At 59.5% G+C, this 42,072-nt stretch carries 41 protein-coding genes and 2 pseudogenes (1 of these 43 cut by a window edge); 17 read left to right on the top strand and 26 right to left on the bottom strand.

Features of this window, described 5'->3' with window-relative positions; translation table 11 throughout:
* Nucleotides 1–292: 292 nt before the first annotated feature.
* Genes WG915_RS08145 through WG915_RS08135 form a run of 3 tightly spaced genes read right to left on the bottom strand, consistent with a single transcriptional unit; the run spans nt 293 to nt 2,520 of the window.
* Nucleotides 293–1,297 (bottom strand): hypothetical protein, encoded by a 1,005-nt coding sequence (locus WG915_RS08145; protein WP_339564884.1) that lies wholly within the window; start codon nt 1,295–1,297, stop codon nt 293–295.
* On the bottom strand, nt 1,298–2,140 hold the full coding sequence (locus WG915_RS08140; RefSeq protein ID WP_339564883.1) for an ABC transporter ATP-binding protein: 843 nt from the start codon (nt 2,138–2,140) through the stop codon (nt 1,298–1,300).
* Complete coding sequence (locus WG915_RS08135; RefSeq protein WP_339564882.1) at nt 2,137–2,520, bottom strand: GntR family transcriptional regulator; 384 nt, start codon at nt 2,518–2,520, stop codon at nt 2,137–2,139. The genes WG915_RS08140 and WG915_RS08135 overlap by 4 nt, the downstream gene beginning before the upstream one ends.
* 231 nt (nt 2,521–2,751) lie before the next feature.
* On the opposite strand from WG915_RS08135, the pseudogene WG915_RS11620 reads away from it, so the two are divergent.
* Nucleotides 2,752–3,325: pseudogene (locus tag WG915_RS11620) on the top strand (NYN domain-containing protein); the annotation flags it as partial.
* A 299-nt stretch (nt 3,326–3,624) separates the two neighbouring features.
* Nucleotides 3,625–3,969: pseudogene (locus WG915_RS11615) on the top strand (NYN domain-containing protein); the annotation flags it as partial.
* A 74-nt stretch (nt 3,970–4,043) separates the two neighbouring features.
* On the opposite strand, the gene WG915_RS08125 reads toward WG915_RS11615, so the two are convergent.
* Together WG915_RS08125 and trxA are read right to left on the bottom strand one after the other, a co-directional pair.
* Entirely contained in the window at nt 4,044–4,916 is an 873-nt protein-coding gene (locus WG915_RS08125; RefSeq protein WP_339564880.1) for a PspA/IM30 family protein, read from the bottom strand.
* 106 nt (nt 4,917–5,022) lie between these two features.
* Complete coding sequence (trxA, locus tag WG915_RS08120) at nt 5,023–5,409, bottom strand: thioredoxin (protein WP_339564879.1); 387 nt, start codon at nt 5,407–5,409, stop codon at nt 5,023–5,025.
* Nucleotides 5,410–5,594: 185 nt separating this feature from the next.
* On the opposite strand from trxA, the gene WG915_RS08115 reads away from it, so the two are divergent.
* The 3 genes from WG915_RS08115 (at nt 5,595) to WG915_RS08105 (ending at nt 9,301) form a co-directional block, all read left to right on the top strand.
* Complete coding sequence (locus WG915_RS08115) at nt 5,595–5,798, top strand: heavy-metal-associated domain-containing protein (RefSeq protein WP_339564878.1); 204 nt, start codon at nt 5,595–5,597, stop codon at nt 5,796–5,798.
* Nucleotides 5,799–5,907: 109 nt separating this feature from the next.
* Nucleotides 5,908–8,085, top strand: coding sequence for a heavy metal translocating P-type ATPase (locus WG915_RS08110; RefSeq protein WP_339564877.1), 2,178 nt, complete (start codon nt 5,908–5,910; stop codon nt 8,083–8,085).
* Between the two features lie 70 nt (nt 8,086–8,155).
* Nucleotides 8,156–9,301 carry an MFS transporter gene (locus WG915_RS08105; protein WP_339564876.1) on the top strand — a complete coding sequence of 382 codons (1,146 nt, stop codon included), beginning with the start codon at nt 8,156–8,158 and terminating at the stop codon, nt 9,299–9,301.
* Here the strand turns inward: WG915_RS08105 and WG915_RS08100 are convergent.
* The 3 genes from WG915_RS08100 to WG915_RS08090 are packed head-to-tail and all read right to left on the bottom strand — an operon-like array spanning nt 9,298 to nt 12,251.
* A complete protein-coding gene (locus tag WG915_RS08100; RefSeq protein ID WP_339564875.1) occupies nt 9,298–10,113 on the bottom strand; it encodes a fumarylacetoacetate hydrolase family protein in 816 nt (271 codons plus the stop codon). The two genes, WG915_RS08105 and WG915_RS08100, sit on opposite strands and share 4 nt — an antisense overlap.
* A gap of 2 nt (nt 10,114–10,115) precedes the next feature.
* Entirely contained in the window at nt 10,116–11,618 is a 1,503-nt protein-coding gene (dnaB, locus tag WG915_RS08095; protein WP_445227807.1) for a replicative DNA helicase, read from the bottom strand.
* 39 nt (nt 11,619–11,657) lie between these two features.
* Nucleotides 11,658–12,251, bottom strand: coding sequence for a TetR/AcrR family transcriptional regulator (locus WG915_RS08090; protein ID WP_339564873.1), 594 nt, complete (start codon nt 12,249–12,251; stop codon nt 11,658–11,660).
* A gap of 79 nt (nt 12,252–12,330) precedes the next feature.
* Between WG915_RS08090 and WG915_RS08085 the strand changes: the two genes are divergently transcribed.
* A complete protein-coding gene (locus tag WG915_RS08085) occupies nt 12,331–13,497 on the top strand; it encodes an alpha-amylase family protein (protein ID WP_339564872.1) in 1,167 nt (388 codons plus the stop codon).
* 378 nt (nt 13,498–13,875) lie between these two features.
* On the opposite strand, the gene rplI is transcribed toward WG915_RS08085, so the two are convergent.
* The 7 genes from rplI to WG915_RS08050 form a co-directional block, all read right to left on the bottom strand.
* Nucleotides 13,876–14,328 (bottom strand): 50S ribosomal protein L9, encoded by a 453-nt coding sequence (gene rplI / locus WG915_RS08080; protein WP_339564871.1) that lies wholly within the window; start codon nt 14,326–14,328, stop codon nt 13,876–13,878.
* Between the two features lie 94 nt (nt 14,329–14,422).
* Nucleotides 14,423–15,049, bottom strand: coding sequence for a single-stranded DNA-binding protein (locus WG915_RS08075; protein ID WP_339564870.1), 627 nt, complete (start codon nt 15,047–15,049; stop codon nt 14,423–14,425).
* Nucleotides 15,050–15,112: 63 nt separating this feature from the next.
* The gene (gene rpsF / locus WG915_RS08070; RefSeq protein ID WP_339564869.1) at nt 15,113–15,400 is read right to left on the bottom strand and encodes a 30S ribosomal protein S6; all 288 of its coding nucleotides are present in this window, start codon (nt 15,398–15,400) and stop codon (nt 15,113–15,115) included.
* Between the two features lie 110 nt (nt 15,401–15,510).
* Entirely contained in the window at nt 15,511–15,702 is a 192-nt protein-coding gene (locus tag WG915_RS08065; RefSeq protein ID WP_339564868.1) for a hypothetical protein, read from the bottom strand.
* On the bottom strand, nt 15,695–17,131 hold the full coding sequence (locus WG915_RS08060) for a glycosyltransferase family 87 protein (protein WP_445227811.1): 1,437 nt from the start codon (nt 17,129–17,131) through the stop codon (nt 15,695–15,697). Before WG915_RS08060 ends, WG915_RS08065 begins: the two co-directional genes overlap by 8 nt.
* Nucleotides 17,132–17,333: 202 nt before the next feature.
* On the bottom strand, nt 17,334–19,496 hold the full coding sequence (locus WG915_RS08055) for a transglycosylase domain-containing protein (protein ID WP_445227806.1): 2,163 nt from the start codon (nt 19,494–19,496) through the stop codon (nt 17,334–17,336).
* Between the two features lie 7 nt (nt 19,497–19,503).
* Nucleotides 19,504–19,878 carry a DUF5318 family protein gene (locus tag WG915_RS08050; protein ID WP_339564866.1) on the bottom strand — a complete coding sequence of 125 codons (375 nt, stop codon included), beginning with the start codon at nt 19,876–19,878 and terminating at the stop codon, nt 19,504–19,506.
* A gap of 180 nt (nt 19,879–20,058) precedes the next feature.
* Here WG915_RS08050 and WG915_RS08045 point away from each other — a divergent pair, with 180 nt between their 5' ends.
* The 6 genes from WG915_RS08045 (at nt 20,059) to WG915_RS08020 (ending at nt 25,416) form a co-directional block, all read left to right on the top strand.
* Nucleotides 20,059–21,147, top strand: a complete 1,089-nt coding sequence (locus WG915_RS08045; RefSeq protein WP_339564865.1) for an inositol-3-phosphate synthase — start codon at nt 20,059–20,061, stop codon at nt 21,145–21,147.
* A 99-nt stretch (nt 21,148–21,246) separates the two neighbouring features.
* Nucleotides 21,247–21,702 (top strand): MarR family winged helix-turn-helix transcriptional regulator, encoded by a 456-nt coding sequence (locus WG915_RS08040; RefSeq protein WP_339564864.1) that lies wholly within the window; start codon nt 21,247–21,249, stop codon nt 21,700–21,702.
* Nucleotides 21,703–21,800: 98 nt separating this feature from the next.
* On the top strand, nt 21,801–22,760 hold the full coding sequence (locus WG915_RS08035; protein ID WP_339564863.1) for a universal stress protein: 960 nt from the start codon (nt 21,801–21,803) through the stop codon (nt 22,758–22,760).
* The gene (locus WG915_RS08030) at nt 22,757–23,407 is read left to right on the top strand and encodes an SDR family oxidoreductase (RefSeq protein WP_339564862.1); all 651 of its coding nucleotides are present in this window, start codon (nt 22,757–22,759) and stop codon (nt 23,405–23,407) included. The genes WG915_RS08035 and WG915_RS08030 overlap by 4 nt, the downstream gene beginning before the upstream one ends.
* A gap of 41 nt (nt 23,408–23,448) precedes the next feature.
* Nucleotides 23,449–23,904, top strand: coding sequence for a hypothetical protein (locus WG915_RS08025; protein WP_339564861.1), 456 nt, complete (start codon nt 23,449–23,451; stop codon nt 23,902–23,904).
* A gap of 90 nt (nt 23,905–23,994) precedes the next feature.
* Nucleotides 23,995–25,416 (top strand): HNH endonuclease signature motif containing protein, encoded by a 1,422-nt coding sequence (locus WG915_RS08020; RefSeq protein ID WP_339564860.1) that lies wholly within the window; start codon nt 23,995–23,997, stop codon nt 25,414–25,416.
* Here WG915_RS08020 and trhO read toward each other — a convergent pair.
* Entirely contained in the window at nt 25,413–26,417 is a 1,005-nt protein-coding gene (gene trhO / locus WG915_RS08015; protein WP_445227805.1) for an oxygen-dependent tRNA uridine(34) hydroxylase TrhO, read from the bottom strand. The genes WG915_RS08020 and trhO overlap by 4 nt on opposite strands.
* Between trhO and WG915_RS08010 the strand changes: the two genes are divergently transcribed.
* Nucleotides 26,411–26,905 carry a 2'-5' RNA ligase family protein gene (locus WG915_RS08010; protein ID WP_339564859.1) on the top strand — a complete coding sequence of 165 codons (495 nt, stop codon included), beginning with the start codon at nt 26,411–26,413 and terminating at the stop codon, nt 26,903–26,905. The two genes, trhO and WG915_RS08010, sit on opposite strands and share 7 nt — an antisense overlap.
* Here WG915_RS08010 and WG915_RS08005 read toward each other — a convergent pair.
* Nucleotides 26,841–27,425, bottom strand: a complete 585-nt coding sequence (locus WG915_RS08005) for a VanZ family protein (protein ID WP_339564858.1) — start codon at nt 27,423–27,425, stop codon at nt 26,841–26,843. The two genes, WG915_RS08010 and WG915_RS08005, sit on opposite strands and share 65 nt — an antisense overlap.
* Nucleotides 27,426–27,479: 54 nt before the next feature.
* Between WG915_RS08005 and WG915_RS08000 the strand changes: the two genes are divergently transcribed.
* Nucleotides 27,480–28,280: an Fpg/Nei family DNA glycosylase gene (locus WG915_RS08000; protein ID WP_339564857.1), complete on the top strand. Its 801-nt coding sequence runs from the start codon at nt 27,480–27,482 to the stop codon at nt 28,278–28,280.
* On the opposite strand, the gene WG915_RS07995 is transcribed toward WG915_RS08000, so the two are convergent.
* From WG915_RS07995 to WG915_RS07980, 4 genes are all read right to left on the bottom strand, one after another.
* The gene (locus tag WG915_RS07995; RefSeq protein WP_339564856.1) at nt 28,277–29,761 is read right to left on the bottom strand and encodes a mechanosensitive ion channel family protein; all 1,485 of its coding nucleotides are present in this window, start codon (nt 29,759–29,761) and stop codon (nt 28,277–28,279) included. The genes WG915_RS08000 and WG915_RS07995 overlap by 4 nt on opposite strands.
* Before the next feature lie 34 nt (nt 29,762–29,795).
* Nucleotides 29,796–30,698, bottom strand: a complete 903-nt coding sequence (locus WG915_RS07990) for a winged helix DNA-binding domain-containing protein (RefSeq protein WP_339564855.1) — start codon at nt 30,696–30,698, stop codon at nt 29,796–29,798.
* A 74-nt stretch (nt 30,699–30,772) separates the two neighbouring features.
* Complete coding sequence (locus WG915_RS07985) at nt 30,773–32,266, bottom strand: DUF1846 domain-containing protein (RefSeq protein ID WP_339564854.1); 1,494 nt, start codon at nt 32,264–32,266, stop codon at nt 30,773–30,775.
* Nucleotides 32,267–32,359: 93 nt separating this feature from the next.
* Nucleotides 32,360–32,869, bottom strand: a complete 510-nt coding sequence (locus WG915_RS07980; protein WP_339564853.1) for a hypothetical protein — start codon at nt 32,867–32,869, stop codon at nt 32,360–32,362.
* Between the two features lie 303 nt (nt 32,870–33,172).
* Here WG915_RS07980 and efeU point away from each other — a divergent pair, with 303 nt between their 5' ends.
* The 3 genes from efeU to WG915_RS07965 are packed head-to-tail and all read left to right on the top strand — an operon-like array spanning nt 33,173 to nt 36,391.
* The gene (gene efeU, locus WG915_RS07975; RefSeq protein WP_339564852.1) at nt 33,173–34,015 is read left to right on the top strand and encodes an iron uptake transporter permease EfeU; all 843 of its coding nucleotides are present in this window, start codon (nt 33,173–33,175) and stop codon (nt 34,013–34,015) included.
* A 13-nt stretch (nt 34,016–34,028) separates the two neighbouring features.
* On the top strand, nt 34,029–35,189 hold the full coding sequence (gene efeO / locus WG915_RS07970) for an iron uptake system protein EfeO (RefSeq protein WP_339564851.1): 1,161 nt from the start codon (nt 34,029–34,031) through the stop codon (nt 35,187–35,189).
* The gene (locus tag WG915_RS07965; RefSeq protein WP_339564850.1) at nt 35,186–36,391 is read left to right on the top strand and encodes a Dyp-type peroxidase; all 1,206 of its coding nucleotides are present in this window, start codon (nt 35,186–35,188) and stop codon (nt 36,389–36,391) included. The genes efeO and WG915_RS07965 overlap by 4 nt, the downstream gene beginning before the upstream one ends.
* Before the next feature lie 11 nt (nt 36,392–36,402).
* On the opposite strand, the gene WG915_RS07960 is transcribed toward WG915_RS07965, so the two are convergent.
* The 5 genes from WG915_RS07960 to WG915_RS07940 form a co-directional block, all read right to left on the bottom strand.
* Nucleotides 36,403–38,754 carry a bifunctional lysylphosphatidylglycerol flippase/synthetase MprF gene (locus WG915_RS07960; protein WP_339564849.1) on the bottom strand — a complete coding sequence of 784 codons (2,352 nt, stop codon included), beginning with the start codon at nt 38,752–38,754 and terminating at the stop codon, nt 36,403–36,405.
* On the bottom strand, nt 38,751–40,010 hold the full coding sequence (locus WG915_RS07955; protein WP_339564848.1) for an alpha/beta hydrolase: 1,260 nt from the start codon (nt 40,008–40,010) through the stop codon (nt 38,751–38,753). The genes WG915_RS07960 and WG915_RS07955 overlap by 4 nt, the downstream gene beginning before the upstream one ends.
* A gap of 3 nt (nt 40,011–40,013) precedes the next feature.
* A complete protein-coding gene (locus WG915_RS07950; RefSeq protein ID WP_339564847.1) occupies nt 40,014–40,649 on the bottom strand; it encodes a DedA family protein in 636 nt (211 codons plus the stop codon).
* 133 nt (nt 40,650–40,782) lie between these two features.
* A complete protein-coding gene (locus WG915_RS07945) occupies nt 40,783–41,742 on the bottom strand; it encodes an ABC transporter substrate-binding protein (RefSeq protein WP_339564846.1) in 960 nt (319 codons plus the stop codon).
* Nucleotides 41,743–41,778: 36 nt separating this feature from the next.
* Nucleotides 41,779–42,072, bottom strand: partial view of an ABC transporter ATP-binding protein gene (locus WG915_RS07940; RefSeq protein WP_339564845.1) — the final stretch only. It continues 480 nt past the right edge of the window; the window shows 294 of its 774 coding nt (coding positions 481–774); the start codon falls outside the window, past its right edge; the stop codon is at nt 41,779–41,781.

The raw sequence follows: 42,072 nt of genomic DNA, 5'->3' as shown, positions 1-42,072 counted from the left end.
ATTAAATGCTTACACAGACCCCTCCGGGCCTGCCGGCACCAACACACAACCAAAAAATCAAAAGATACAAAAAGTATCAAAATAAGTACTTGGCACACTATTGAGTTCTCAAACAACACACGCACACCAACCACAACCACCCACAACAGGCAATCACAATCAGAAGCAAGGAGTTTCGCCAACGACTCGTTTTCCTACCGCCGCACACCCAAAGGCGGGGCGTTGTCGGTCGCGCTGACTCACATAAAGTTACACACCCCCAACCAACAACACAAACCCCCAGGTAAAACGGCTAAAATCCAAACCTTGGCTGCAGATTTTTCGGCGCGTAGCTGAAAACCATCCGGCTACGGAGCGGAATTGCGATTAGCAAGGACAACGCCACCATCCCAAGCGTCACCGCTGCCGTCAACCACGGGCTGCTCACTCGGCTACTGATGACGGCCGCCAGTCCAACCGAAATCGCCGGCGATACAGAAACCCCTATGATGATCAGCCACAAGCGATTGGAAAGCACGATGGTGTTATAGCTACTGACAAGGAAGGACCCCGCCGCCAACACAGCAAACACTGTTGGCCACAATGACACTTGCGCTGGGAACGCCGCCCACAGGAACACAACGCCGAGCATCGCTAGCGCTATGGCTACAGCGTCACTCACCCAACTCAACTTGATCCATGCGCGCCGCGCACGGCCGAGGGCGATCCACGAACGGCAACTGTAAAGCGTGAGCATTGGCGAAACCCATATCAAGCCGAAGACCATACCGATATAAGAGGACATGTCCCCCAGCTCACGCTGCCGCCAAACCAATAGCCCGATGATTATGAGCGTCAACCCAAAGTAGACGAGCCAAGGCATCAGCATCGGTGCCAGCCCACTTCCGAGCCAGGCTGGAAGCTGTGGCCTGGTACCTGCACTTATTCGAGGTCCGCTGAAACTGCCCCGCCGGCCATCTTTCTCACCGAAATACATCCCAGTTAGAAACCCCGCTGCATAGATGGCCATATATAGGCTCAGGTACTGCGGATATCGCAATGCTGCGACACTACACATCGCAAGTGCTCCGAAGACATTGCCGATCAAGAAGGCGCGTCGCCACGATCGCTTTGGCAGGTTGAACATCTGATACTTGGTGCGCGAAATAAGGAAGGTGAGTGGCAAGTTGAAATACCAAATACTCAAAACAATCCGCTCAAATGTTGTTTCACCCTGCAACATTGCTGCGTAAACTACACACATTAATTGGAGAGGCATAAAAGCCGGTTCAAAGAGGAGCGCCAGAAAGCGTTTCATTTAGTTCGCCTCCGTTCGCGCGGACAAAGCCAGCACAGCGGTTTCCAGGTCTACAGGTTCTGCACGCAAGCCTTCTGGGACGCTACCAAGCGCCGACATGTCCACGATCAGGCGCGAATAGCCGGCAGATTTCTCTCGACTGAGCACACCCGTAGATACTTGATCTGCACGAACGTTGGGACCCAGGAGGGCGACAACACGAGATTGCAACTCGGGGGCTGTGGCGGAGATGGTGATCTTGCCGTCGTAAAGCAGGTGCACTGCGTCCAGGACGCGCGCAGACTCATTGATGTGGTGCGTGGAAAGTACGATGGTGCGCACCTCAAGTTCTTGCTCTTCGAGCACGGTGCGATAGAGGAGCTCCCGCCGCTCGGCGTCGATACCAAGGTAGGGCTCGTCGAGCAGGGTGAGGCGACAACGGGCGGCTAGCCCGAAGCACAGCAGCAATGCAGACCGTTGGCCTAGCGAAAGCTTTACATTGGGCTTATCGACGGGCACTTCAAAGCGAGCAGCCAACTCGTGGGCACGCGCCTCATCGAAGCTCTGCCAGCGCTGCGCAGCAAGGCCGAAGATCTTCTTGCCGGACCAACGCGGCATGAGAGGCATGTCCACACCGGCATAAATGGTCTGAGACATGGTGCTTTCATTATCCCAAGGCTCTTCTCCGAACTCACTGACCGTTCCGGAGTAGCGTTGCTGCCCGGCGAGCACGCGCATCAATGTAGTCTTGCCAGCGCCATTGGGGCCGATGAGCCCGTGGATAAGCTCTGGAGCTAAGTCCACATTGAGCCCATCCAAGACTGGTTCTTTGAAAGAGACGTTTAGGTTGTTGATGTGGATCATCGTTGCTCCTCATAGAGTCCGCGGGATTCCGCCACGCGGTCGATTAGTTCGTGGAGATCTGCTCGAGACATGTCGAGCTTGACCGCTTCATCGATCAGTGGTGCCAAATAGGCCGCCGGGAAAGCTTCTCGACGCCTGGCCACAATCACACTGCGAGCCGTACTGGTCACAAACATGCCGATTCCCCTTCGCTTCTCCAGGACGCCTGCATCCACCAGCAGCGTCAACCCTTTTCGTGCTGTTGCGGGGTTAATGCGATGAAATTCGGCTAGTTCGTTAGTGGATGGTGCGCGCTCTCCGACGGCCAACGAGCCCTCGACGATGGCATCTTCAATGAGGTCAGCAATTTGGCGAAATAGTGGTGCGGTTGATTCATCCACAGCACACCCCTTCGTTGGTTGGTTACTTATGTAACTAACCATAGAAGCAAAGCGTGAATAGCGCAAGGCCTCCCAGCACCTTCTGCGCGTCGCTACCCGCGACCAAAACAAACCCACTGGTCACACACCCCAGTGTGAGTCATATCGGAAATTTTTCGACGTGGAGGGGGGTTTTAAGGCATGCTGGTTATACACAACTTAGAAAACGCAAATGAACGGAAATTAGGAGCCATGCTTGAACGAACAATGGTCTTTGTGGACACGTCTTACCTGCTCGCGAGCTTTTACAACTCGTGGGAAACCGGAGCCCGAGCACAATTAGAAATTGATCTTCCCGAGGTCGTTGCCGTCATGGGAACGATGATCGAAAACCACATTAAGCAACCTATCCACCGCCAGTTCTGGTACGACGGCATCCCAGATACCGGCCCCCACCGTTACCAGCGCGCGCTCCGCACCTGCGATGGTGTCCAACTTCGCGCAGGTCAGCTCATTGAATGGGGCGAGCGTCGGACACAAAAGGCCGTCGACACGCGTCTCGTCGCCGACCTTGTCCTCGCCGGCGTACGGGGCACCTGCTCCGACATCGTGCTGGTCTCTGGCGATGCGGACATGATCCCGGGTGTCCAAGAAGCGGTCAACGCTGGCGTCCGGGTTCATCTCTACGGCTTCGGCTGGGACTCCATGTCCTCTGCCCTCCGCCACGCCTGCGACTCGACGACCATTCTGGATCCGCGCGAGGATTTCTCTGACTGCATGCAACTGCAGGTCCTCGAAGGGCCGCTGCCGCCAGTCGTACGGACCAAGCCCATCGGAGATGCCGAGCCTATCGACGTCGATGGCACCACCAGCTACAACGACGCTGTGCCACATTTCCCACCCCGGCCTGGGGAAACCACCCCGGTAAAGCCACGCGAAGACGATCGAGACTGCCTCTCTGACACCGAGCGTATTCAACTGTCTACCGAGCAGGAACCGGCATCGCGACAGCCCGATGAGGCTCCGGCCGTTCCCACTCCTGCCGTGCTCGCCCAACAAGCAGCGCAACAACAGCCCTCCGAAGTTGAGGACGAGGTGGAGGAACAACTCGATTCCCGCCCAGCCGCACCAAGCCCCTCAATGATGGCGCCGCGGCGTAAACTGCGCTCACGCTACGTACCGCTGCCGAACGAAGTCTGGGCCTCTGCCGGTTTCCAGACCCCTTTCGACGTGGGACAACAGTATGCCTCCTGGTGGTATGACAACGCCGCCAATGCAGAGCAACGCGACTCCGCACATCTGTTTTCAGGCGGCGGTTTACCACCCGAGATTGACCGTCCCCTACTCCAGTTCGCCTGCGAGACTCTCCACGAGTACACGCTCACAGAATCGCAGCGAGTCAGCCTACGCGACGGATTCCACTCCGGGATTCGTGGCGTGCTGATCAACCTGAACCGCCGCACGGACTAAACAGCCCTGTGCAACTAGCGGAACCTCCCCAGATCGAAAGATCCAGGGAGGTTCCTTTTTCGAACTAGCTGAAATTACTCTTCTTCGGCTGCCTTATCCGTCTTGGCATCCTTAACTTCGGAAACCGTCACTTCTTCTACTGCGTCTGCGTCCGCAGTAGCTGTAGCGTCCTTCGCTTCCTCAAGTTCCGCAGGAGAATCGCCTTTGCCGTCGCTAAGCTCCTTGCCAGCGTTCATCTGCGCACGGATCTCCTCGAGGCGAGCATTAGCCTTAAGGTCACTGCCTGCGCTTTGAATCTCCGCCATCCGATCGCTCATCGTGGACTCCGCTAGCTCCTGCGCGCCAAGCGCATTTGCGTAGCGACGCTCGATCTTGGCGCGGACGTCGTCAAGCGTCGGCACTGAATCATCCTTGCCAAACTGATTAATGGTGTCCATGGACTGGCTCACCTTATCCTGCATGGAGGCCTGATCAGCCTGGGCGCGCAGCTCATCAATTTGAGCCATCTGATCCCGCAGCCGCATCTCGGATTCCTTCTGCTGCTTCTTGGCCTGCTCGGCCGCAGCAGCCCCCTGCGTGTGCATCGCTTTCGTCTGCTCCAGCTGCTGCTCGACGGCAACCAACTGAGAAGCAAAAATCTCGGCAGTGTTAGTGAACTCAGCGGCCTTGGTCTGATCGCCCTCGGTCGAAGCCTTATCTGCAGCCATGATCGCCTGGCGAGCCTTGTCCTGGAGGGAATCCTGCTCCTTAACCAAGCGGTCCAGCTGCATTTCAAGCTGGTGCTGGTTACCGATTACCGCCGCAGCCTGCTCAGAGATCTTGCGGTGTTGTTCCTTCGCAGCCTCCATCGCTTGCTGAATCTGCACCTTGGGGTCAGCATTTTCATCAATCTTCGCGTCCAAAGATGCGGAGAGATACTTCCAGCCCTTGCTAAATGGATTCGCCATGATGGTTCAACTCATTTCTGTGGATTTGACAAGTTTTACCCCATGGTAGTTGCAAATTTCCTGGCGCGCTGCCCAAAAGCGCAGGCTGGCGGTATCAAAAAGGTAACTAGTCAGACTCAGCTGCGTCCTGTTCCTTGTTCTGCTCTGCGACCTGGCGGCGCACGTCATCCATGTCGAGCGCCTTCACCTGAGAGATCAGATCCTCGAGCGCTGGTGCTGGCAGCACACCAGCCTGTCGGAAGACCATGATTCCGTCGCGGAAGACCATCAGCGTTGGAATCGACTGGATCTCGAGCGCGGCAGAAATGCCCTGGTTCGCATCGGTGTCTACCTTGGCGAACACCGCATCGGAGTGGTTTTCGGAGACCTTCTCAAACACGGGAGCGAACTGACGGCAAGGCCCGCACCAGGTTGCCCAGAAATCGACGAGGACGATGCCACCGCCCATGATTGTCTGCTCAAAATCAGCCTCGGTGATATTTACAGTTGCCATTACTTTTGCTCCTCAAAGATGTCGGTGTTGCGCTTTGCAGTTTCAACCATATCTACTCGCTAGTTATTCCTGCCCCCTTGCCTGTGATGCCAACCACGTTTTCACATTTGATCAATGATCAGTTAATAATGTGTTCTGATGAGGCATGAATAGCAACCCGGTTTCGTGAAAGGGCCAGATTTTAAGTGACCAAGAATTACCAGATCGAGGGCATGACCTGTGAGCATTGCGTGAAGGCAATTGAGGCCGAGGTCAACGAGGTTCATGGCACGCAGGGGGTCGATATTGACTTGGCCTCTGGGCGCATGGCTGTGCACGGCGAAGATTTCTCCGACGATGCAATCATTGAGGCCGTTATCGAGGCCGGCTATAAGGTCGTCGAACACTAGGTTCACCACCCCCTGCCGACCCCCATCGGGTCGGCTTTTTTAGTTGCCCCCCCCAATACCCCCTAGGGGTATATTGGGCGAGTGTTAGCACTAGGAGTTAGGGAGAATCATGAATACGGCCCACATTGAACTCGACGTCACGGGAATGACCTGCACTTCATGCTCCTCGCGCGTAGAACGCAAACTCAACAAGGTCGAAGGCGTAGCGGCAACAGTAAACTTCGCCACCGAAACCGCTAGCGTCACCTTTGACCCAGCCCTGACCAACCCGGCGGAACTCATCCGAGTTGTCCAGAACACTGGCTACGACGCAACCCTAGCCCAGGAAGAAGTACCGGACGCGGGTGCGGAGCACACTCGCTTACAAGACCGTTTGATCATCTCTGCACTGCTCGCCACCCCAGTTATGTTGCTCTCGATGATCCCCGCTCTGCAGTTCCCCTACTGGCAGTGGGTTGTGCTGGCCCTGGCAACGCCGGTGTACGGGTGGGGTGGCTGGCCTTTCCACCGCGCCACCCTCAAGAATCTGCGCCACGGGGCTTTCACCATGGACACGCTCATCTCGCTGGGAACCACCGCCGCATTTTTGTGGTCTCTCATCGCCCTGTTCTTCGGCGGGGCTGGCGCAGCGGGCATGCACATGCGGATGAGTTTCACCGGCCACGCCGCTCACGCTAGCAGCGGCTTGGATGCCATCTACCTAGAAACAGCGTCCATGGTGATTGTGTTCCTCCTGCTTGGCCGGTGGTTCGAAGCGCGTGCGAAAGGACGCTCCTCCGCAGCGCTCAAGGCGCTGCTCGATTTAGGTGCCAAAGAGGTGCACGTGCTTCGCGACGGCATCGAGACCGCGATCCCGATTTCTGAGCTAGCGACCGGAGAACATTTCATCGTTCGCCCTGGCGAGAAGATCGCCACCGACGGAATCATCATTAGTGGCCATTCTGCAGTGGACACTTCCATGATCACGGGCGAGTCAGTGCCGGTGGAGGTTACAGCTGGCGAGCGGGTCATCGGTGCCACGCTGAACAGTTCCGGACGGCTCCTAGTCGAGGCCACCCGAGTCGGCGAAGACACCACTCTCGCGGCCATGGCTCGATTAGTAACGCAAGCGCAAGCCCGGAAGGCTCCAGTACAGCGCACAGTGGACAAAGTATCGCAGGTGTTCGTGCCAATCGTGATTCTTGCAGCGCTAGTGACCCTGCTGGCCCACCTACTGGTGGGCTCCCCTGTCGCCAACGCTTTCTCCGCCGCCGTCGCCGTCTTGATCATCGCTTGCCCGTGTGCCCTTGGATTGGCCACTCCAACCGCGCTGCTAGTGGGCACCGGCCGCGGCGCGCAGCTCGGCCTCCTGATCAAGGGGCCGGAGGTACTGGAGGCCACCCGCAAGGTGGACAGCATCGTCTTCGATAAGACCGGCACTCTCACCTCGGGAAACATGCAAGTCACTGAAGTCCATGGCCCTAGCGATTCCCTCTCACTAGCGGCCGCCGCAGAACAAGGTTCCGAGCATCCGATCGCCCGCGCGATAGTTTCCGCAGCTGGCGAGGTACCGAGCGCCAGCAACTTCAACACTGAGGCCGGAATCGGTGTCAGCGCCACCGTAGCGGGGCAAGAAGTTCGGGTGACCCGCCCGGAAGCGTTGCCACCAGAGCTGGAGAATCGGGCCGCTCAGGCCCGCAGCACTGGCGCCACCCCGGTTGCGGTTATGGTCAATGGTCGACCATACGGCCTCCTGGTTGTCCGGGACACTCCCAAACCCGCGGCCGCCGAGGCCATTGCAAAGCTAAGAGAACGTGGGATCGACCCCTGGCTCCTTAGCGGCGACAACGAAGGCGCCGCGAGGGACGTCGCACAGCAATTGGGAATTGACCACGTGATCGCCAATGTGTTGCCGGCCGACAAGGTGGCGCAGGTAGCCAAACTGCAGCAGCAGGGCCACACGGTAGCCATGGTCGGTGACGGCATCAATGATGCCGCGGCGCTGGCACAGGCGGATCTGGGCTTGGCGATGGGGGCCGGAACTGACGTAGCCATCGAAGCCAGCGACATCACCATCATGAACAATGACCCCCGCTCGACAGTCGACGTCATTAACCTCTCTCGCGCGACGCTTCGCACCATTCGCGGCAATCTGTTCTGGGCCTTTGCCTACAACGTGGTGCTCATTCCAGTGGCTGCCCTCGGCTTTCTCAATCCAATGCTGGCGGGCGCAGCGATGGCGCTCAGCTCGGTGTTCGTAGTCACCAACTCCCTCCGTCTGCGGGGTTTTCGCAGCAGCTTCCGCTAAAACCGCCCGCGACCAGCCCAGCCCAGTCTATGGTGTAATGCGGATCACAAATACGAGGGCTGGAGGGTGAATGAACTGGTTGCGCATCGCTTTAGGCATCTTCATCATCGCCTTCGGCGCGAACACCTTTGCCCCGATGCTCCTGACCTACCGGTTGGAGACGGGCATGAGCGAATCCACGGTGACCTTCCTACTCGCCGCTTACATTCTTGGACTCGTCCCCGCACTCCTCATCGGCGGCCGGCTTTCGGACCGCGTGGGCCGGCGCGCCCTCATGCGCCCAGCCCTCATTATCTCCGCGCTTTCTTCTCTAGTGATCCTCTACGGTGGCTACCATTCCCCCACCATCCTCGGCCTGGGTCGCTTCACTTCCGGCATCGCCGTCGGCTTCGTCATGGCATCCGGCGCAGCCTGGCTCCGAGAAATTTCCGACGCCCCTGTAGCCGTATCGGCCAAAAGAGCAACGCTGGCCAGCACCGCCGGTTTCGCGGGCGGACCGCTCGTAGCGGGACTCCTGGCAGAATTCGCACCCTTCCCCATCGCTTTGCCCTGGATCTTTCACTCCGTGAGTACGATCATCGTCGCATTCATCGTCTGGACGCTTCCCGAAGTACCCGTCAACGGCACCATTACCGGCGGCTTCTTCCCAGCAACGGCACTCAGCGCGCGTTTCCTATGGTCGGTCGCAGCCTGGGCGCCGTGGGTTTTCGGCTGCGCATCGACGGCATTTGCGATTCTCGTGTCGCTAAGCAATCAGCATTTTGAACACCGAGTCGCCTTCGCCGGCCTAGTGGGGGCACTGACGATGGGCATCGGCATGCTCGTGCAGCCAATCGTGCCACGCCTGGGAAGAGGCTTCGTCCCGCCAGCAGTAATCGGCATGGGCTTCGCTTTCCTGGGCATGGTGTTTTCCTTCATCATCGCCCGCACGGACCAGCCGCTCTGGGTCTGGCCAGCAGTGATCTGCCTGGGTTCCGCATATGGCATCATGATGGTCTCCGGGCTGCGCGAAGTACAAACCATGGCACCAGTTAGTGAACTCGGCGGCCTGATCGGCATCTACTACTCCATGACCTACCTGGGGTTCTTCGTACCCTTCGTGGTCTCACTTTTTGCACCACGCTACGGCTACGACACCGTCTTCCTCATCGGCATGGTCGTGATCGTGTTGTCGGTAGTACCGGTGAGCTACGTGATCAAAAAGTACGAGCCTTAAACAAACTGCACCCGGTTGCAGATGGTACCGATTCCCGCAATCTCAATCTCCACCACATCCCCATCCTGCAGGAAGCGCGGTGGTTTTTGGCCGGCACCCACACCTTCCGGAGTACCGGTAGCGATGACATCTCCGGGTTGGAGAGTGTAGATCTTGGAAATGTATTCGACGAGCTCAGCAGGGCTAAACACCAAATCCTTCGTCGAGTCATCTTGCCTGAGTTCGCCGTTTACCTGCGTTCTTAGCTGCCCGCCAGGCTGAAAATCCGTATCCAGCCACGGCCCGAAACCCGCGGTGTTTTCAAAGGACTTCCCCTGGTGCCACTGGCTCGTCTGATTCTGAAAATCACGCATCGTAAAATCGTTCATCACCGCGTAACCAGCAATATAAGGCGCGCCGTCGGACACGTTGCGAGCTGGCTTAGCGACGACCACGGCCAACTCCCCTTCATAGTCAGCCATCTGGTTGGCAAACTCCGGGACTTCGGCGGTGTCATAGGGGCCAATGAGCGCCTCAGGGTACTTGATGAACATGGTTGGCACAGCTGGCTGCTCATGCCCCATCTCGTGGATGTGCTTGGCGTAATTGAGGCCAACGCAGATGATCTTTCCGGGACGCGGAACGACTGGTGCGAAGTCTTCTGGGGTGAGCGGAATCGGAGTGCCGCTAGCGGCCGAGGCGATCGCCTCCCAATCGGCGTCGCCAAGCAGGGCGCCGACGTCAGTGAAACCGGCAATGGGAGTGGCGCTGGTGGCAGTTTCCATGCGGACGCAAGCAGTACCTGAGGATGTGCGGATGGTGGCAAGACGCAAGACTATCCCCTAGCTAGATCAACGAAGCGTGAGTAGTGCAGCTGGTGGGCTACGGCGACAGTATCGATCGGACCGCCACGGTGCTTAGCCAATATGATATCCGCCTCGCCGGCGCGCTCGTCATCCTTATCCTGTGAATCTGGGCGATACAGCAGCATGACCATGTCAGCATCCTGCTCCAGCGAGCCCGATTCACGTAGGTCGGCAATCTGCGGACGCTTATCGGTACGAGATTCCGGGCCACGGTTCAGCTGCGAGATGGCGATCAACGGCACATCCAGCTCCTTGGCCAACAGTTTCAAGGAGCGCGAGAACTCGGAGACTTCCTGCTGACGAGACTCAACTTTCTTACCGGAGCTCATCAGCTGCAAGTAGTCCACCACGATCATCTTCAGGTCATGCTTCTGCTTCAGCTTGCGGGCCTTCGAACGGATCTCCATCATGGTCAGGTTCGCGGAATCGTCGACGAACAATGGCGCCTGCTCGATCTGCCCAATACGATTAGCCAGCTTGGCCCACTGCTCATCTGTCATACGCCCAGCGCGCATGTCGGTGAGCTTGATATCCGTCTCGGCCGAGAGCATGCGCATGACGATCTCAGTCTTAGACATTTCTAGCGAGAAAATGACCGACGCCTTGTTGTGCTTGATCGAGCAGGAACGCATGAAATCCAGCGCGAGCGTGGACTTACCGACGCCCGGTCGCGCCGCAATAATGATCATCTGCCCGCCATGCAGTCCGTTTGTCAGGTTGTCCAGGTCCACGAAGCCCGTAGGGACGCCCTGCGCCAGGCCACCGTTCTCTGCGATCTGGCTGAGATCGTCCATGGTGGGCTCAAGGATCTGCGCCAAGACCTCATAGTCCTCAGTGGACTGCTTTTGCGCGATACCGAAAACTTCCTGCTGTGCGAGGTCAAGCACCGCGTCGATTTCCGCGCCCTCGGTGCCTTCATAGCCCAACTGCACAACTCGGGTACCGGCGTCGACAAGCCTGCGCAGGATTGCCTTTTCCGCGACGATCTCGGCGTAGTAGCGCGCATTGGCCGCAGTGGGGACGCTGGAGACCAGGGTGTGCAGATACGGCGCGCCACCGATCCGCTCGAGGTCATTGTTGCGGTCGAGGCGACCGCGGACGACGAGCGCGTCAACCTCTTTGCTCTCAGAGAATAGGTCAATGATCGCCCGATAGATGATCTGATGCGCAGGATGATAGAAGTCATCCGGGGTGAGAATCTCCACGATGTCTTCGATGGCGTGCGCCGACATCATCATGGCACCGATGACGCCCTGCTCCGACTCGCTATCGTGCGGCGGCTGTCGCCCGAAATCCCGGCCGCTCGGGCCTTCTGGCCGCCGATCCCGCCGCGCCCTACGCGCAGGTGCCGATCCAAACGCGGTACCGGGCAGGTCATCGTAGCTGGCCCCTTCATAGCTAGGGCTCTCGAAAGATGGCTCTGGGGGCAGCGGAAGATCCGCATCCTCAAAGCTGGCATTCGGTGTGCTCACATTAGCCCCTTTCTCCGCGCTCATTCCTGCCCACTCATGCTATCGCTTCCAATCTCCTAGAGCCCCTTCGAGTCCTCCAATGAGGACCTCAACAACCGGATGCTTTTCTTCCGGCTGGCAGCCCCGCAGTACCCATGACACCGCAGCGCTTTGCACGAAGCCTGGAAAGGACTGCACCGCATAAAAATCGTGGGCACTTGCATTAGGTTCGATGATCGCACGCAGGGTCACCACGAAGCTTTGCTCATATAGACGACGGACCTCATTGGATTCCCGCTCGTCGTGCCCGTGCAAGAAGTATCCCACCTCGTGTGGCCGCCGCAGTTCAGCGACATGATCGAGGTACGCCTCTAGCAAAGCAACGACCTTATCGCGCTTGCTTTCCTTTCCTTGCAAATAGGCGTTTTGCCGACTGCGCAATAAGCGGAAGGACTCAGCGAGCACTGCGGCAAACAATCCATTCTTAGATGCGAAATACTTATGCACTAAGGCGACAGAGACGCCTGTATCGCGGGCGATTTGGGCCACCGACACATCTTGAAAGCTATCAACTGCGAATGCTGCACTCGCCGTCTCTAGGATCAGCGCCTTGCGCTGTTCCGGGTTCATTCGAGTACGTTCGGGTCTAGACATGTTGACAGCATAGCGCGTGTTAGTGCAAGATACTCACTAAGAATTAGTGAGTGACATATACTAACGAAGGAGTTTTCACATGACACACTGGTCAGAGCATACGATCTGGTGGCACGTCTACCCGCTCGGATTCACCGGAGCGCCTGTTCGCCCCACGCCGGACGAGCGGATTCTTAGCCACCGTCTCAAGCACATCGAAAATAGCCTCGACTACCTCATTGAGCTTGGCTGCAATGGACTTGCCCTCGGCCCGATATTCTCCGCCCATACCCACGGCTATGACACCATCGACTTTTATAGCATTGACCCACGCCTAGGCAATATGGCCGATTTCGAAAGCTTAGTGAGCGCTTGCAAAAAGCGCGGAATCCGCATCATGCTTGACGGCGTTTTTAATCACGTCGGCAGCGATAGCAATTACGCCGAACTGTCGCAGCGTGACCATGTTTTCGAGGGGCACGACAATCTCCACACCTTAGACCACAGCTCCCCCGCCGTTAAGGAACTCATCTCAGACGTGATGAATTTCTGGTTAGACAAGGGAATTGACTCCTGGCGCCTCGATGCCGCCTACGCGGTGCCTATAGAGTTCTGGAGCTCGGTCATACCACGCGTTCACAAAGCACACCCAGACGCATGGATTATGGGGGAAGTCATTCACGGGGACTACCCAGCCTATGCTGCCCCCATTAATTCCGTTACGCAGTATGAGCTGTGGAAATCCATTTGGTCTAGCTTGGCAGATGGAAACTTCTTCGAACTGGATTGGACTCTCCAGCGCCACAATAACCTGCTCGATCATTTCATCCCCTTGACCTTCATTGGCAATCACGATGTCACCCGCATCGCCACCAAGGTGGGCAAGGCCAAGGCTGCGTTAGCACTTACGATCCTCATGACGGTCGGCGGCATCCCAGCTATTTACTACGGCGATGAGCAAGGCTATGAGGGAAGCAAAGAAGACCGCCTAGGCGGAGACGATGAAGTGCGCCCCTTCTTCCCGCTTGATCAACCAGACGGAAATCCGACGTTTGAGCTCCACCAGCGCCTGATTGCATTCCGCCGCAGACACCCCTGGCTCACCACAGCTCGGACGCAGCAACTCGAACTTGAAAATACGAGGCTACGCTTCCGCAGCACTGGAGCAAACCAGCAGGCGGTTGAAGTACTACTAGAACTTGGCGATGCCCCATACGCCCAGATATCCGTCGCAGAAGAACCGGATATCCACATTCAACTCACCTAGTTATCCACAGGAGGCTGGGGATAACTATGTGGAGCGGATGTGGAGAACTTTCACCCAGACGTATAGTTGACTCATCAGCACTCCAGGTTGGCGTTTGTGCAGGTCAGGCAGCATTCGGCCACGAACACCCTCCGACACGCGCTGCGAACTGGGCGTTTGACAAGCAGCATCAGCAGCGTTCTAGATTTCTTTGAAACTACCTGTTATCCCCAAATATCGTCCAGTTATCCACAACCCTCAGGCAGAGGTTTAGAGTAGTCACTCTGCCTGAGGAAACACGAAGCGGGCCCCACTCCCTCAGGAGTGAAACCCGCCACGTGCGCTGTTGTCGTTGGGCTATGAAATTAGCCGCCGTTGCATTTCATGTGCCTAAGAATATTAGGCTGCAACGACCTTAAAGTTGATCTTGCCGTTGATGTCTTCGTGAAGCTTGACCTGAACCTGGTAAGAACCGAGAGCCTTGATGTGGCCCTTTGGCAGATCAATGTTGTGCTTGACCAGCGATGGGCCGCCAGCCTTCTTCACAGCTTCAACGATATCCTGGGTAGTCACAGAACCGAAGAGCTTGCCAGAATCTGCAGTGCGAACTGCAACCTCGACGCCCTCAAGGCTGTCGAGCTGGGTGCGAACTTCGCGAGCGTGATCGATGTCGCGAATAGCGCGAGCTTCCTGGGCACGCTTAATGCCCTCTACCTGCTTCTCAGCACCACGGGTAGCAACAATTGCCATACCGCGTGGAAGCAGAAAGTTACGTCCGTAGCCGTCCTTGACTTCTACGATGTCGCCTGCGACACCGAGCTTGTCAACGTCGGCGGTGAGGATCAGCTTCATGATCCCTGCCTTTCCGTTTATTGGCCCTCGCCTGCACTGAGGCGAGAAAAGTGTAATTCAGTAGTTCTCTGGGGTGAGCCTAGTTCTAAGGGAATCAGAACGGGGGCTCGTCGTCTGCGCCACCGAATCCACCGCCAGCAGGAGGAGCGCTGTTCCATGGGTCATTCTCCGGGACCGGCTGCGTGTTTTGGCTGCTACCAAAACCGCCCTGCTGGCCGAAGCCACCCTGGTTACGCTGCTGCGGCTGCTGAGCGCCACCGCTGAAACCGCTTTGGCCGGCACCTGCCTGTGGAGCTCCCTGGGAGCCACCACCGAAGTTACCGCCACTGAAGTTGCCCGAGCCACCCTGGCCACCAGAGGTGGCGCGGTTGACCTGAGCGGTTGCGTACTTGAGAGATGGGCCGACTTCGTCGACTTCCAACTCGTAAACGGTACGCTTCTCGCCTTCGCGGGTTTCATAAGAACGCTGCTTGAGACGACCTTGGACGATGACTCGCATGCCCTTGGTCAGGGTCTCAGCAACGTTTTCTGCTGCTTGGCGCCACACGTTGCAAGCAAGGAAAAGAGCATCGCCGTCTACCCACTGGTTCGCGTTACGATCGAACGTGCGTGGCGTAGAAGCAATTCGGAAATTCGCGACTGCTGCACCCGAAGGGGTGAAGCGCAATTCTGGGTCAGCAACGAGGTTGCCCACCACGGTGATGACGGTCTCTCCAGCCATATCCTTGCCCCTGTTTTGCGTGTGTTAAATGCTTATGTGGATTCGAGTCTATGCGTATCGCTCTTAAGCGTCTACGCGCAGGACCTTAGTACGCAGAATGTCATCGCTCAGGTTGAGCAGACGATCAAGTTCGAGCACGGTTGCGGACTCGCACTTGAGATCGACGACGGCATAAATGCCCTCGTCCTTCTTGTTGATTGGGTACGCCAGACGGCGCTTACCCCAGATGTTTACCTTTTCCACGGTGCCGTTTTCCTTGCGGACGACTTCGAGGAACTTGTCTAGGGACGGGGCTACGGTGCGCTCATCCTGAGATGGATCAAGAATGATCATGAGTTCGTATTGACGCACGGACCTCATCACCTCCTATGGTCTAGTAATTTGAATCGGCCACACCCATTGGTAGGCATGGCAGGAGGGTCGTTGCGTCAGCAACCTGTTCAGGCTACCCCACGCACTGCCTAGAACCAAGTTGTTCCCCATCCGATGGCCTGAGCCACAGGCAGAACAGTAAGGAAGAAGAAGGCGCAGGCCACCAGGATCCACACCTGGCGCATCGACTTGCGGTACATGAAGCTCGCAAACGCGCCCATCATGCACAGGAAGCCGATAAAGATTTCCCCCACCATGAGGAACATCTCGGTATTACTCATGTCCTTGCTCTTTCTTTGTTGACGTCGCAAAGCCCAGCCGGAAGGGCCCTGCCAGGGGATCGCGACCTGCGTGTGCCGCATATACCTTATCGCTGCGGGCACCGAACATACTGCGAATTATGAGGACTGCAAAAGTGATGATGAACGCATCGCGGGCTAGGACTGCGATCGTGAGAAGCTCACCTGGCGCACCCAAATTTTCTTCCCCCATCATGTGCCACATCAGAATCGGCCACACCAACGCATCTGCAATCTGCCAAGAAAAGCTGAGCCGCCAATCCGGCAGTGCAAGAGCCAAAAACACCACCAACCACAGCGAATACTGCGGGCTGTAGACCTTGTTAAACATCAAGAACCCGATGAGGATGAGCGCCACCAGCTGCGCCACCCGCGGTGGTGTCGGTGCCTTCAGCCCAATCACGAGGACTCCGACGCAACTCAGCGCGAAGCCCCCGAAGCTCAGAATGTTGAGCGTATCGACGTCAAAACTGCCCAGGCCGAGTCGAGTGAAGGTGGCATAAATGGTGGTCCACTCGGCCCCACGGCTGGAATTCATCCGCAGGAATTCGCCCCAGGCTTCCGGGTAGCTAAGCAGCACGGGCACGTTGACCACGAGCCAGGCCACCGCACTTCCGCCCACCAGCTGCAGGAACGGCGCGAAGTTTTTGCCACGCAGTGCCAGGACAAAGTACGCCCCGAGCAAGTACAGCGGCCACAGTTTGAAGGACACGCCGAGTCCGATGAGCACTCCGGCGGTCCACACGTGATTTCGCTTCACCGCCCACACTGCGGCTACAGCGAGGAATACGGCGGGAATGTCCCAGTTAGTAAAACCGTGCACGACGATCAGTGGGGAACAGGCAACCAAGACGGTGTCCCATACCCGATTGCCGGTGAGTTCTACGACCAGTCGGATGGTCAGCAGCCACAGGCAGGACATGAGCAGCGCGGTAACCATGAAATAGAGGCCAACCTCGGGAATCGCATGTCCCGGGATGATGTTCACCACCGTATACAGTGGCCGCGTGATCGTGGCCGCCAACCACTGGAACATCCCGCCGAGCACTGGGTACTCCATATAGCGGGTGACGCCGTTTTCGACCCAGGAGTAGGCATAGGGGAAACCCGGGTGATCAAGGCCGCGGGCACCGTACAAGGGGACAATGTCGTTGTAGCAAGCGGAAACATACTGTCGGTTGCCGGACCAGTCGAGACTCACACCGGCATCGCCACGGATGCCCTGGATACAGTTCGTCTTGGCTAAGAAGCCCCCGGAAAGGAAAGTAGCCGCGAATACGATTAACACCCGCAGGGGAGTCCACCACCGCTGCGTGCCGACGGCCGCAAACCTTCCCAGTGGCCCGCCCAGGAACTCCACAAACCCGCGCGCCAGCGCTTCGGTGTGCGCCGGCTGCACGCGCTGTGCCACCAGCAGTTTGGCTTGCTCCGATACTGGGCGCTGGGTGACGCTGGGCGCCGGATCGCGCTGTGGTGATACCACGTGCTTGGCTCCTTTTAGACATTTAACGACTGATCAATAACAGATCCAGCCACTTGCTGCTTCCTAGTACTCTAATCGCTCAATACGCAAAAGAAGGCCCCCGATGTACGGAGACCTTCCTAGCAGCGTGCTAGCGCAAGCCGTTCAAGATGTCATTCAGGTTCGGCGGCGGTGGTAGGACCGGCGCTGGTGCTGGTGCCGGTCCTGGCCGAGCCGGGGCGGGCTCTGCAGGAGAGGTACCGCCCTCCACGGGTTCGACCCCCTCGGCTTCCGAAGGAGAAGGCTCAGTGGTGCTGCTACGAGAGCTAGTCGGGGCAGGCGCCGGTGCCTGGTTGGAGTAGTACTTAGAAGAATTAGGAACGATCGGTGCTGCCTCTGGGAAGTACTCGAAGTCCTGTCCGGCGAGAGACTTATCCATCACAGACTTCCATATTTCAGTAGGAAGTCCAGCGCCGTACATGTTCCCGCCCCAGGTGTTGTACAGGGCCGAGTTATCCACGGTGCCCACCCAAACGGCAGTGGTGAGCTGTGGGGTCGTGCCGACCATCCACGCGTCCTTGTTGTTGCCCGTATCGCCCAGCTGTGCGGTACCAGTCTTGGCTGCGGACGGGCGGCCACCGGCAAGGGCGCCATTAGACCAAGCAGCGATGGGTTGCATCGCCTTAATGGTGTTATCCGCCGCGTTCTTGCTGATACGGCGTTCACCTTCACCGGCTTCATGCTGGTACAGCACTTCGCCTTCGGCGGTGGTCACAGTGTCTACGAAGTGTGGCTTATGCCAGATGCCCTCGTTCGCTAGGGTGCCCAGGCCAATGGCCATGTCGAAGGGCCGCGAGAGGTACTGGCCCAGAATGATGCCTTCGTATGGGGTCTCACCGTTCTCAGTCAGAGTCTTTTCAACGCCAGGCAGCGAGCGTGCCACACCCAAGGCATGCGCCATGTCTGCGGTGTCCTGCGGCCCGTTGTCAAGGTCCTTTTGCAGGCGGATGAAGCTGGTGTTGAAGGATTCCTTCAGCGCCCGACTGATAGTACACACACCACAGGTGCTGTTAAATGCGTTGCCGACGGTGACGTTGCCGGTGGTCACCGGACCTGAGCTGTAGTAGGCGTTGGGAGAGATACCCTGCTCCATAGCAGCTGCGAAGCCGAAGATCTTGAAGGTAGAACCGGTCTGCACGCCTGCGTTCGCGTAGTCCCAACCAGAAGGCTCATTGCCGCCGTAGTAGCCACGCACCGCACCAGTATTTGGGTCGAGCGAGACCGAAGCAGTACGGATCTTCTCACTTTCGCCCTGCAACTGGTTTTCCATGGTTGCCACTGTGGCTTCCTGCACCTTCGGGTCGATCGTAGTGGTTACCCGCAGGCCACGCGTCTCGACGTCCGTCTCCGTGATTCCCAGGTCGCTCAGCTCCGCCATGACCTGGTTCTTGATCAATCCGTTGGCGCCAGTGGCCTCGGTGTAGGCGCGGTTTAGTGCTGGGTCCGTGGTCTCTGGATAAACCAAGGCATCCCGTTCTGCCTGCGCCAAGGTGCCGGTGGAAACCATGCCGTCGAGAACGTAGTTCCAGCGCTCTTCCGCCGCCTGGCGGTTGGCCCACGGATCAAGCTGGCTTGGTCGCTGAATGGACGCAGCGAGCACAGCTCCCTCGGCAGGACCGAGTTCCGAGATGTCCTTACCAAAGTAGGCGTTTGCCGCCGCAGCAACACCGTAGGAGTTTCGGCCGAAGTAGATGGTGTTGAGGTAGGCGGAGAGGATCTCGTCCTTGGACCACTCATTGGTCATCTTTGCGGAGTAGATCAGCTCGTGGACTTTGCGCTTGATGGAGTGCTCATCGCCCACCACAGTGTTCTTCACGTACTGCTGGGTAATGGTCGAACCGCCACCAGCAGAGTCGTCGCCACGCAGCTGGCCGAGCGCGGCACGAGCGAAGCCAGTGAGGGAGTAGCCACGGTTGGTGTAGAACTCGCGGTCCTCCGCGGCGAGTACGGCGTGAATCACCGGTTCGGGGATCTGCTCGATGTCCACCTGTGTGCGGTTACCTTCGGGTGGCACGACGCGCGCAAGCTCGGTGGAGCCGTCGTTCGCCATGATGAGGGAGATCTGCTTGCTGGTCAGTTCTTCCGGTTCCGGCACGTCAGCAGCAACGTACATGCTGCCGAGGATCAAGGCGGGAACGGCAATGAGGACAGCCAGGGCGGCTGCAAAGTAAGCCCAGAGTTTCCTCTTGCTCGACTTCTGGCGCCGCTTGCCTTTCCCGGCCTTCGTTTGGGTGGTCACTGTTGTCTTGTCCATTCTGTAATTAACGTGAAGAATCCGCTGCTACAACCGTGGCTGCTTGCAGTAGATGGTTCCATCGGCAGTCCGGGCACACCTCTACAGTGTGCACCGTGAACGGCCCCTTCGTCCGCGCGATCCGCTCAATCTCGGAAAGATCACGTGCAGTACCTGACATTTTCCCTAAGTGATCGCCAAATATCCAAAGCACCACGCGCATTTCGGCACTTTCACAGATTGGGCACCGGGTCTCAGCAGGTCGGCCGTGAAATTTTCCGGCGGTAACGAGGAGGAAATCCGCGTCGCAGATCTCGTCTTTAAGCTTTAAACCCCGCTGCCACAGGTTGAGCGTGCGTTTCCGGTCAAAGCGATAGCTAACGAGATCACTAAAGACAGGCACCCGGCCATTATATGGTGTGGCCCCTACAAGGCAATAGCTTGCGATAGGTCACCTTAATTGGACTACTGAATCGGTCAACCTGTTTTCTGTAACGATTCAGCGACGTCAGCACCCTCTCCTTATCAGTAGGTTTGTAACGGTTAGCTCTAGTTACACAGGCTGTTAAGGAAGTGACACAAGTTGAGCGAATCTAAAGTTCGGGTCGCCATCGTTGGGTGCGGAAACTGCGCAACCTCCCTGGTAGAAGGCGTCCAGTTCTACCGCGAAACCCCGGCCGCAGACACGGTCCCGGGCCTCATGCACGTTCAGTTCGGTGATTATCACATCTCTGATGTGGAATTCGTTGCTGCGTTTGATGTGGACGCAGACAAGGTGGGCAAAGACCTCTCTGTCGCGCTCCGCTCTGGCCAAAATTGCACCATCCAGATCGCCGAAGTCCCCCACTTGGGCGTGGAGGTGCAGCGTGGCCCGACCCTCGACGGTCTTGGCAAGTACTACCAAGAGACGATTACGGAATCCGAAGCCGCAGCTGTGGACGTCGTTAAGGCGCTGCAGGACGCTCGTGCGGACGTCGTGGTGTCCTACCTGCCGGTCGGCTCGGAGCAGGCCGACAAGTTTTATGCCCAAGCGGCTATCGACGCCGGTTGCGCCTTCGTCAACGCGCTGCCCGTCTTCATCGCTTCCGATCCCGAATGGGCGGCAAAGTTCGAGGCTGCCGGATTGCCGATCATCGGCGATGACATCAAATCCCAGGTCGGCGCCACCATCACCCACCGTGTGATGGCACGACTCTTTGAAGAGCGCGGGGTACGTCTTGAGCGCACCATGCAGCTCAATGTGGGCGGAAACATGGACTTCAAGAACATGCTGGAGCGCGAGCGCCTCGAGTCCAAGAAGATCTCAAAGACCCAGGCAGTAACTTCGAATCTCTCCGGCCCACTGGCAGGAAAGATCGATGATCGCAACGTCCACATCGGCCCCTCCGACTATGTCGAGTGGCTTGATGACCGGAAGTGGGCCTATGTCCGCCTGGAGGGTAAGGCCTTTGGCGAGGTGCCGCTCAACCTGGAATACAAGCTCGAAGTCTGGGATTCCCCTAACTCCGCAGGCATTATTATCGACGCCGTCCGCGCCGCGAAAATCGCCCTCGACCGCGGACTTTCCGGCCCCATCCACCCGGCATCCTCTTACCTCATGAAATCCCCTCCGCAGCAGCTCCCCGATGACGAAGCTCGTACGCAACTCGAGAAATTCATCTTCGGTTCTTAGTCGCCGCGACAACAGTGCCCCCAGAATCTGTACCGAAATGGGGGCACTAAATTGTTTCGCCTTGGAACATTTTTGAGCTGATGTGCTTTCATAGATGCTATGTCATTAGAAAATGCTAGCCCGGAGGAAATTTCCGAAGCTCTCCGGCCCGCCCTGACGAAGCTTTACGTCACCTACTTCCGAAAAGCTGCCCAGTCCTCTCTCACGGGACCACAGCTGACAATTTTGGAGCACTTGGCCGGAAACGGCGCGGCTCGTATCAGCGACGTCGCACGCGCGGAAGGTATCCGCATGCCAACCGCCTCGAATACGCTGCACCAGTTGGAACAGCGCGAGCTGGTCGAGCGAGTGCGCGACCAGTCTGACCGACGCGGTGTCCTCGTCCAGATCACTGAGCAAGGACGCACCCAGCTCACAACGGTGGGGGAAGAGCGCACTCAGTACCTTGCCGAGGTTTTCCGCAACCTCACGGAGGATGAACTCAAGCAAATCGCCGGAGTTGTTCCGATCATTGCCAAGATCGCCGACGAGTACTCCCGCGAAAGCGAAGCTTAAGTTATCTTGGCCCCACCCCTGCCTGTTAGGGTTTAAGCTGAATTAATACTGCGTTTACCTAGAACGCAGTACACCCATGAACAGTGAAATAACTCCTTATGGCAAAGAAGACCCCCAAGAAAACCAGCGACGCTCCTGAAGTGCGGGTGCTCGTCACCTGGCGGCCACGCCATGCCGAGAACTCGGAAAGCATCGCGGCGCTCGAATACGCCGCCTGGCTGTCTCGAACCACGCCGATCCGGGTGCGGTTAGTCACTACGTTTGTGCGGCCGTGGCCGTCGACAAGCCTGGCGAAGCTCGGTGGCAAGTACAAGAAGTGGCACGCCAAGGAGTCCGCGGCCTGCAAAGCCGCAGCGAAGAAAGCCCTGGAGTCAGTCGGGATCCCCCGAGAAGACTGGGATGAGGACTTTGCGGTCTTCAGCGACGGCACTTCCGAAGCCGCGCTGCTGGCCAAGGCATCCCGCGATTATGACGCCTCGCTGCTCATCATGAGCGCTGAGGATGCGACCGTGAAAGGTCGCTTGCTGGCCGGCTCCACAGTGGAGACGCTGCTGCATTCCTCGCCCACGATGCTGGGGCTGATCCCGAAGAAGGCCAAGCTTTCCAAGCGCGGCATCACTCGCCTGACCTACGGTTTTACGGAAGGGGAGGAAAACTACGACGCGCTAATGCTGGCAGCCACTCAAGCCGATGCGTGGGACGTTCCACTGCGAATCGTGGCGTTTGCGCCCGACATCCTCGATGAGTCGATCCTCATTGACCCCCTCACCGTGCAAGATGAGATTTCCACCCAGTGGCGCGAGCATCTCTTCGCCCTGCTAGATCGCGCCAAGGACGATGTCACCGCCGAGTTTCCGAATTTGAACCTGGAAACCGAGATCGGTTCGGGCGCCAATTGGTCCGGTGCAATCGACGCGGTGAAGTGGAAGAAGGGCGATTTGTTGTGCCTTTCCAGTCCGCCAATGAACCCACTCGAGCGTGTGTTCGTGGGCTCGGCAAGCAGCGAAGTCCTGCAGTTTTCCCCAGTACCTGCGATCATCCGGCCAACGGTGTCATGAAAACGGCCGTCGTCACCGGCGCAAACGGGGGAGTAGGCCACGAGGTCACCCGCCTGCTGCTTGCCGACGGCTGGCGCGTTCACGCCCAGTACCGCAGCACTCCCGGCCCCCTAGAATCACCCCAACTGTCCTGGTGGCAAGCTACTTTTCCCGCGATTGCGGACGCGCCAGAACTGTCGGCGGTAGATGCCCTGATCCACTGCGCCGGTGTGGTTTCGCTAGGTTCCGTGGCCACCGCGCCGCTATCCGACTGGGAGGAGGCAATGCAGGTCAACCTGTACGCACCAGTCGCCCTGACCTCGCACTATCTACCAGCATTGCGGGCTACCGGCGGGCATGTGGTGTACCTCAACTCCGGTGCTGGCTTGCGGGCGAACCCTCATTGGGGTTCCTATGCTGCGTCCAAGTTTGCGGCACGGGCCTGGTGTGATGCGCTGCGTTTGGAGGAAACGAAACTGCGGGTGACCTCCATTTTCCCGGGGAGAATAGACACACAGATGCAACGCACAGTGGTTGCTGCCGAAGGCGGCACCTATAACGCCCAAGCGTATCTTTCGACGCACACTGTTGCCACGGCCGTCCTGAACGCGCTCAACACCCCCGAAGACGGTCATCCGCATGAGGTCATTCTCCGCCCTCGCAGCTAGAGTAAAGCACTGAACTAGCACTCGAAAGAGGAGGATTCGCCTTGGAACACAACGGCTACCGCATCGACCCAGACCTCGACCGTGTGCCCGATAACTCTCGGCAGCCAGTGACGGAACTCGACTTGATGGCAAACCCGGAATTGCGGCGCTCCCGGGCGAAGCGCTCCATTAAACAAGCCATTTGGTACACCGTATTCAGCTGCGTTAGCTCCATCCTCATTGCTTTGGCGATCATTGGCTTTTCCCGCTGGCAAGGTGGACCCTTGTGCGGCGAAGGCACCCGCACCCTGATTTGCTCACGCACCTACGAGATCCTCTTCCCAACCGTCACCGGCGGCTTTTCCCTCGCCACCGTGATTGGCGCAATGGTGATCCTCCACCGCAAATGGAAGCGTTACGATCTGTGGCAGCCCTGGTTCGGCGTCATCTGGTTCCTCATTCCATGGGCAATGACGATCATGACTGGCTTCGGAACTATGGCGATAGTAGGGCAGTAGCACCCTGCTTTTCGACGCCCATTCCATTGAGAACACCTGTTCGAACTATTTTGGGGGTGCCTGTCCGGTACTGCTCCTACAGTTTGAGGCATGAAGGGTTTCGAACAAATAGACGCGCAGCTAGCGGTAGCACTCAGTGCTCAGCTCGAGGCGCTGTCCTCGCTCGAAAACCCGGTAGTTTCCGCGGAAGATCTGCACAAACTACTCGAGAATGCGCGCAGGATCGAAAGGCTGGCACAGCTCACCACGCTCACCCTACTGCGCGAGCTGGAATCCCAACAGGCCTTCGACCCGAACGCGCGCGCCAGCTTCAATAGGGTGCTGCACAGCGGGCGCTTCGACCGTTCCGAACTACGTAACGCTTCCAAGCTTGCCGACGAGCTCTTTGACAAACCCGCCAGCGTCGGCACCCCTGAGGGCAGACCAGCTCGGATGCCACATACTGCAGCAGGACTACAAGCCGCGGCCTTTGGAGTTGCCTCCGCCATGGAGATCCGGCGCGTGCTGGACCAGATCCCCGAAAGCACCGCCCCTGAGGCAGTCGCCTGGGCCGAATCGACTCTTGCCGAGCTTGCCACCACCCTGGCCCCCGAGGACCTTCGGAAAGCAGGATTGAAGATCCTGCAAGGCCTCAACGCAGATGCCGAGCCGAACGACAAGGAGCGGCAACGCAAGCGCTCCGTGTGCCTATCTAACCAAGGCGCGGACCTCATGTCTGCCATGAAGGTCACAGCAACACCCGAGCTCGACGCACTGCTGCGCCGACTCTTCGCAGACTATGCCGGACCTGGAGATCTATTGCCCGAGGAGCAAAAGAAGTCTGACGCGCGCACCGTCAACCAACGCCGTCACGATGCCCTCGTTGTAGCACTGAAGAATGCCCTCCACCGTACTGGCCCGATGTCACCTACCCGTGGCTGCAGCACCGTGGTCGCCACAATGACAATTGAGCAGTTGGCTGCCGCTGCTGGCGTTGTTCCAACGGACGTCGGCACGCTCTTGCCAATCCCAGACCTGCTCCGACTCGGTGCCGACAAAAACGCCTTCCTTGCCCTGCTCGAAGCAGGCACCGGAAACCTGATCGAATTGGGCCGGTCCAAACGAGCCGCAGATATCTACGCGTACCTCGGACTCCTCGGCTCACAAGGCGGGGATATGACTCCTGGATCGGATCTACCGGCAGCGATGTGCGAGATCCACCATCTGAAAGCCTGGCGTTTCGGCGGGATGACCACCGGAAACAATCTGATGTTTGTGGGGCACCGGGTACACCGCAACATTGATGACACCCAGCAAAACCCCGACAAATACTGGACATTCTGCGACAAAACAGGGCAGATGCTCTGGCGCCAGCCCGCGAAACTGGAACCCGATAGACCGGCACAAGCAAACTTCAATCCGACGACCTGGTTCAACCCTGGGCAACTACTCAGGTTTGGGATTCACGAACCCGATGCCCAGCCACCGTTCCAGATTCCAGTATGCCGCCACTGCCAGACCAACGCGGCTTAGGCCTGTTGGCGTGCCACCACTTCTGCGCACTCTTCCTTGCCACAGGTGCGCTTCATTGGGTCCGCAGCGCAGGAAGGACACATCAGAGTCAGAGTGCGGCAATCCAAGTTGCCACAGTTCTCAAACTTGTTCGTCGCAGTGTCACAGTGGACGCAACGCCCGAGCTGGACAAAGCCGGGGTCGTCGACACCTGCACCGAACTCCAGGTGCATCCGCTTGTCAAAGACATACAGGGAGCCCTCCCACAGCCCCTCGTTGCCGAACTTTTCGCCATAACGGACGATGCCGCCGTCGATCTGGTAGACCTCCTTGAAGCCACGATTCTTCATCAGCGCCGACAAGATCTCACAGCGAATACCACCAGTGCAGTAGGAGACCACCGGCTTGTCTTTCATCCAGTCATACTTCCCGGACTCCAGCTCCTCAATGAAATCATGCGTAGTGGACACGTCCGGCACCACGGCGTCCTTGAACTTGCCGATCTGCGCTTCCATGGCATTCCGGCCGTCAAAGAACACGACGTCCTCGCCACGCTCGGCGACCAGCTTGTTCACCTGCGCCGGCTTGAGATGCACGCCGCCACCCACGACACCGTTCTCATCCACCTTCAATTCGCCCGGCACCCCGAACGCCACGATCTCGTCGCGCACCTTCACCGAGAGACGAGGGAAGTCTTCCGCGCCGCCCTCGGACCACTTGAACTCCATCTTCCCGAAGTACTCTTTGGTCTTTTTGATGTACTCCTTGCAGGCATCCATGTCACCACCGACAGTGCCATTGATGCCGTGCTCGGAGATCAAGATGCGGCCGCGCAGCTCAAGGCGCTCGCACAGTTCCCGCTGCCACAGCATCACTGCCTTCGGGTCAGAGATGGGGAGGAACTTGTAGTAAAGAAGGATTTTGGTTAGGCGTTGCACAAACCCAAGTCTAGTGCGGGATCCGCCCAGCTCATAACGCAGTCGCGCCCACCACATCGGCAGGTATGCTGACGGGCGTGCCATCCCCAGAGAACATCCTGCTTCACCTGCCCCAGGAACAAGAGACACAGGTCCGAGAGTTGTTTGCCCAGCTCGCGGCGCAGGGATTCCCACAGCAACACCAGACCCCGCACATCACGATCACGTTTGCTCCCGACATGCCAGCACCCGTGGTGCAGCGCGCAGCGGAGCTGCTACCAGGCGTCATCCCGGCACCATTTCGACGCGTCGGCACCGTAGTGTTCGGAACGAAACGAAAGCAAACCGTGGCGTGGCTGTTGGAGACCACGGATGAATTGGAACAGGTGGCGCGCGAACTCAGCGCCCTCAACCCTGCTGGGCGGGGGAATCGCTGGATCCCGCACCTGACAGTGGGGCTACGCCTACCCAGGGAAATAATTCCAGACTATCTGCGCGCACTGGATGCCCTCGGCGGACCGAAGGAACTCAGCGCCCAGCGGGCTGGCTATTGGCAACCACACTCACAGCGCTATCGGCAACTGGCTGGCTGACCGGGGTCATTTTCTCCTCGCTACCCAGGCGCGGGCCGAGGAGGTACAGCACGTAGATAAAGGTAGCGAACAGCAGGCACGCCCAACGCCACACTTTCTCCATCCGCGCGCCGGTCGCCTTCACCAGGGCTGCGCCGAACAGCGCTCCGAGCGTGTTCAAGATCAGATCATCAGTATCCGTAATACCAAGCGCAAAGGCGAACTGCACCAGCTCGATCGCCAGGCTGAACACAAATCCGAGCAGCACCGACTTTCGCACCGAACGCAGCAGCAGGTAGGTGAGAATACCGAAAGGCACGAAGAGCACCGCGTTGCCTGCCACATTGAACAGCGGACCAAACCACGTAGCACTACCAGCGAAATCGTTGAACGGAATCAGCTGCACCTCGCGGACCAAGTGCGTGTCCTTCAACCACAGGTGCCCGATCACGAAGAATCCCTTGAGTAGGGTCAACAACAAAATCACTGGCAGGTAGTAGAAAAGTGCCAGGAGATCGGTACGCTGCGCAGATTTTGACATGTAGAACAGTGTAGATGATCCGGCCCAGTCGAAGGCCCGGGCTACACTAGCTCCATGCCCGAAGGCCACGTTATCCACAGACTCGCGCGCGACCTCACCTGCCACTTTGGTGGCAAACCAGTACGCGTCAGTTCACCGCAGGGTCGCTTCTCCGAGTCCGCCGCGCTTATCGACGGCCACAAACTCACCCACGCGGAGGCCTACGGCAAGCAGCTGTTTATCCACTTCGACTCCCCACATATCGTATATATCCATCTAGGCCTCATCGGGAAGTTCCACCTCACCGACATCGCAGCGCCTAAGGGAATTGTGCGGCTGCGTATCGCGGACGAGCAGCTCGCAGCGGACTTGCGCGGTCCCCAGTGGTGTCGCCTCATCACTGAGCATGAGATGCTCGCGGCCGTCGACAAGCTGGGCGCAGATCCCTTGCGCAGCGACGCCGATCCCGAATGGCTGTGGGGCAAGGTGCACCGCTCGGGCCGCGCCATCGGCTCGCTGCTCATGGATCAAAAGCTGTTCGCCGGGGTAGGCAACATCTACCGCGCGGAGCCGCTGTTTCGGCTGGGTATCAGCCCGTTCCGGCCAGGGCGCGAGCTCACACGGGAGCAGTTCGATGCCCTGTGGCACGACCTAGTGAGTCTCATGCACCAAGGGGTGGCAGCTGGGAGGATCGACACGGTGCGGCCCGAACACGCCCCGGAAGCGATGGGGCGCGCGCCCCGCAAAGACGACCACGGTGGCGAGGTGTACGTCTACCGGCGCGCGGGCCAGCCCTGCCTCGTATGTGGCACTCCCATCCTGCTCCGAGCGTACGAGGGTCGCAATCTGTTCTGGTGCCCGGGGTGCCAGCCTTAGGGAGCCGGGGTACTCTCAGGCATCTCGGAGACTGCTGGTGGCGCGGGTTCCTCGGTCACGGCTGGCGGTGGCGCTGGTGTCCAAGCAGGAGCGGTGGAGGAAGTAGTCGACTCATCTTCCGATTCCTCCTCCTGACGCGGGGCGGAACTAGCAGGCGCAGAGGAAACCGGTGCTTCGCGCACTGATGTCGGCTCCTCAGTTTCTGGAGTGTAGGAGGTTGGCTGAGCCGGTGCGGATTCCACCGGCACTTCAGACTGCGTAGTCGGTTGTTGCGGGGCCAACCAGCCGTCTTGATGCCCCTCACCGCCGGAAAGCGTCATCGCGCCCAGCAGCATGAAGCCCAGCAGCGATAGCAAAAGTATCGTCGTCGAAGGGCGAACACGGCCACCGAGCGACAACAGGCCGTTGTCGTGCTGATCGACGCCCGTTCGTTCATCCTCACGTTCCACGATCTCTCGCATCACTTGCTCGCGTGGCACGTCCACGTTTTCCGCGGCGTTAGCTAAAGCCTCTGACTCATTAACAGTGGCAGGCGCCGATCCGCCGGGGGAAACAGCGGCAGCAGGGATGGGGCGGAACTCCTCCGTGTCCAGGAGGTGACGCAGGGATTCCCCCAACTGGTCGTCGACAAGCGGGGTGTTGCTGGCGCGCTCACCGTAGTCCTCCCACCACTCGTCGAGGACAGCGGCGCGGACAGCACGTTCGACGAGCCACTGCTTGCCCGGCGCGACGTCGATAAGCAGGCGCATTGTTGCAGTCCACGGCAGGCCCATCGCCGTGGGAGGGGTGACTGCGGTGGCCGCCTGGAAGGTGACCTCGCTGCGAATATGCTCCGCGATCTCCGGCTCAGCAATCGCGTCCTCAGTGGCCGCCAGGGTACGAGCGTTGATCTCCGAGATGCTGCTACCTGCTGTTATCGGAACCGGAATGGCGATTACTGCGCGCGCCCAGCGGGCGGAGGAGTTCACGCACATGCGTGCCTCACCGTTCGGGACCGTGATTTCTTCGCCATTCATCGTGCGGATCGTAGTTGCGCGCAGGGTCATGTCGACCACATCGCCCTCAACAGTCGCAGCGCTGCCATAGAACTTCACCCAGTCGCCGACACCATATTGTTTCTCAGTGATGATAAAGAAGCCACCGAGCAAGTCACCGATGATTTTCTGGGAACCGAAACCGACTGCAGCAGATACCACCGTAGCGGGGATCGCCGCAGCCGCCAGGTTCACCCCAAGATTCTTCATCGCGGCGATAGCCAGCACCGTATAGGCCACCGCCTCCGCGATATACACCATCGCACCAATCAGGGCCTTGCGGCCTTTCGCGGCCTCCGTCCCCTCATCAACGGCTTGACTGCCACCCAAAATGATGCGGCGACCAACCCGCGGGATCAAAAAACCGATGACCACCAGCATGCCCAGGAACAGGCCGTGCGTGATGATCCAATTCTTGGTCGCTTCGAGGATGTACTCAATTGGCATACCAACTACCGTAGGCGCGAATCCTGAGCGGTGGCTAGGTTTCCGCCACTACCTCACCACGCGAGACTGTGAACGGCCTGCATATCCGGTTCCTGGTCGGCCCCACGATGGGCACCAGCTCCGGCGCGCACACGGCAGCGCGATCGCCATAGCCCAGCAAGTACTCATCAAAGGCAGGAAGCGAGAGCTGCAGCGACAATGCTGCCTCGAAGTCCGACCACTCTTCTTGGAAAGCTCCCATGAAGTAGTTGCCTACTGCGATGACATCTCGCGCCAGTGCCGCCGCTCGCTTCGCATCCCGCACGGTCAGCCCGCTCCACCAGGCCAGATCCTGCACCGTGGCGGGCCCGCGGGAGTGGAAGTAACGAGTGCCAAGCTCCGTTAAGGCTTCATCGCTATCCAGCTCACGTGAGGCAACGGGCAGCGCGCTCACCAGCATGAACACGTCCTCCTTGCCCCGGCGCGCGCCTTGCACAATCTCTCCCAGGCCACCGAATGAGCGCAGCAAATGGCCACCGACTGTTCCGTCAGCACCGAAAATCCCATATGCCTCGCTTCGTGAGACCGGACCGTCCCCCAGCGCCGCTAAGAAGTCCCGATAACAAGATTGATAAAACTCCGGGGTGATGCCGAGGCCTGGGCGTCGTTTAGCGGCGGCAGCCTCCGGGCGCGGGCCGCACAGCCGCATCATCCATTGCGCGTCCTCGGCTGCCAAAAAGTGGTGGGTGCCGCGCTGCGACCAGGTACGCACGATCATCTGCTTCTCGACGGCAGCAGCCACCGGCTCCGCAGAACGCACCTCGATCGCCGTGATGCCCGACCCGTACTGCTGCCCCTGGGTGGCGAGCATCCAGCGGGCAGCCTGGGTAGCGGTTTCCATCGGGTGCAGCAGTTTCTGGGCGTAGATTCGGCGGGCGCGCAGCGCAGGGAAGTCCATAACTAGATCCTAGGTTGTGTCGACGCGCGAACGCTGCGCTCGCCGAGCGCAGCTTTATGCGGAAAGCCCAGCGCCTACTTCCGGTAGAGGCTCTTCTTTGCGAACTTCGGCTCGGAGGTCACCAACACACCCAGGTTGCGGAAGATGCCCTCGTCCACAGAGCCGAGAATGGTGGTGGTGTGAATGTCACAGCCCCGCAAGTTCTGCAATTGCTGCAGGGCGCGGCGCGCATTGTCGTCGCTACCTGCGGAGACGGAGAGCGCGATGAGCACTTCGTCGGTGTGCAGGCGGGGGTTCCGAGAGCCGAGGTGCTGGGTCTTCAGCGTTTGGATTGGCGCAATGGAGTCTCGGGAGAGCAGGTGCACGTCATCCGATATGCCAGCGAGCAGCTTCAGCGCATTCAGTACGACGGCCGCCGAGCAACCGAGCAGCGGTGAGGTCTTGCCGGTGACGATGCGGCCGTCGGCAAGCTCCAGTGCTGCAGCGGGTGCCTGGGTAGCTTCGGCCAGTTCGACAGCCGGCGCAATCACAACCCGGTCAGATTGTTCGATTCCTAGCCGGCCCATGATCATTGCGACGCGTTCAGAGCCGATCGGGTCGAGCTCCGCGCGGGCCTCATTCACCAGCTCCTTGTAGTAGCGGCGGATGATTTCCTGGCGACCAGCCTCTCGGCACGCCTCATCGTTGGAGATGCAGTGTCCAGCCATATTGACGCCCATGTCGGTGGGGGACTGGTACGGCGAAGAGCCAGCGATCCGCTCCAGGAGCACCTTGAGCAGCGGGAATACCTCTACGTCACGGTTGTAGTTGACGGTGGTCTCGCCGTAGGCGGCCAGGTGGAAGGGATCGATGATGTTCTTGTCATCCAAGTCCACGGTGGCGGCCTCGTAGGCCTCGTTCACTGGGTGATCGAGCGGAATGTTCCAGATTGGGAAGGTTTCGAACTTGGCGTAGCCGGTCTGGATGCCGCGTTGGTGCTCGTGGTACATCTGCGACAGGCAGGTGGCAAGCTTACCGGAGCCCGGTCCCGGTGCCGTGACGACGACCAGGTCGCGCGTCGTTTCCGCGTACTCGTTCCGGCCGAGGCCGTCTTCGGAAACCACAAGCTTGGTGTTGGAGGGATAACCCGGGATTGTGCGGTGGATGGATACCTTCAACCCGAGACGCTCAAGTCGGCCCTTGAAAGCGGCGCCCTGGGAGTTGTCATCTTCCATCTGGGTCATCACCACGTGCTCCACTAGGAAGCCAGCAGCACGAAATTCGTCGATGAGGCGCAGTACGTCTTCTTCATAAGTGATGCCAAGGTCCGCGCGCACCTTGTGGCGCTGCAGGTCCTTGGCACTGAGGCAGACGAGGATTTCCAGCTCGTCCTTGAGCTGCTCCAGCATCACGATCTTGTTGTCTGGAGTAAAGCCTGGGAGGACTCGGGAGGCGTGCATGTCGTCGAAAAGCTTGCCGCCCATTTCCAGGTACAGCTTGCCGCCGATCTGGTCGCGTCGCTCTTTAATGTGGTGCGATTGCATCGCAATGTATTTGTCGCGATCGAATCCGACCTGGTGTGCAGTCATACTGCTCCGCGCCCTTCTTTAGAAGCATTAGGTACGCCCGGAAAGTCTATCAACGATTCCCCGCCGGGGATGCAGCCCACCTTGGAATTAAATTCACTGTGCTGCTGGACAGGGCAGCAGGTCAATCTCCGGTGGCGCAGCAAGCTTGGCGATACGCCCCGGCGCATAGCACGAGGCCAGCGACCCATTCGGGAGCGTGCCGTCCGGCTTCAAGCCCTCCCACTTGCTGCCGTTCCACTGCGCAAATAGCTCCTGATGCTCACCCTGGGCCCCCAGTTTGGCCCATTTTCCATCACAAAATGCCAGTGTCGACTTCGTCTCAGGGCGTCCCAGCTCACCGGTGATCCGACTTAGCTGGCAGTGCTCAGCCACAGCTTTCGGCTCCGGCAGTTCCATGGCTGCCGCAGGCTGCTTGCTTGTCGACGTCGGTCGCACCGTCGCACTAGCCACATGACTATTCTGTGCCGCTGGTTCTGCCGAACCGGTGACCGAAATCTGGGCGACAGTGCGCGGATCAGCAGCAATCGGTGCCGGGCCGCTACTACATCCAGCAGCGAACACGAGCGGTGCAAAGAGCAAGGCAAGGCCGGTACGCTTATCCATGCTGACCACCCTAGCCAGCCAAAATAGCCCAAGTGGCGATGTTATAAGATCGTCACGCAGGCGAAACCGTACTGTACTTGTAGCGTTTGCCCAACCCCAACTCCGGCCTTGCCGATGGATACAACGTACAGCTGTGTCGTGGGGCGATTACCACCGGGCGCATTACAGCTCCAGAAGTGCTTTAAACTTCAATCCTGCAGCAAAGCCTAGCCTTACCTATATAGGGGTAGCCTTACCTGACCAGCGCTAAAAGAAGTTATTTTAGATGGGCACGCAGTCCCCTCATGAAAAGAGACCACGTCCTTGTTCTTGGCAAACTTCCTGATAGCCCTGCGCGAAGGCGTGGAAGCTTCCCTCATCGTAGGTATCCTCGTTGCCTACGCAATCAAGGTCGGGCGACGGGATGTCCTTCCCAAGCTATGGCTCGGTGTCGCGCTAGCCATTGCGATTCCGCTGGCTGCGGGCGCTTTCATGACCTGGGGCCCATACACACTCAGCTTCCAGGGGCAGGAAATCCTCGGTGGTTCACTGTCGATCATTGCCGTGGCAATGGTCACCTGGATGATCTTCTGGATGGCCAAGAATGCCCGTCATTTGGGCACGGAACTGACAGGCAAGACAGATGCGGCCCTCGCCAAGAGCTCCTGGGCGCTCGTCTGGCTCGCCGCCATCTCCGTCGGTCGCGAGGGCGTGGAGACGGCTGTTTTTGTGTGGGCAACCCTGCGCGCAGATGTGCAATCCCAACTCTGGCAACCGACCCTGGGTGTTGCCCTTGGATTAGTCTTGGCGGTGGCCATCGGCTGGCTGATCTACCGAGGTAGCGCGCGAATCAACCTGCGTTACTTCTTCTTCTACACCGGGCTGCTGCTCATCATCGTTGCCGCGGGCATCCTCTCCTACGGCATCGGCGATTTCCAGGAGGCCAGCGTACTTCCCGGCTGGGGCCACACCGCTTACGACTGGTCGCCGGCCTTCCAGGATCATGTCTCCAGCTGGTGGTTCGTGCTGCTCGAGGCCATGTTCAACTTCAACGTTTCCCCAACCTACCTGCAAGTTTTCGCCTGGGCCGGTTTCCTGGCCATCGTGCTGCCACTGTACTTTGCACGTCAACCGTGGCCACATGCTCGCAAAACTGCCACTACCTAAAGGACCCAAGTTCATGAAGCGTCTCTTCCTCCCGCTGTCCGCCTCCGTGCTCGTACTCACGGGCTGCGTTGCCAACGAGCCAGCATCCAATTCCGCCGATACCGCCGCGCAAGAATCCCTCAGCGTGCAGATCACCGATGACAAGTGCGATGTCTCCGCCAACAACGTAAAGGCCGGACGCACGTCCTTCAAGCTCGCGAACAAGGGTACGGTCCGCAACGAGTTTGAGATCCTCGCCGAGGACAAGCTGCGCATCGTCGGCGAGCGCGAAAACCTCGGCCCGGGCACCACCACTGACTACACCGTGTTGCTGCAGCCAGGCACCTACTACACCGCCTGCAAGACCAACATGGTGGGCGCGCTTGTCGACGTCAAGGAATTCACAGTCGCCGAGAACCCTGATGCGGAAGTAAACACTGACGACAAGGCTCTCATCGATGCCGCCACTACGAACTATTCTGCTTATGTCCGCGATCAGACCGGGCAGCTGTTGACCAAGACCCAGGAGTTCGCTGCGGCCTACAAGGCTGGGGACGTCGAGAAGGCGAAGGCGCTGTACGCCCCGACCCGCGCCTACTACGAGCGCATCGAGCCGACCGCGGAGTCCTTCGGCGATATCGACCCGGCTTTGGACGAGCGCGAGGCAGACTTCCAGGAGGATGACTCGAAGGGCGATCGCCAGTGGACCGGCTGGCACGTCATCGAGAAGGATCTGTGGGAGGGCGCTGCCGTGGACCGCACCGCAGTGGGCGATCAGTTGGTGGCAGACACCCAGAAGCTCTACGACCTCGTCTACTCCGCAGAGTTCCAGGTAAATCTGGATGATATTTCCAACGGCGCGATCGGCCTGCTCGAAGAAGTCGCTACCTCCAAGATCACCGGTGAGGAAGAGGCCTTCTCCCACACTGACCTGCAGGACTTCGCCGCCAACGTCGAGGGCGCCAAGGTTGCCTTCGGCAACGTCGAAGAACTGGCCAAGCAGACTGACCCAGATCTAGCCAAGACCATCTCGGCACGCTTCACCGCCCTAGAGCAGGCACTGAAGCAGTACCAGGAGGGCGAGGGCTACGTGTCTTACGACAAGCTCGATGAAAAGCAGCGCCGCGAGCTCTCCGACCAGGTGGATGCCCTGCGCGTGCCACTGGCCAAGCTGACGGAGGCCATCGTCAAGTGATTTCCCGTCGATCATTCCTCGGCGCGGGCGCGCTGGGCCTCGGCGCCGCAGGCCTTGGTTTCGGGGCTGCGCGGCTAACGCCGTCGGCAAGCAGCGAGCCGGTGCCCTTTCGTGGCCAGCACCAATCCGGCATCCTCACCCCGGCCCAGCAGCAGATGATCCTGGTGGCCTTCGACATGACCGCCACCCTGCGCGAGGACCTGATCGACCTGCTCACCAAGTGGACCACCGCAGCCGAGCGGATGCAGGCAGGCGAGCTCATCAACACTCCCAAGGCCCGGCGCGATGTGCCGCCGGACGATACAGGGGAGGCGATGGGATACAGTGCCGCCTCCTTGAGCATCACTTTCGGCTTCGGCGCTTCTCTCTTCGAGCACTCCACGAAGGGCGACCGCTACCAGCTCGCCCACCGCATGCCTGAGCCGCTGCGGGGCGGTATTCCCCGCATGAGTGCGGAATACCTGAACCAGGACGCTTCCCACGGCGACCTCATCATCCAGATCTGTGGTGAGGACCCCATGGTGGTGCTCCACGCGCTACACCAGTTCAAACGCATAGCTTTTGGCCTGGCCTCGGTGCGCTGGGTGCAGCTCGGCTACGGCCGCACCTCCTCCACCTCCGAGGATCAGGAAACCCCACGAAACCTGTTCGGGTTCAAGGACGGCACCTCCAACATCGTCGCCGAAGAACCCGACAGCGAACTGAACAAACATCTGTGGATTAGCGATGGCAGCTGGGCCGACGGCGGCTCCTACCTGTGCCTACGCAAGATCAAGATGATGATGGAGGTCTGGGATGAGCTTTCCCTAGACACCCAGGAGAACGTGTTCGGCCGCGATAAGAATGAAGGCGCACCACTGTCGGGCGGGGAGGAATTCACTCCGCCCGAGTTCCAACATCCCGCCATGGATCCGAAGTCACACGTCACGCTCATGCACCCGTCGAACAACGGGGGAGCGCGGATGCTGCGTCGCGGCTACAACTACACCGAAGGTATCGACTACCTCGGCCGTCTCAACGCTGGGCTGGTCTTCATCGCCTACGTTGCCAACCCGCAGACCAACTTCATCCCGGTGCTGTCCCGCATGACGGATGATCTCCTCACCGAATACATCCAGCATGTGGCCACGGGGCTCTACCTCGTACCCGGCGGAATCAAGGACGGCGACAACTTCGTCGGGCAGGCGCTTTTCGACGCCTAACCCCGCCACCACTATGAGCCACGCGCACGCATGGCAACCATGAGGTCACCTACCGAGGTGTTCGGCAGATAGCACTTGGACACCGCCATGCCGATCGCTGGCAGGGAGAATTCGTCTCGGTAGGCGAGCACCCACTGCTCATGATCGGGGTTGAACTTCTTCTTGAACGCTGCCAGCGAGCGGAAGCCATAGAGTGGCTCGAGCGCATGGCCGACTCGATCAAGTACCTGCCCGAGTGTGCCCGACCCGGCGGCCGCTAGTGGCGCTCCAGACAGGGAGACCCAGGTCAGGCCGTCCTGGTGCGCCTGCTCCAGCGTCGAGGCGATGAGGAATTCCACCACGGGGCGGAAGCCATCCGCGCGGCGACGCATGAAGTCCAGCACTAGCCCCGCAACGGCGCCATCGCAGTGAGCCGGCAACCAGCTCGTCACACCATGCACGGTCCCTTCCGCATCGAAGGCCAACATCAGGCGCACCTCGGGGTCGTCGAGCTCTGCAAGCCCGCCGAGGGTAAAGCCCATCTCCGGTAGCGCTTTCTCGGATACCCAGTCCTCAGAAATCGCGGTGATCTGTGCTCTCGTGCTGAGCGAACAATCAGCCCACGTGGTCCACTCGCAGCGGATGCCTTCCTTTTCGGCACGGTTGCGGGCGGTACGGATGTCCTGGAACTTCTTGCCCTTGAACTCGGGGCTTTCCCGCACCGCTACGACGGATTCCTCTGCCACCAGTACGCTGTCCCAGCCCGAGCGCGAGGCTGCGAAATCAGCGCGCACCGAATACCAGGCAACTTGGGCACCAGTAGCGTAGATCTCTCTTTCGAATTCGCTCGCCAGGTCTGCGATGGAGCCACCGCAGCTCACCGGCTCGCCCACGGTCACGGCGATACCGTTGTGCAGCTGATAGGCCACATAGCCGTCCGGGCCAAACCAATAGGAATTCCCCGGCCACAGGGTCATCCACGAAAGGTGATCGCCGCTGCCACGCTGCAGCATAGACCGCGCCAATGCCCGCTCCTGGGCGAGCCCCGGATCGGCCGGGCGCTGCAGCACGCGCTGAAACAGCGCGATGAATCCCAGCCAGAACACGATGCCAGTCCACTCGGTGAGTACCCAAGCGGCCGCAGACGTTGGGAGCACATCAAAGGTGGCAAACTTCCCGACCATCGGCGGAATGTAGCGCAGTGGGGTAGCGGCAGCGATATCCAGCCACGACCCTCCGATCAGTAGTCGCGCACCCACCAGCCACACCACCGCTGTGAGCAGCCACCAGGCAAAAAGTGCCCCGACAAAGCGCCAGCGCCGGCGTGCTACTAGCTCGACCCGGAACAGATCCCGCCGTAGCAGGAGGAGCACACTCGATGCCAACCAGGGCAATGCCAGGTAGCAGGCGAGCGGGACAGTGAATTGCCCCAGGACCCGCAGTTCATTAGCTATCGCAGCGATGGCGCACAGATTAGCAATCACCCCGGCCTTCAGGGCCAGGCTGCGACCCCGCACGAGGCCGAGCGCGATCACCACGACCACAACCAGGGGCATCAGATTCGCCACAAATGGACCGATGCCAGCCACGCGCAGCTGCGCCAAGGCATGCAGGCAGGCGCGTGAATCGGGCTTCCTCTCACACAACCAACTGACGTGATCGCTCGACGTGTGCGGGAGGATGAAGGAGGCCGCGTTGGCGAAAGGCGCAGTGGCATCCGGGTTTAGGCTCGATAGCAGCGGACCTACGAAGACCGCGCCGAATACCAGTGCAACGAGGATGCGGGACTCTCGGATAGAAATAATGGGTCGGACAAGTCCAAGGCGGTACCGCCACTGGCCTGCAGCCCAGCCCACCAGGGTGGCAAAGAAGAATGCGAAGTCCGCCATCACACCCGCGTAGAGAATCAGTGTGATAGTGAGCGCGAAGAAGATCGTGCGCAGGCGATGTCGCCGCATCGGCCCCATCTTGGCGCTCGCATACATCGTCGCCCCACACAGCCACACGAAGGGATTGAGCACGCGCTCGAGCTCCAGCGCTGTGCCCCAGTACAGTCCACCAGCTTCAAGCAGGCGGGCCGTCGCCGCGCCCAAGCCCAAGCCCGCTAGGTGCGCACCCACTGCGACCGCGAGATAGGCCTTGGCACCGAGCTGGCGTTCAGCTACTCCACCGAACACCACTAGCGCCAGCGTCGCTAAGACCGCGCCAGAGCAGGTTGTTGCGGTCAGCGCGGAAGTGGCAACGGTCCACCACGGCGAGTGCGTGTCGACGCCGAATCCCAAGCCGTCACGCATCCTGGCGGATTCGAAACCAAACCCGGCCTGCAACGCCCACAACAGCACGATCGCTGAAATGCTGATTGGCATCTGTCTTAGTAGCTTCATTTCAGCCCTCCCCGTGCAGCGACATAATCAAGGTTTTCCCGCAACGCCACCCGCCACACCTGGTAGCTGTGGCCTCCTTGGACTTCCGCATAACTGCTCTGCATTCCGGCTTCCTGCGCTTTGCGGTTCAACTCGCTGAGGTCCTCGCGGGCATGCGAGTCTTTCGCCCCAGCGATGAAGCGGCCTTGCAGCTGGGCGTACTTTCTGGTCCCCGCCGCGTCTTCGAGCAGACGTTCCGGGTTCACCGCCTGATAGGCATCCTCATCACCCTCGAAGAATTGCTGCACCGTCTTGCTGTGATCGCCCACGGTTGGCTCCCGCTGCCCCGAGAAGTCCAAGAACGTGCCATAGGAGTCCGGCGCATTCGTGACTATCTGCAAGGAGCACGTGCCGCCATAGGACAGCCCGCCAATCGTCCACCGTTGCTGATTCGGATCCACCCGGAATTTTTCTTTCAGCTGGGCTGGGACGTCCACCGCCAGGTAGGTCTGGACCTTCTCGGTCGGGCCATCCACACAAATCGGATTCGCAGTCATCGAACCGGTGCCATCGACGCTCACGACGATCGGTGAAATCCCACCGTGGGTGGCTTGGTAGTCATCGAGAGTGATCGCAGCGCCACCGGAATCAAACCATTGCTGGGGTTTGCCGGGGTTACCGGCCATCAGCACTAAGACTGGCAACTTGAGATCAGGACGAGTGAAGTAGGCCGGTGGCAGATAGGCGATCGCGGGGCGATGCGTGAACTGGGTTGCATCGAGGTCAACGGTCACCAGGGCTCCTACCTCACGGCCGTCGAGTTGCGGTGCCTGCCGGGCGGCTTCGTAGGTGCTCTGGAAAGTCTCGTAGTCCATCGGTGCAGCAACCGGCCGGGGCTCCAGTGAGCGGACGGTGGGGTATTCCTGGAATTCCAGGTTGAATACGCCCCACGCGCCGGCGATGGCGAATACTGTGAGCGCTGCTAGGAGGCGACGGCGACCCCGCTGCAAGAAGGCGCTGAACAGCACGAAGGATGCGCCAGCGCCGGCTACGTAGATCTGCCATGGAATGCGATCCGGGAAGGGCTTCCAAGCCACCTCCAGAATCAACCAACAGGTGAGTGCCGCGCCCACAGCCAGCATGGCGGCTTTGAGGGTACGCTTTCGCTGCCCAGCCCAGCCCGCTGCCGCAATGAGCATCGAGCCACCGAGCATGATGTAGATCAGATACGGTGCGGGGCTTTCAGTAAGGGAAATCTCCCCGAACCATTCGAGCATTTCCTAGCTTTCGATAGGAACTGGTACGGCGCGACGGGACTTGATCCATTTGGCGCTCGCAGAGATGACAATCGGGAGCACCGATAGGCCGACGATGACGAGCATGATGGCGTCGATACGGTGCGCGATACCCGGGATGTCACCAAGCAGCACGCCGACCATCGTCATGGAGATGACCCAGCCAAGCGCTCCGAGGACATTCCAGCCGAGGAATTTGCGGTAGGGCATGTCCGCGGTGCCAGCTGCGAGCGGCACGTAGGTGCGCACGATCGGGACGAAGCGGCCCAGGACCAACGCGAATGAGCCGTGGCGGGCAAAGAATGCTTCAGCCTGGTTCAGGTGGTCTGTCTTGAGGATGCGGGCATCGTCTTTGAACAGGCCGCGCCCGAAGCGACGTCCGAGCCAGAACCCCACCTGGTCGCCCGCAATCGCAGCGATAGCTGCCACGATAATCAAAACGATGACAGTAAGGCGCAGGTCATGGCGCAGGATCGCGGCGGTAACCAGCAGCGAGTCTCCAGGCAGGAAGGGGAACAGCACACCGGACTCGATGAACACCACCAGGGCGATGCCAGCAAGTGCCCAGGGGCCAAAGCCTTGGAGGAGCGTGCCTGCGTCAAGCAGGGAAGAAAGTGACATGAGGAACTCCTTTTTTTATTTAAGCAATCAAGAATCTCTCTCAATGGCCACAATTGCAACTTTCCATTCATCCCAGCCGCGCAGACTCACCACGCTAGATCCGAAAGCCCTGCTTCCTGGCGACCTCGAAGAGCTAGCCTTCGCTCAAGAACCCGGCCACCTGCTCCAGGCCGTCGACGATGCCCGCGGCAGAGGTCACGCCGGTGGTGGCGGAGTCAACGTAGTAGACGCGGCCGTTCTTGATTGCGGGTACCTGCGCCAGGGCAGGGTTATCCAGCAGCGGCCGCAGTTCATCGGCGCCCCGGCCACGGTATTTCTGGACGATGATGACCTCGGGGTTGGCCTTCAGCAGCGCCTCCGGGTCGGCGGGCACAGAGCCCGGCGCGCCGAGGGTGTCGATGATCGGCCGGCCGCCGGCCTCTCGCACGAGACCGTTGAGGATGGTGGATTTGCCCATGATCATGTCCTTGCCGCCGCGGTGCACGATGGTGGCAACGCTCGGCGTGCTGGTGGCGTGCTTGACTGCCGCGCGTCGCTGCGTGATGTCGGCGCGCATCTGCTCGCCCGCCGCCTCCTCGCCAAGGAGCTGCGACACCTCGCCAATGTGAGTGAGAATGTCATCGATGCCGGTCCAGGCGTCGGTGGACACGACGGCCAGGGGCAGCCCGGCGTCCCGCAGCATCGCGGTGGCATCCTTTTCGCTGTCGCTGCGGGCGCTAATCAGCACTAGGTCGGGGCTGGCGGAAAGGATGTGCTCCGGGTCCACGGGCGCGCCGACTTTGAGCACGTGTTCGATCGAGTTGGCGTCCGCCGCCACCTGTCCTAGTTCCGGGTTCATCTCAGCGGCCATGACCACGCGCTCCTTGCCCGCCAGCGGCAGCGCCAAGGCGGTCAGGTCCGGGGTGAGCACCGCGATGCGCTGCGGTTTCGCGGGCACGGTGACGTCCGCCTCCCCAACCCGGACGGTGCGCGGGAACGCCACCGTCGCGCTTGTCGACGCCGGGCCCGAGCCAGCCTCCTGTGGCGCTGGCGCGGTACACGCCGTGCATGCTGCACACGCTGCGAGCAGCGCGGCGACGATAGTCTTCCTCATCGTTGTCCTTCTTTCCTTGAAATTATTGGTATTTAGTTATGAGGTCGGTTTCGGGGTGAGGACTAGGCAACCGGTGTGCGGATTGCGCGACACTGCGAGCGGGATCTGGTAGACCTCTTCCAGAATGGGAGAGGTGAGGACATCCGCGACGGCGCCAGCGGCGCGCACGCGACCTTGGCCCAGCAGCACGGCTCCATCGCACCAGCGGGCGACCAGGTTGAGATCGTGGAGGACCACCACCACAGCAACGTGGCGGCTAGCCAGCCGGCGCAGCAACTCGAGGACAACCACCTGATGCCGCAAGTCCAGCGCGGAGACGGGCTCGTCGAG

The organism is Corynebacterium sp. H128 (assembly GCF_037482625.1).
Taxonomy (GTDB): Bacteria; Actinomycetota; Actinomycetes; order Mycobacteriales; family Mycobacteriaceae; genus Corynebacterium.
Note: the sequence above shows the minus strand (reverse complement) of the source record. Positions and strands in the feature narration are given on the sequence as shown.

What these genes read in the sequence shown, in the direction of transcription:
- WG915_RS08035 (WP_339564863.1), top strand. Translation starts at nt 21,801, where the DNA reads ATGGCAAAGAAGACCCCCAAGAAAACCAGCGACGCTCCTGAAGTGCGG.
- WG915_RS07950 (WP_339564847.1), bottom strand. Translation starts at nt 40,649, where the DNA reads ATGTCACTTTCTTCCCTGCTTGACGCAGGCACGCTCCTCCAAGGCTTT.
- WG915_RS07985 (WP_339564854.1), bottom strand. Translation starts at nt 32,266, where the DNA reads ATGACTGCACACCAGGTCGGATTCGATCGCGACAAATACATTGCGATG.
- trhO (WP_445227805.1), bottom strand. Translation starts at nt 26,417, where the DNA reads ATGGCACGCCCGTCAGCATACCTGCCGATGTGGTGGGCGCGACTGCGT.
- WG915_RS08090 (WP_339564873.1), bottom strand. Translation starts at nt 12,251, where the DNA reads ATGTCTAGACCCGAACGTACTCGAATGAACCCGGAACAGCGCAAGGCG.
- WG915_RS08140 (WP_339564883.1), bottom strand. Translation starts at nt 2,140, where the DNA reads ATGATCCACATCAACAACCTAAACGTCTCTTTCAAAGAACCAGTCTTG.
- WG915_RS07980 (WP_339564853.1), bottom strand. Translation starts at nt 32,869, where the DNA reads ATGGATAAGCGTACCGGCCTTGCCTTGCTCTTTGCACCGCTCGTGTTC.
- WG915_RS08000 (WP_339564857.1), top strand. Translation starts at nt 27,480, where the DNA reads ATGCCCGAAGGCCACGTTATCCACAGACTCGCGCGCGACCTCACCTGC.
- efeO (WP_339564851.1), top strand. Translation starts at nt 34,029, where the DNA reads ATGAAGCGTCTCTTCCTCCCGCTGTCCGCCTCCGTGCTCGTACTCACG.
- trxA (WP_339564879.1), bottom strand. Translation starts at nt 5,409, where the DNA reads ATGGCAACTGTAAATATCACCGAGGCTGATTTTGAGCAGACAATCATG.
- WG915_RS08020 (WP_339564860.1), top strand. Translation starts at nt 23,995, where the DNA reads ATGAAGGGTTTCGAACAAATAGACGCGCAGCTAGCGGTAGCACTCAGT.
- WG915_RS08085 (WP_339564872.1), top strand. Translation starts at nt 12,331, where the DNA reads ATGACACACTGGTCAGAGCATACGATCTGGTGGCACGTCTACCCGCTC.
- WG915_RS08075 (WP_339564870.1), bottom strand. Translation starts at nt 15,049, where the DNA reads ATGGCTGGAGAGACCGTCATCACCGTGGTGGGCAACCTCGTTGCTGAC.
- WG915_RS08110 (WP_339564877.1), top strand. Translation starts at nt 5,908, where the DNA reads ATGAATACGGCCCACATTGAACTCGACGTCACGGGAATGACCTGCACT.
- WG915_RS07960 (WP_339564849.1), bottom strand. Translation starts at nt 38,754, where the DNA reads ATGAAGCTACTAAGACAGATGCCAATCAGCATTTCAGCGATCGTGCTG.
- WG915_RS08005 (WP_339564858.1), bottom strand. Translation starts at nt 27,425, where the DNA reads ATGTCAAAATCTGCGCAGCGTACCGATCTCCTGGCACTTTTCTACTAC.
- WG915_RS08125 (WP_339564880.1), bottom strand. Translation starts at nt 4,916, where the DNA reads ATGGCGAATCCATTTAGCAAGGGCTGGAAGTATCTCTCCGCATCTTTG.
- WG915_RS07955 (WP_339564848.1), bottom strand. Translation starts at nt 40,010, where the DNA reads ATGCTCGAATGGTTCGGGGAGATTTCCCTTACTGAAAGCCCCGCACCG.
- rplI (WP_339564871.1), bottom strand. Translation starts at nt 14,328, where the DNA reads ATGAAGCTGATCCTCACCGCCGACGTTGACAAGCTCGGTGTCGCAGGC.
- WG915_RS08105 (WP_339564876.1), top strand. Translation starts at nt 8,156, where the DNA reads ATGAACTGGTTGCGCATCGCTTTAGGCATCTTCATCATCGCCTTCGGC.
- WG915_RS08145 (WP_339564884.1), bottom strand. Translation starts at nt 1,297, where the DNA reads ATGAAACGCTTTCTGGCGCTCCTCTTTGAACCGGCTTTTATGCCTCTC.
- WG915_RS07990 (WP_339564855.1), bottom strand. Translation starts at nt 30,698, where the DNA reads ATGGACTTCCCTGCGCTGCGCGCCCGCCGAATCTACGCCCAGAAACTG.
- WG915_RS08065 (WP_339564868.1), bottom strand. Translation starts at nt 15,702, where the DNA reads ATGAGTAATACCGAGATGTTCCTCATGGTGGGGGAAATCTTTATCGGC.
- WG915_RS07995 (WP_339564856.1), bottom strand. Translation starts at nt 29,761, where the DNA reads ATGCCAATTGAGTACATCCTCGAAGCGACCAAGAATTGGATCATCACG.
- WG915_RS08030 (WP_339564862.1), top strand. Translation starts at nt 22,757, where the DNA reads ATGAAAACGGCCGTCGTCACCGGCGCAAACGGGGGAGTAGGCCACGAG.
- WG915_RS08055 (WP_445227806.1), bottom strand. Translation starts at nt 19,496, where the DNA reads ATGGACAAGACAACAGTGACCACCCAAACGAAGGCCGGGAAAGGCAAG.
- WG915_RS08040 (WP_339564864.1), top strand. Translation starts at nt 21,247, where the DNA reads ATGTCATTAGAAAATGCTAGCCCGGAGGAAATTTCCGAAGCTCTCCGG.
- WG915_RS07945 (WP_339564846.1), bottom strand. Translation starts at nt 41,742, where the DNA reads ATGAGGAAGACTATCGTCGCCGCGCTGCTCGCAGCGTGTGCAGCATGC.